The following is a 57,671-nucleotide window of genomic DNA, read 5'->3' as shown; positions in this document are numbered from 1 at the left end:
CGCTCATAGAATCGACGTGTTTTGGGGAACTCTCCAGCTACTGCCCGTCCTAGGCAGGAGCATTCCGATGGCGGTAAATTATCACGATTTGAATTTTAGATCCGCCCCGGAAACGATGACGACCGCGAACTATTGGCAGCATAGAATTTTCTCCCCGTTAACTCTGAAAAGAGCGGGAAAAATCTTTTGCTTATCCAAAAATACGGAGAGAGAGATCCGGGAATTCTCTCCGAACACCGCGGAAAAACTGGAGGTCGTATATCCCGGTGCACAAGGATTCGAATCCGTGACACCTCCTGCAAAAGTCCTTCCCGCAAATTTTCTTTTTTCCGTCGGAACCCTGGAGCCTCGAAAAAACATCGGGACTCTTGTGGAAGCATATCGTACATTAAAAAAAATTGATCCTCAATATCCGTTCGCATTGGTGCTCGCCGGACGTCTAGGATGGAAATCCGCCGGATTGACGGAGATCCTACGAGATGGTAGTACGGAATCCGAAGGGATTTATTTCATCGAAAATCCGAGCGACGGCGAACTAGGATGGCTATATAGAAACTGTTCCTATTTTTTATTCCCTTCCCTGCATGAAGGTTTCGGACTGCCTCTTCTGGAAGCGATTCGAGAAGGCAAACCCTGTATCGCTTCGGATATCCCAGTATTCCATGAGGTCCTAGATTCGGAAACGGACGATTTTGTTCCGCCAAAGGACGTTTCCCTTTGGGTACAAGCTTTACGAAAAGCCGGAAGGCCCGGTACTCGACCGACACGCAAAAAATCCCAAGATTGGTCCTGGGATTCCACTGCAAAACAGGTGGAGGAAGGACTTCTTTCCCTTTGGAAGAATAGAAAGCGTAGGACGGGAATCCGAGTCGAGGAAAGAGTATGAATCCAACGAAAACTCCAGAACAAAAGAACGGATCCTGGAGGGATTGGATGCAATCCTCTTCTTCTCCGCTCGGAAAGAAACGGATTTCCGTTCTGCTTTTGAAAAAGAACGTGATCCCTGCGATTTTAGGAATCTTCGTATATGCGTTTTTCTTGAACTTTCTTCTCGCTTTTCAAAAACCCCTAGCGGATCTACTTTTCAAGTTTGTGGAATTCCTCCAGATTCCGAAAGTACTGAAGCTCCCCCTACTCGTGAACCCGATTCTGTATAAGTATTCCGCCATGATCATCGTAGGATACGTCGCATTCGCTTTCTTTCTGGATCTCTACCGTTTTTTGGATAGGAACTTATTCAACGATCTTCAATGGGAAGGTTCCCGATTGAAACTGACCAGACGAGGATGGTTGGGCGGAGAATCCATCCATTGGGAACCCAATCAATCCGGATTACAGATCCTCCACAAATCCGGAGTATTAAGAAAATTATTGGGCCTGGAAAAGATCGTGTTCTTTCTCCAAGCCAAAGGAGCGGAACTCTCCGTGATCGCCGAGTCCCCGTATTTTTCGTCCCGAAAAAACGGAGAATTCCTAGATCGTCTCTTCCGTTCCTAAAATGGCTTCCTTATCCAAGATCCTGATTTCCCCCGTTCTTGCTTTGAAGAACGGATTCCTGTACAAAATCCCTTGGAAAGGCACTCTATTTCTTGCCCTACTCGCTGCGGCTCTCTTCCTTTTCGATCTCCGGTTTCTTTCCCGCCACTACGATTGGGATTCCATAGTATATACTCATAATATTCGATCGGATAAGGTTGCGAAGATTTTTTTCAATCCGCATCATATCGGCTTCGAAAGTACCGGCTATATTTTCGCGAAATTCTGGAAATGGGCCCACGGTCCCGATTCTTTGATGTTCGGACTCAGGCTCCGAACCTTAGCTGTGGCGATAAGCTTCATTTTCACACTAATGTTCGCTTATTGGCGAATGTATTCCGATATGGTGGGTGCCGTTCTTCTCGGACTCGGCGTACACTTCACGCAAGGATTCTGGTTTTATGCACAACACAACGATACACCACTGATCCATTCCTGTCTTACCGCCTGCCTTTATTTGTACTGCGTTTGGAACGCGAAAAAAGGATGGTCCGCGGGAAAATTATTCTTCGCGTATCTTTTACAGGTTTGGAACGTTTACTTCCACCAATCCGACACCATCTTTCTGACCTTCGTCCCGGCTTCGGTGCTCTTTTCCAAGGAATGGGGAGGCGCAAAATTCGAGCTTTCCTCCAAGATGAAATGGATTCTGATCTATTTGTTCGGTACCGTATTCACTCTGACCGCATCCTATCTATATCTGGGTTTCGTCGTTTTGGGACGGGATCTGGTTTCCCCTACGACGAGCGAAAGGAATTTCGCGAACTGGCTTTTCCTGTACGCGTCCCAGGAAAAATGGGGAGCTTCCGACGGACCGAAAAACTATGTTATGAATTTCTATAGAGGAATCGGAGACGCGTTTTTGAATTTCGAAGGAGTGAGAAACGGTCTTAGGATCCGGGCCGCCGATTTTACCGACCCCAAAGCCTATCCTTATAATTTGAATCTGTATTTTTGGATCGGCATCTTATCCGTAGCTACGATCAATCTGATCCGACTCTGGAAGGAATTCAAGGTCGAACTCGTCCTACTTTTCTTATGGATAGGTCCTTCCCTATTGTTTTACACTTGGTGGGAAGGTTATTTTTTCGAATTCTGGGTTTCGACCGTGATCGGTTTATTGATCTTTGCGACGCTCGTCCTGCGTTCCCTCATCCTAAGCCCGGCCTACTTCGGCACGAGAGCTTTGACCCACCTCCTCCTCCTGGCTTATCTGCTTCTGCTCTTTTGCGTCAACTTCACGTTCTCCACCTATCCTCGTTCGGTAAAACCGACCGTCAGTTTTATCGAGGGAATCGAAGACAAGTACAAAGAGATCACTCCGGAGCCGGTATACGGCAAGGAATGGGAAGGACCCGAAGTTCAAAAATAGGGTTGTGAGTTTCGCTCATCGCAAAAAACTGCTCAGGAGTCGAGGAAAACCGGACTCATGCTGTTCAATTCCGCCCATTTCATGATCTTTTTGCCGATCGTTCTGATCGTAACGAAGATTTTGAAGGGAACCAACCGGAGGGTCTTCCTCCTACTTTCCAGCCTGTATTTTTATAACGCTTGGCACCCGGCGACCATCAAATGCGCGGAACTTCGCACAAACAGCTGGTACGAATTCTGGATCGATAAATCCTTCTGCGACTTCGGAATCAACTTATACATTCTCATTCTGATCGTATCCATGGTGGTGGATTATTTTGCCGGCCTTTTGATGAGCAGGGAAGGAGTCACGGATAAGTTCCGTAAAATCTGTCTTGTGGCTTCCTTGATCACCAATCTCGGAATTTTAGGTTATTTTAAGTACACGAATTTTCTTTTGGAGGTCTTTGCGGACCTCCAACATCTCGGCCCGACGAAAATAGATCCCTTAAAGATCATCCTCCCCGTCGGGATTTCCTTTTATACTTTCCAGTCCATGAGTTACACGATCGACGTGTTTCGCAGACAACTGGAAGCTCGAAAGTCCTTTCTGGATTTCGCGTTGTACGTTTCGTTTTTTCCCCAGTTAGTGGCAGGTCCGATCGTTAGGGCTCATACTTTCTTTCGGGATTTGGACCATCCCCCGACGGTAACCCGTCAGGATGTGGAGATCGCTTTTTGTCAGATCCTAATGGGCTTCACACGAAAGATCGTATTTGCGGATAACCTAGGAAAAGTGACGGACTTCACTTTTAGGAATTATTCCACTCTAAATCCGATCGAGATTTGGACCGGAACGTTGGCATTCGGCTGGCAGATCTATTTCGACTTTGCCGGATACACGGACATCGCTATCGGAGTCGCGAGATTGTTCGGGTACAAATTCGATCCGAACTTCAATTTTCCCATGGTGGCGAGAAACATCGCGGACCACTGGACTCGTTGGCATATCTCTTTCTCCACTTGGATCCGGGATTATATCTACATTCCCCTCGGCGGTTCCAGAGCTGGGAAGTGGGTAACGTATAGAAACCTATTCATCACTTGGCTCTTCGCGGGAGTTTGGCACGGAGCGGCTTACCATTTCGTCGGATGGGGACTCTGGCAAGGGGTGATGCTCGCGGTCCATCGCGAATACGGAGCGACCAGACTGTCCGTATGGTTAAACGAAAAAGGGGGAAGATTGTACGATATATTCGCCAGAATACTTACGATGTTCTTTCTTGCTTTCGGGTTCATCATGTTCCGTGCGGAAACGATGGGCAAAGCTTGGGAAATGATGAAATCCCTTCTCTTCCTAGTACCTGGCGGATTCCGATCGGTGCGATCCTACGTTAATTACGACTACGGACTTTTATTGGCGGTTTGCTATGCCGCCTCGTATTATTTTTCCAAGAATACGATCGAATCCCTGGCGGAGAGCAAACGTAAGTTTGCCTTCTTCTTTTTGGCGAATGCGTTTCTGCTTCTGATCTTCGGAATCACCGAAAGCAAGAACTTCCTTTATTTCGATTTCTGAGGCGACGAAAAAATGAACCCGATGATAAGCCTAGTTCGAGACAGAAAATTCTGGATTCCAGTGCTCGTTCTAATATGTTTCGATCTCTGCCTTCAAGCGGGAGTCTATCGACCTTATCTTAAAAAAGGTTCCTTTGCCGCGAACGTAGTCAGAAATACCGAATACGTTTTGGAAAAAAAGGCGGTATTCGATCCGAGCGTGATCCTTCTCGGAACTTCCGTAGCTCACCAAGGACTATCTCTCAGAATCCTAAACGGCGCTCTTGAACCGTACGGAGAAAGAGTGCAATCCTTTGCGATGGAAGGAACGGAAATCATCGTGCAGGACGCTCTAGTGCAAAAACTATTGCCCCAATTTCCGAACGTACACACGGTGATCCATGTTCTGGAAGTATCCACACCCTGGCTCGACTTGCCGAATCTGGAGCTACATACGCTTTCTATGTTAAGCGAATTGGATAGGCCTCTCGCCCTCCGAAAAATCTACGATTTCGGATACAACGTGCATTATGACGATCTGGCCTTTTTGGCTTTTAAAAGCGTGGCTTACAGGCGGGACATGCGGGATTTCTTTTTGGACCCGTCCAAACGTCTGAAGGATATAGGCAGGAGAAGAAAAGAACAGAAGATCGATCCTTGGCCGTATGAAAACCCGAATCTCGCTCGAATCAGCATGTATCCAGCGGCAAAAGACGTGATCAGTTGTTTGGCTGCCACGAATCCGACGAACGGGGAACCCATTCCGGCAGGTTCGGATCATTTTCATAAAAAGGCGATTTGGGATACCTGCGTTCTAGCGGAGCGGACCCCTACTAGCGTGGGCAAAAACGCCGCCGTGGACAAATTCTTTGGGCGTCTACGGATCCTGTACGACGATATTCGCAGGATCGGAAAGCAGAACGGAAAAGAAATCAGGATCATTCCCGTTTTGGCTCCGTACAGCGATATCGTCAAAGCGTGGAGAACCCCCGAAAGAAATAAGATTTGGCAAGAAGAGCTGGAAAAGATACTCCCCGGAGCCAAGCTCCTGGATTACCAAGCCAGCCTCGACGGAACCGAAAACGGCGACTATTATTACGACCTGATCCATTTGAATCAATTAGGAATGATTCGATTTTCGGAAGCGATTGTCCGGGATCTGCCTGCCGAGTTGGGTCACAAAGAGAAACTAGCGAAATGATTTTTACCTCCACGTTATTCTTCCTGTTTTTTCTAGTCGTTTATTCGATTTATTGGAGCTGGAACGGGAGAAAATTCCGCGAATGGGTCCTCTTAATCGCGTCCTTGGCTTTTTACGCCTCTTGGAATCCTCCGTTCCTGCTCCATTTATTAGGGATCGTTTTTCTAAATTATCTTTTCCTAAAGCCGATCCAGAGGACGAAAAGCAAGAAACTCCTTGCGACAATCATCATTCTGGATCTGTTCAATCTTGCGCTGTTTAAGTATTTCTACTTCGTAACGGATAATCTTTTCTACGTCACAAAATGGTCCGTGTTCGACACTTCTACGATGCCCTTCCGAATCATCCTTCCGCTGGCCATCAGCTTTTATACGTTCCAAATCATGGCCTATGTCATAGATGCATACAAGGGGAAAGTGGAGGAGGATGTATCTTTCTTTCACTTTACGCTTTTTCTACTGTTTTTCCCGCAGTTGATCGCAGGACCGATCATGAGGGCACGGGATTTCTTTCCGCGGTTGGAACACCTTCGCATTCATAAGACGGCGATCTATACGGGATTGTTTCTCGTCGGGTTAGGAGCGAGCAAAAAGCTTCTCATCGCAGATAATCTCGGGGTGCTTATCGATCCCGTATTCGCCAGACCCAAGGACTACGGCGGACTTTCCCTTTTTCTCGCTTTAAACGGATTCGCGTGGCAAGTCTATTCCGACTTTTCCGGTTATACCGACGTGGCTCGCGGTTGCGCGCTTTTGTTCGGGTTCAATATTCCTAGAAATTTCCACTCCCCTTTTTTCAGCAAGAACGTGCACGAGCTTTGGAGGAGATGGCACATCACTCTAGGAACCTGGTTAAAGGATTACATCTACATCCCTCTCGGCGGGAATCGAATGTCTGAACTTCGGACAAATTTCAACCAAACCCTGACTTTCGCATTAGGCGGTTTGTGGCACGGAGCGAATTGGACTTATATCGCTTGGGGAGTTTCCCACGGACTTTTTTTGACCGTGGAAAGATTTTTGGAACGGAACAACATACGGATTCTTCCCGCAGAGGGAAAAATCTTCCAAGGAATCCGTATCTTCTGGACATACATTCTTTTCGTATTCGCGATCGCTTTTTTCCGCGCCTTCACGATCTCCGATTCTTTCTATTTTATAAAAAACGGATTCTTCGGCTTCAAACCGGAGAATAAGGAAACGTTCCTCTCCTTCGATCTTCTCCTACCGTTTCTTTTAGGTGGATTGTTATTCCACGCCTTGGAGGAACCGAAGAGGTACCCGATGTGGTTCCATAGAAATCGCGGCAAACTGCTCCTCGCTTTCCTACTGCTAGGTGCCTTGTTCTTCGGAAACTATGCGGGCAAGGGACAAGAATTCATTTATTTCGCTTTTTAGGATGGAATATGGGAACCGTAGACGCAAAATTTCCGATTCTTAGCCGCAAAATTCTTTGGATTCCGTTAGGAATCGCCGCACTCGCCATTTTCTGGGACCGTTTGCTCTCCTCGGAATGGGTCCGCCCTTACACGGAATCAGGAGCGGAATATTACTTTTATGAAATGAAAGGCCGGATCCTGGACACGATGAAACGGGAAACGGATTCCAAATCTCCGGGAGAAAAGGTACTCACATTTTTCGGGACTTCCCACATGGGCGAAATTTCCCTGACGGAGATCCATCGGGAAAATCCGGATTTGATCGTTTATAATCTTTCCGCTCCGTCCGCGCCCTATTCCTTCCATAACTATACTCTGGAAAGACTCATCGATCGGAAGGTCCCTTTGGACTATGCGATCTTGGAATATTATCCGGATTCCGCGACGGACTTTGCCAATCGATTCGCCCTCCGTTATTCCTATGATTCCCCGTATTTCCTGGAACACTGGAACGTCTTTTCTACGAACGACTGGGATACGTTTTTAAAAAGCAGGGTCTTCCGGACGTCCGTCTTTCCCCCCAGATTTAAGGAGGCCTTGTCTAGGCTCAAACATCCCGAAGAGCTCGCCTATCTCATGGCGATCCGGAGCAAACTAAAGGACGAATCGGATCGCTTCAAGGGAGGAATTCCGAACGCCCTATTGGCCAATACTCCCGAAGACAAACTGGATTCCGAATCCGAGCGGATTTATCGGGATACGTACCGAAATTTCAGACGATCGGATGTACAGGTGGCTTTTCTAAAGGAATTCATAAGAAGAGCTTCCGCAAAAGGAATCAAAGTGGTATTGTGGTCCCCTCTCTTGTATTCCAAATTGACGGAAAAAGTCAGACAAGCATCCTTTTACGCGAACTGGGCGAAACTCCGGGAAGAGCTGGTCGCGGAATTTCCGGAAACGTTGGTTTTGGATCTGGAAGAATTTCGAAATCGGGTCGGATGCCAGAAATTCATCGACCCTCATCATTTGAGCGGAGGATGTTTCGAGGAACCCACCAAAATACTGATTTCGTTTTTGGAAGAAAAGGCGGGCCTGAACAAATCTAGGGGATCTAAAACGCGGTGACTTTTGACGAAGCGCAACAATCGGTCGACGAATGGATCCGTACGATCGGAGTCCGTTATTTTTCCGAACTTACCAACCTAGCATTATTGATGGAAGAAGTCGGAGAATTTTCCCGATTGGTAGCACGGAAGTACGGGGACCAGTCCTTCAAAAAAGGAGAAGACCCGGAAGGAATCCCGAAAGAACTCGGAGACATCCTGTTCGTGTTGATCTGCTTAGCCAATCAAATGGGAATTTCTCTCGAGGACGCGTTCCATAAAACCTTGGAGAAAAACACGAACCGAGATAAGGAAAGACACAAGAAGAATCCCAAGTTGGGCGGTTCCGAATCCTCTACTTAGGTTTCCGGACGGCGAGTTCCAAGGAACCGACTCCGGCCTTTCTCAGCAAATCCAAGCTTCTTACCGCCACTCCGTAACCGGCATTTTCGTCGGCAAAGAAACGGACTTCCTTGCCACGTAATTCTTCGGCAGCCAGCCTACTTTCCAAGGTCGACCGATCCAGTTCCGAACCGTTCCAACGGAAGGAACCATCCGGCAAAAGAACGATTTCGATCCTTTCCCCTTTCGGATCTTCCCCGTTACCTACGGAAGGTAAATTCAGCGGAATGGATCGGATCTCTTTCCGAAAGCTCACCGATAACATTACGAAAATCAAAAGAATGAAAACCACGTCGATGAAGCTGGTGAGGTCGAAAGATTCCTCGTCTTCGCGGAGAACCGATCTTTTCATTCGCTTCCGGTCGGAGGGATTTTGGACCAAGAAAGTGTTTCCCTTTCCAAACCCAGAATCCTATTTTTCAGGAACTGAAATGCCCATAAGGAAGGAATCGCTACCGACAATCCGAAAATCGTAGTTACCAAAGCCAAACGAATCCCGCCGGCAAACGCATCCAAGCTGACGGTTCCGGCTGCTTGCAAGGAAGAAAAGGCCTCCGAAATTCCTAGGACGGTTCCGAGTAGTCCCAGCATGGTAGCGATTCCCGCCAGATGGCGGATCCACACCAATCTCGTTTCCAAGAGAAACAATTTTGCCGAAACCTTCTCTTCCCAAATCTCGGAATCTATGTCGGAGCGGAACTCCTGTAACAGCTCTTTTTTGAATTTAGGCACGCTCGTAATCACGTGAAAAAAAGTGCCTAAATTCCAAACGGAAAGCATCCCGATCAAAGTCGATACCCAATCCCAACCACTTGCGAACATACGATCCGAGGTCCCTCTCCTTTCTCTTTTACAGGATTTGGAAAGTGATGGGACCTGTCGATCGAACAAGCGATCCGAATCCCTCTTGCCAAAGAGACTTTTCAAAAAAAATCTGAAGAAAATGACCGGATTCCGAATGCCTTCGGCGGAGACCAAGGCCGCTTTCGTAAAAAAAAACTTCGATCGAATCGCATCCAAGTACGATCGTTTCAACGACTGGAACAGCTTTTATCTGCATAGACTTTGGAAGAATCGATTGGTCAGAGAAATCGAATCTAAAACGAAGGAGAACATTGCTGTCCTGGACTTATGTTGCGGAACCGGCGATATCTCCGTCAGGCTGGAACAATCCGGAAAAGTCCGAGAATTGCTCTGTATCGATTTTTCCGAAAAAATGCTGGATGTCGCGAGACATAGGTTGGAAGTCCCCGTCCGAAACGGTCGCGTTACGATCCGTGTCGGAGATGCGACAAAATTAACCTCGGTCCCGTCCGAAAGTTTGGACGCGGTGAGCGTAGGATTCGGCCTCCGCAATGTAGACGACCTGGATTCGGCCCTTTCGGAAATCCATCGGGTTCTGAAGCCCGGCGGAGTCTTCGCGAATTTGGATGTGGGCAAAGTCAAAAATCCTTTTGTCCGAAGAGTCGCGGACTTTTACTTCTTTCGCATCGTTCCGGTGTTGGGTTATCTCCTGTGGGGAGGTAAAAACGAAATGTTCGATTATTTGCCCGTCTCTTCCCTCACCTATCCGGATCAGGAATCCCTTAAGGAACAACTCCAAGCCCACGGTTTTACGGAAGTAGAATATACCAATTTTGTATTCGGAAACGCGACCCTACATACCGCCAAAAAAAACTAATCCTTTTGTAGTACCTGGCAGAAACCCTACGTCTTTTAGTTAGAAGCATCAAACATAGGGTTCCTTTTATGAATGTTATAAAAATCGTTTTGCCGGTTTTACTAGTCTTAATCTTCGGAAATTGTTCCGGGGGAAAGAAAAACGGCTTATTATTACCATTCCTAGCTCTTCTCAATAATCCGGGGACTTCCTCCGCCTCGGGATCGACGGGCAGTACTGCAGGAAATACCGGCAGTTCTGGAGTTGTATTTGTTTCCGGGGATGGCTCCGGAAATCCTTCCACTTCTACGAGCGTTTCTACGACTACCGGATCTGGCAGCACTGCGGGAAATTCGAACTCCGCAGGCAGTTCTTCCGGAAACGCAGTCTCGGCTGGAAATTCCGGGAACTCCGGAGATTCTAGCTCTTCAGGGAATTCGAACACCTCTGGAAGTTCCGGTTCCTCCGGGAATTCAAATTCTTCCGGGAATTCAAATTCTGACGGAAATTCAAATGTTTCCGGAAACGTAAACAGCTCCAATCAATCCGGAAATTCGGATCATTCCGGAAACACGGCAGGGGGAGATTCGTCTTCTTCCGGCTCATCCTCTTCAGGGAACTCCAACTCCGGAAGCAACCAAAACGGCAACGGAGGGTCTGGAACTCCTACTTCCGCAGTCGTCGTAGTGGACGACCCGAAGGGAAATCCTTCGTTCAATTTCAATACCACTCAATCGATTCCGATGAACTTAACGATCTTGGATAAGGGATCCAAACCCGTGGCCGGGGCTTCCGTTTTGATCTACGACGAGCAAAACAATCTGTTGTTCCAGGGAGTGGCCGACTCCTCCGGTAAACTAACGGGAACCTTGACTGCGCCCACCTCCGTGGGAAGCATCACGATAGACGTCACGATCGGAGGACAGTCCATCTCCCAATACGTACAATTGGATAAAGTGCTCGCAATCAACAGAACGATCCGTTATCAAATCGATTTACCGGACAAAAAGGTTGCCGACTCGGACGGAGACGGAGTCGCCGACGACACCGACATCTACCCGAACGACAAGGATCGCTGTACCGAATTATCCTATCCCAACGAAGGAGTATATACTCTGGCTTTTGAGGACCTCTATCCTTCCGCAGGAGATGCGGACTTGAACGACTACGTGGTTCAGTTGAAAAACCAGGAAGATCTAAACTCGGCCGGCAAGATCGTGCGTCTTCGGGGAAAATACCAGCACGTAGCCAGAGGAGCAGGATACCGCCACAAATTGATGTTAAAACTTCCGGTTCGGGTAGGCGCAACCGTCACGTATCGTAGGGAAGACGGCAACGGAAAAGAAAAGGTGGCGAAAAATTCCACGAAAGTTACCGCCGACCAGTTGAACGCCGGGATAGAACTTCTTCCCGATTCCAGCTCTACTTTGGACGGACAGAATGCAAACCCCGGAGAAGTATTTAAACCGGGACATGTCGCGACCGTGGAAATCGTATTCGATACGCCTGTGTCCAGAGCTTCCTTAGGATCCTTTCCTTATGATACGTTCGCCCACGTGATCAGCACCAATAAGGATATCCACTTTCCAGGCCTGTACAAAAACGGGGACGGATCCGATTCTTATCTGGATTCCTCCGGTTTCCCCTGGGCCATCCTGGTTCCGGGAAACTGGAAATACCCTTATGAAAAACAGGACATTCGCAATCCGTCCCAAACCGGATATTCGGAATTCTCTCAATGGGTAGCTTCCAAAGGTGGAGATCATAAACTTTGGTACCAGCATGTCAGCAACGAAGCGAAAGTGTTTCCGGTTTCCGATTCTTCCGACTTTCTAGGGTATCTGCTCTTGTCGGTTCGGAAATTCGCGATCTTATACGCGGCCGGACTGTTAGGCATCGGAGGAATCGCTCTGTATTTTCTTAGGAAGAAACAGATAAGAATCGCTTAAGAATTTCCTTCGATTTACGAAACGGGTAGGCATCGTCCGATACTAGTGGGGGCGATGCCTTTTTTTGTACCGATGAACGTTTCGATAGATCTGCTCAAACCTTTAACCGCGGTGGCGGCTGCCTGGTTCTATTGGTACTTCTATAAGCGCACCTATTATTCCGGCCAAGGGAAGCTCGTCTCCACCATCGCTTTTTTTTCCGGAATGGTGGCGACCGGAATCGCCTTGGTTTGGGAAGCGTTCGTATTCGATTTCTTTAAGGACCTAGGTCCCTTTTTACAGGCCTTCCTTCTGGGGGCCCTTCCGGAAGAAAGCGCGAAAGCCCTCTTAGCGATATGGTATCTCCGGAAAACGAAGAACAGCTCCAACCTAGCCGACGGATTGTATTTCGGACTTACCTTAGGCGCGTCTTTCGGCTGTATAGAAAACGTCTTCTATTCCTTTAAGCTGGAATTTTGGCCCGGATTGCTTAGAGCCGGGACCTCCTTGCCTTTGCATGCGTTTACCGGCGGAATCTTGGGGTTTTTTCTTTTACGGAATTTTCAAATCAGAAAAGCTTCATTGTCCGGATTGGAGGCTGTTTCCGCGTTCTTAGGAGCCGTTCTGCTTCACACATTCTACAACAGACTTTTAGCGGGCGGCGAGACCGGAATCTTATGGATCCCCCTCCTTCTCGGCGCAACCCTGCTGGTCCTGGAATTTCTGATCGCGCAGGCCGAAGTCTCCCTACCATTCGAGTTAATGCAGGCGGGGGGGCTGTTCCTAGATGACTACTCCATGATCCAGAAATTTACTCGGTACGATTCCTGGCTGAGAAAAACGCAGAATTTCGAACGGGTGGAAACGGTTCGCTTATTCAGAAGCCTTTTTTCTCCGGGAAGGACTTTGATCGCCATTCTTCTTTTCGGCGTTCCCCTTTTTTGCTTAAACTTCTATCTCTTTGCGCCTCACTTGATTCCTTTCTATCTGGTGAATATAGATTTTCTACAATTCATCGCACTCTTCATGGAATATCCTGCCTGGCTAGGAATTTTATTTCTCTTCCGCGGGTTCATCAATCCGGCGTTCTTTCAGGAAAGAATCCTGAAAGTTCCGCTCTTCCTCTCCGTAACCCTCGGACCTCCCGACAAGGAAGAACCTACCCTGGCCTATTCTCTTTCCAGAAGAGGATTCTATTCTCCTCTCACGCAAGAGCCTATCCTAGAAAAGGATACCGAAGTCTCGTTTTACATTGCGGGAAAAAATTTTCCGGCGATCCGAGCCGTCCCGGTTTGGAAGAACTTCCGCCAGGACGATCCGAACCACGAAGGTGGAGCGCTATTTCGATTTCCGGAAATCCCATGGTCCCTAGTCGCTTGGAGATGGCTGGTTCGAACCCGGCAACAGGTCCGCAATTTGCTCGACGCAATTCTCTCGCTTCGAGTTTCCGTAAAACGGAATTCCTGAAGGAGAGAAAATTCCTTCTCCGGCATCCGAAAGGAATCAGCGAATCCTGTTTAGTCCGTCGAAATCTTCCGTAGAAATCAGGAATTCGGAAGGGCCCGCTTCGAACCAGGACATCCGCAAGATCTTTCCCGTCAAAACCTTGGCTCCGGAAGGAACCGTAAGGGAAATCGCATTGGAAACGTTAGGCAAGGGAGTACTTCTGGATTGTAGCTCGATTCCTTTTTCGTCCGAAAACACCCACTTCAGATAAACCGGTTTCCCCGGCTTAGGATCGATCGGAAGCAGGACTCTTAGATTCACCGCATTCTTATCTCCGATGACCCAAGAAGTTCCGGAGCGGAAAGAATGGACTCGCACTCCGTTCTTAGAAACGTTCTTTTCCTTTGCGGAAAGCTGGAAGGTCTTCCTTTCTTCGTAGCGGAATTCAGGCCCTTGTGCAAGTCCGGAAAGACGAACCAACGTTTTCATCGCGATTCCGATTCCGAAAACGAGACAAACCAAATTGAAGACCGGAATGATCCACCATTTCGGGAACGTTCTTGTGGAAGCGCCGGAAGAACCCAGGATATAAAAGAGAAGAAATGCCAGACTCCCGGCGGCCCCGACCCACGGTAGAAAAAAGAAAACCGGAAAGACGAGAAGAAGCAGAGTCCAATAGGTTCCTCTGGAAAAGGACTCAAAACCGATCCAAACGAAGAACAATAAAAAGAAGGTCACGCCGCCTTCGTTTAACAAAAATACCGGGGAACTAAGGGAAAAATCCTGTTGCCCCAACGCGGGAACGGATCCCTTCGGTCCCAATTCGATCCATCTGAGGGCGAAGCTACCGAAGCCGTGTCCGAAAAAAGGAGCCTCCTTCCACCAATTCCAGGCGGACAAGGTTTGGATCCAGCCGTCCCGCCAGGACAATTCGAGAAATTTAGAGATCCCCTTGCCTTTCCCCCAGGCCTGGGCCCAATGATCGTGAAAGAGATGCCACGCGGTAGGAGACCATTCCTGACCTCCCAGAAAATACATTCCGACAAAGAGTCCGACGGAAACGAGAAGCACAGCAGGTAAAAAAGCGAATTTCCAGATCCGACTTCTGATCCCGCCTTGGTAGGAAAGCCCGGTGCAAACAATCGATTGGAGCATGGTCAGGATCCAAAATCCGGGCCCCTGGAACCTCCCCGCGATCGCCATGGGCAGCAAAATCGCAGAGGTCAAAACGATCCGAGTAATGATCCTCCAGTTTCTGCTGTGGACGAAGTATAGAAAATAGCCGGCTAAAATCGGCATCGCGATCCCGAACGCTGCCGCATCGGAAAAGAATCCGGAAACACCGAATGTAAGCGCGTTCCCCGAACTAAACGGAAAATCCGTTTCAGGAAAAATCGCCTGCAGCATTCCAAGAATCAGACTTCCCGTAAAGCCGGCTAGAATTCCGGTCCTCCATTGTTTTACCGGAGGATCCGTATCGTGAGAACTGGTTTCTTCCGCCAAAAAATAAAGAAGAGCGGAAAGCCATGCACCCAGCCCGTCCAAGGTAAGAGCGAACGCGTATTTAGAGGAGATCCCGGGAGCGAATTCCGTATCCTGCAAAATGCCTTCCGTAAAAGGAGTAATTCCGAAATAAGCAAGCAATCTTTCCAAGACCAGGAATAAGAGAGCGACTAAAAGACCCGCCTTCGGATTCTTAGTGAACTCCAAGGAATTCTTATACGGTCGATTGATATAAAAGTACCTGAGTAACGGATCTTCCTCGTTGGAAGAATGCCCGTAAAAAGTGGAAACGTATTGGCGCAGGAAAACTCCCAGCGTTGCCCCCGCAAACAAGGCGGAAAGAGAAAGGGTTCCGTTTACGGACGCCAAAAGAAGTCCGGGAGAAAGAAGTGCAAATGTGGCCGTAAAAATTCGGCCAGATTTTCTATGATGAAGGTTCGGTAAAAGCCCGGCGATAAATTGGAGCCAGGCTACCCCGAAGCTTGTGTCCGGATTTCGGACCAGAAGAGTCCAGCGAAGCAGGAAATAAGAAAGGAAAACACTTAAGATCAGTGTTAAAAACGTAGGGGTTCGAAGCGGCCTCAAACGGGCGAATATGCTTGGCACAAAATGGAAATGCTCCCGGAAAATCAGGAGATTTCAATCTAAAAATAAGAAAAGGAAATTCTCAGTCGTCCAGAGAATCCAAGTCGGTGGGAATTTTATATGTTCCTGTTAGAGTGGGAGAAAGGGGGCTTTTTTTGCCCGAAGCACGGTGCTTAGAAACCGCTTCGGCGTATTCCACCGTATAGCGCGTCCAGGGGATGGCTTTCAAACGGGCCAAGGGAATCTTTTTGCCAGTACCTTCGCAGATTCCGTACGTGCCGTCTTCGATTTTTTCTAGTGCGGCATCGATTTCCCGGATCGTGTCGATCTCGGACTCCGTGAGAACGGAACTCAGCATTTCCTCGTTGATTTCGGAGGCAATGTCGGCGATGTCCCCCATTTCTTTTAAGCCGGAAGGTTTACTATTGTCTTCCCACTTGGCATACTTTTCCAATAGAGAATTTTTTCTCTCTATCAGTAATTCCTGTAATTCAGCCAGGACCTTCTTATCGTATGCCTGTTTTTTTGCGACCATCGCCTACTCGATTAAACTTTGGATTCCTTATGTTCGACGTGCGCTCTGCAGAATTTACAGAATTTTTTTGTAACCAATTTCTCGGATTTCGCCTTTTTATTCTTGGTCTGGAAATAAGCGTTCTTCTTACATACCTGGCAAGAAAGTTTAATGATCTCTCTCATGGCGGATTTCTCTGTTCAAAAATTAACCTATTTCTCCGGGCGGAACGGTTTTTCTACCCTAAGGGCTAAAAATCCGAGACGTCCGGTAGGTTGCATATGCTATAAAAAAAAAATGAGCCGAAAAATCAAGGAAGATCGCTAGGAAGTTCTGAAATTTCCTTCTCGGAAACCCTAGGAATTTTTCTCCAGATGGCGGCCAAAACGCTTCCGATCACGGAGTGAATCAAACTGGAAAGCGCCGCTGGAATCGCAACCAAAGGATCGGAGAAATTGTTTTTTGCCAAAACCACCCCCAAACCGCTATTTTGCATTCCGACTTCGATAGACACCGTTCGGGAAACGATCTCCGACCCGGTTCCCCATTTTGCCAGCCAGTAGCCGAAAAAATATCCCGACGCATGTAGTAAAAAAACCGCAGACAAAAGGGGAAATCCTGATTGAAGGACCGCGTTCCTTCCCGCGCCCAAGATGGATGCGACGATCAGAGTGATCAGGAGAACCGCGACAAGGGGGGAAATCACTTTGATTTTAGCGGCGAATCTAGGCGTAAACCGGTTCAATAAGATTCCGAGAGTGACCGGGAAAATGACCACCTCGAATGTATTCAAGAAAAGTCCCAAGGAGTTCGCCTCGATTCGGTTTCCTGCTAATAACAAAGTTAAAGTAGGAGTCAAAATCACGGAAAGAAGCGTGGAAAGAGCGGTCATCGAAACCGAAAGTGCCAGGTCTCCTTTAGCCAAAAAGGAGATTACATTGGATGCGACTCCCCCGGGGCAGCAGGAAACCAAGATCAGACCGGTCGCTAAGGGAGACGGAAGATCCAATAGGTTCGCAATCCCCCATCCGGATAAGGGCATGATCGTATATTGGCCAACAACACCTAGGATCACAGGCCGAGGTGTCTCGAACACCCTTTTGAAATCTTCCGGCACCAAAGTGATCCCCATTCCGAGCATGGTGAGCCCGAGACTGTACGTAATCCATGGGCCCGTGAACCAGACAAACCAAGTCGGCCGGATCCAACTCAAAGATACCCCGAGGATGACCCAAAGGGGAAAAAGGTAGGTTGCCCGTTCTAGAAATTTCGTCAAAAGATGCTACCCTTCCAGGAGATCCAACACTCTATCCAATTGCTCTTTGGAAATATAAATATGAGGGGAAAACCGTACTCTTCCCAAACGAAGAGCACACATGATCCCTTTCTTTTTCAGTTCGTTTACCGTATCTTCCGAGGAGACTCCCGGTTTTTCCGCCACGACGATTCCCGTCTTGAAATCCGGAAAATGATCCGAGGCAAGTTTCCAGCCGGCCTCCCGGAGTCCGTCCGACAAATAATCCGCGAGTTCATAAATCCTCTCCATGGAATTGTGGAATCCTATCCCGCTCAACATCTCCAACGTGGACTGAAAATAAACCCAGTCGATAAAATTGGCCGTCGAAATCTCGTATCGGTCGGTTCCTTTTAGTTCTTCGCGGTACGGAAGATACGCTTCGTCATTGATCACAGATCCCGTGCCCTTGAACGGAAAACGGAGAGTATTCAGTTTTTCCTTGGCCACATAAAGCACACCTAAGCCCAAGGGTCCCAACAACCATTTCCATGCGGGAAACGCCATGTAGGAAATCTTCATCTCCTTGGGACGGATCGGCAACAACCCCACTCCCTGAGCTCCGTCCAAAACGAACTCGATTCCTTTGGAATCCAAAAATGCACCGATTTCCTCCAGAGGAAAGGGCATGCCCGTACACCAATGGACTGCGGAAAGGCTCACCAATCTCGTCCTAGCAGTGACGGAATTCTTCAGATTCTCCAGAAATCCCTCGGGAGTTTCCGACATGGGAACGAAAGAAATTTCCACTCCTTTCTCTTTCCAATGTTCCCAAGGATAGATATTGGAAGGATATTCGTTTTCCAAAAGTAGGATCTGGTCCCCCTCCTGCAAAGAGAGACCTAAGGAAAGGAAATTCATCCCTTCGTTGGTATGATGAATCAGGCTCAATTCCTCGGGAGAACATCCCAATAAATCCGCGAGGATGGAACGAATCGCTCGTTTTACCGTCGCGTAACGTCTTACATTCGTCTGACCGCCGTGAGCCGCATATCCCCGGAGATATTCTTCCACCCAATGGATCGTTTCCGTATTGCATGGCGTGGTGCCGCAATTATTCAGCCAGATCATTTCCCGATTTACGGGATAGAGAGCTTGGATTTGGTACCAATCCGGAGAGCCGTTCGTTTTCATCTTGGGTCCAGATTGAGAGAGGTGTGCGGGAGGAAAAACCCTTTTTTAAAACGGAGTCGGGAAAGATTCCCGGCTCCGCTTCCTAGTTCCGTCGTTCTAACGTTTTTTCTTTGCGGCAGCTTTCTTCTTGGGAGAAGCTTTTTTTGCGACCGTCTTTTTCTTTGCCGCCGGAGCGGATTTCTTTTTGGCCGAAGGCTTTTTAGGTGCGGCTTTTTTAGAAGCTTTCTTTGCGGCGCCTTTTTTCTGTCCGACGGATTTAACGGACTTCGTTCCCTTTACCGGCTGGTCCACCGCCTTTGCCACTTCCTCGGCTTGCTCGTCCCAAAAAAAGGCGCCCCGTCCCGAATGAGTCTGATCCAGAGCGTTCAATTCCGCTTCGAGAAGGGATTGGTAGTTCTGGCTATATTCCATCAACTTAGTAAACAAAAGTTTGATATTCGGATCCGAGAATTTGGTGGTCAACTTCTCGTAGAAAGCCACCGAGTTTTCCGCCTCTCGGATAGCCAGTTCCAGCGCCTCGTGAGCGTCTCTGGAACCCGAACCGGTGATGGTGCGCTCCACCTTGTTCATTAATTTCTGAATCGTAGTCTGATGGAATTTATGGATGGCCGTAAGTTGCTTTAGGTTCGGCAATTCGGCTCCTTCCGCATCTTCGTAGATTTCCGTGATGAATTTGATATGATCGTCCACTTCTTCCGCGAGTTTTTCGAACAACTCCCTTGTGCGACCTGGCGGGAGTTTTTCGTACGTATCCATATAAAACTCGAAGTAGTCCTTCTCGTGCTGGATCGCGGCCGCAACGGCTTCGAGGAAAGTAGTTTCTTTAAGGGGTTTGATACTCATCTGTTTACTCCGGTTGCTAATTCTAGAAAAAATTTCGGAAGCATTCAATACTAATTTTTCGATTTCGGATCAGCTTTCTTCTTCCGTGGAAACGTAAATTAAAAACTGGGCGAGATAATAGGTGCTCATGATCCAAGCTCCGTGAGAAGGCAGACGGATTTCCGTAAAACGTCCTAAAGCGATGAGAGAGTCCGAGAGAATGAAAAATATCGCTCCGGCGATCCCCAACCAAAGATCGAACTTTTCGCAGGCTCGGGAGGCGGCCCGCCAACCCATAGCAACGATCGCTATAATATAAATCGCTACGGGAATTCGTAACGCTTCCGGAACGGAGGGAAAAAGCCAGTAGGAAAACCCTCCGCCAAAAACCAGAAAAGGGAGAAGCCGGATCAATTGGACGGGGTTTCCGACGGAAAATCCCCAGGCATAAGAAAGTTGAGCGAGTAAAAAACTTCCCAGACCGAAAACGAAATACTCCGGAGGGAAACCTAAAATCGCATCACCGATCGCGGAAAATACGAGTCCACAACCGATCCACATCCCGCTTCTACCTTGCCAACGAGCGTCGGCACTAAAATCCCAGACCAATACGAGAATCGGAAGAATTTTGGATCCGAGATGCAAAAGGAAAAGATCAGGCCATTGGTTCGCGACGAATAAGTGAAAGAGGCAAAGAATCGGATATACGATATAGATCATTTTACCTCCGTGCGGAAAAAAGAAAGACGGGATTTGGGATTGTCTTCCCAATCTCAGGTTGGAACCTGTCTTTCATCCACACTTTTCAGGTTCGGACTCTGCGATGCTCTCTTTTAGCCCAAAAGATTCTACACTTTTTCTGATTTTCGGCGCGATCGTCGGTCTTTTAATTTATCTGGATTTATTCGTATTCAACAAGCGCGCACACAAACCTTCCCTTCGGGAATCCGCAATCTGGACTCTGTTCTGGGTTTCTCTGGCGCTGACCTTCTCTCTTTTGATTTACGTTTTCCACTTGGACTCCGCAAATCCGGGACTAGCGCAACAAAAGACTTTGGAATTTCTGGCCGGGTATCTTTTGGAATATTCCCTTTCCGTGGACAACCTTTTCGTTTTCATCATGATCTTCGCGAAATTTCGAATCCAACAGCAGTACCAACCGATGATTCTAAAATGGGGAATCATGGGTGCGCTTCTGTTCCGGGGAGCGATGATTTTTTCCGGGGCGGAACTGGTTTCGAGATTCGAATGGATCTTGTATTTCTTCGGGATCCTACTCTTGTACTCCGCCTGGAAAATGTATTCCCATGATGAAGATGAGGATTTCGATCCGGAAGAAATGAAATTGTTGAAAGTCGCCAAAAAATTTCTTCCTATGACTTCTTCCCCTCATCCGGAAAAATTCCTAGTGACCGAGCACGGAAAGAAACTCTTCACTTCCACCTTTTTGGTTCTCTTAGTAGTGGAGTTCAGCGATATATTGTTCGCAGTAGATTCGATTCCCGCGATTTTCTCCATCACCCAGGACAGTTTCGTCATCTATACTTCCAACGTATTTGCGATACTTGGCTTACGATCCTTGTTCTTTCTCTTAGGTGGGGTCATGGAATTATTCGTACATCTCAAAAAAGGGGTCTCGTTACTTCTAGCGTTCGTAGGGATCAAGCTCCTGCTTCCGCTCTTCTCCAAGTGGGCGTTCGGACGGGAAATACACGTTTCGATAGAGGTTTCCCTTTTCGTAATCGTGGGCACCTTAACTCTTGCCGTTTTGCTTTCCCTTCCTCATTATCTATCCACGAAAAAAGGGACCTGAAACGGCTTTTTTAGACTTTACATGAAGGATTTCACTAATTCCCTAGAAGGAGAATCTTTTCTGAAAAAGAAGAGAATATGAAAATGTCCGAAAAACTCTTTAGCGAATTTCCCCCGGTTTCAACGGAAGATTGGAAGAATCAGATTCTAAAGGATCTGAAAGGAGCCGATTTCGAAAAAAAGCTCGTGTGGGAAACGGGAGAGGGCTTCAAAGTCCAACCGTTTTATAGAAAAGAAAATTTGGCGGATCTGGATTGGTCCGTGCAAAACCTTCCCGGAACTTTTCCTTATACTCGTTCCACCCGGAAACTGACCAACGAATGGAACATCCGCCAGGATATAGATTCTCCGGATTTATCTACCGCGAAAAAATTAGCGGCGGAAAGCGTGTCCAACGGAGTCGATTCCATCGGATTCGTCATCGAAAACTCCACTTCCGGTAGAAGAGGAATTCCTCTGAAGAGAAAGGAAGATTTGGAATTCTTATTGGAGGAACTTCCCTTCCAAGACGTTACCTTGCATTTCGTCGCGGAAGAAACTTCTCCCTTGATCCACAAATGGTTGCCGAAAATCAAACCCCTGGTTGGAGGACTCGGTTACGACCCGCTTCGGATCCTATCTCGTCATGGCCATTCGGGTGGACATGGAATCCAAGCGCTCAAACCGATTTTGGAAGAGTATGCCGCGACCTGGCCGAATTTCAGAGGCCTTACGATCCATTCCTCCACGTTCCGGGATAGCGGCTCCGAAATCGTAGAGGAACTCGCATTCACTCTGGCTCTCGGATCCGAATATCTCTTTCTACTCTCGGAAGCGGGGTTAAAACCGGAGACAGTGAATTCCCAGATGATCCTGCAGTTCGTCGTAGGACCGGATTACTTCTTGGAGATCGCCAAGTTCCGAGCAGCGAGAACTCTTTGGTCCCGGATTTTCCAAGCCTATTCTTCCGACTCCGGAGAGACATCGCTTCCTTTTCTCTCTGCGGAAACGGCGAAGTACAATTACGGAGTCTACGACGTTTACAATAACATGCTTCGTGCGACTACAGAAGCCATGGCCGCCGCCATCGGAGGTGCGGAAGTGATCAGTGTTCTTCCCTTCGATCACCTTCTCCAGCCTGCGGATTCCTTTTCTTTACGGATCGCGAGAAACGTACAGCTTTTGATGAGGCACGAATCCCATCTTGGAAAGGTCGTGGATCCTGCCTCGGGTTCCTACTATCTGGAAAAATTGACCGATTCGATCGCGGACGAAGCCTGGAAAATCTTCTGCGAAATCGAAGCGGAGGGCGGATTTCTCGCGTCTTTACAATCCGGGAAAATCCAGGAAAGGATTTCGAATTCCCGGAAAAGAAAGGAAGAAAATTACGCTACTAGAAAAGAAATCTCTCTTGGAACAACCCAATACCCGAACGTTCAGGACAAGATCGCAAGCGGGAAACTGAACAAATCCTTTTTTATGGGTTCCGTGGAACCCAAGCCGGGAGAATGGACCTGCACTGCGATTCCCGAATATTTCGTCGGAGATGCCGTCGAAACCATACGACTTCGCACGGAGGAATGGGAAAAGAAAAACGGAAGAAGTTCCAAAATTCTCCTCCTCCCGGTAGGAGACCTGAAAATGAAAAAGGCTCGTGCCATCTTTGCCCTGAACTTTTTAGGATGCGGGGGATTCAACGTAATCGATCCGGGAAGCTACGAGACTGTGGAAGACGTGAAGGAAGGAATCCGAAAGGAGAAACCGGACGCCCTAGTATTTTGTTCCTCCGACGAAGAAGTTCTGAAATGGGCCCAGGAAATCCTTTCCGGTTCGGACGGAAAAAGCGGGCCGATCCCACTCGTCGCCGGGCTTCCGAAAGATTCCAAATCCGATTTGGAAGCCTTGGGCGTGCAGGGCTTTCTACACATCCTATCCAATCTACTCGACACTTTGACCGATCTCCAAAAAAGGTTAGGAATCCAATGAAGCGACCCGTATTCGATTCTTCTCTCAAGCATTCCTATCGGAAGGAAAATGTAGAGGATTGGTCCAAAGAAGCTCTAGACGAACTGGGTCTTTCCGATCTGAAATCCGCCTTTTGGCAAACTCCGGAAAAAATCCCGGTCAAACCGGTCTATCTGCCGGAAGATGCAAAATCCCTGGATCACCTGGAATATGCCGCAGGAATTCCTCCTTTTTTAAGAGGACCATATTCCACGATGTACACCCAACAGCCTTGGACAATCCGCCAGTATGCTGGCTTTTCCACAGCAGAGGAATCCAACGCATTCTATAGAAGAAACCTCGCAGCAGGACAGAAAGGTCTTTCCGTCGCGTTCGACTTGGCGACGCACAGGGGCTACGATTCGGACCACGAAAGAGTCGTGGGCGATGTGGGGAAAGCCGGAGTGGCGATCGACTCCGTCCTGGACATGAAGGTTCTATTCGACCAAATCCCTTTGGACCAGATGTCCGTTTCCATGACGATGAACGGCGCAGTGATTCCCACTTTGGCCTTTTATATCGTGGCCGCGGAGGAACAAGGAGTCAAACCGGAACTCCTTTCCGGAACGATCCAAAACGACATTCTCAAAGAATTCATGGTGCGGAATACGTACATTTATCCCCCCGCTCCATCGATGAGGATCATCGCGGATATTTTTCAGTACACCACGAAGTACATGCCGAAATTCAATTCCATCTCGATTTCGGGCTACCACATGCAGGAAGCCGGGGCAACAGCCGATTTGGAATTGGCCTACACTCTCGCCGACGGATTGGAATATCTCAGAACCGGCATCAAAGCCGGGATGGACGTGGACAGTTTTGCGCCTCGCCTTTCTTTTTTTTGGGCGATCGGAATGAACCATTTTATGGAGATCGCAAAAATGCGGGCGGGTCGTCTGCTTTGGGCCAAGATCGTAAAAGGGTTCCAGCCCAAAAACAGTAAGTCTTTAGCGCTCCGTACCCATTGTCAGACTTCCGGTTGGAGCCTAACCGAGCAGGATCCGTTCAACAACGTGGCCAGAACCTGTATAGAAGCATTGGCCGCAGCTCTGGGTCACACGCAATCCCTGCACACGAACGCTTTAGACGAAGCCATCGCGTTACCCACGGATTTTTCCGCCAGGATCGCAAGGAACACTCAGATCTATCTCCAGGAAGAGACGAATATCCATAGGGTCGTGGATCCGTGGGGAGGTTCTTTTTATGTCGAGGCTCTCACGAACGATCTGACACACCGCGCATGGGAACTCATTCAAGAAGTGGAAAAGCTAGGCGGAATCGCCAAAGCGATCGAGACGGGAATCCCTAAAATGAGGATAGAGGAAGCCGCGGCGAGAAAACAGGCTCGGATCGATTCCGGGCGGGACGTGATCGTAGGAATCAATCGTTATCGCCCGAACCAGGAAAAGCCTTTAGAAATATTAGATATAGATAATACTGTCGTCCGGGAATCCCAGATCAGGAAACTGAACGAACTCAAGAAAAACAGGGATTCTGCCGCGGTTCAATCCGCCCTAGACGCGATCACGAAATGCGCGGGAGGAGAGCCCGGCAACCTCCTGGAGTTGGCCGTAGACGCCGCGCGCAAAAGAGCCACTCTGGGAGAGATTTCGTTCGCGATGGAAAAAGTCTTCGGCCGCTACAAAGCCGTGACTCATTCCATCACAGGAGTGTATTCGGAGGAGATTATGGACGACCCCGACTTCAAAAAGGCCAAGGAACTCTCCGAACGATTCGCCAAGTTGGAAGGTAGAAGGCCCAGAATCATGGTCGCAAAAATGGGACAAGACGGGCATGATAGAGGGGCAAAAGTCATTTCCACAAGTTTTGCCGACATGGGTTTCGACGTCGATATAGGTCCCCTCTTCCAAACCCCTGCCGAAGCCGCCAAGCAAGCCGTGGAAAACGACGTGCACGTCCTCGGAGTTTCCAGCCTAGCTGCCGGACACAAAACCCTGGTTCCGCAAGTGATCCAGGAATTAAAACGCCTAGGAAGGGAAGATATTCTAGTCATCGCCGGCGGAGTCATCCCGCAACAAGATTACGATTTCCTGTACAAAGCGGGAGTGAACGGGATCTTCGGACCTGGAACGAAAATTTCGAAAGCAGGAGTGGACATCCTGGAACTTCTCATCAAGGCGACCGAGAGCGTCTGAAATCCGTGTCGGAACCGGCCAAAAACGAAGGGCGCTTTCTGAGAGGAAGCGGACCGCGGAAAGTCCTGCCGAGCGCGGAAACCTTCGTTCAAGGAATTCTCAATGGAGACCGGGTTTTACTCAGCCGCGCGATCACTTTGGTGGAAAGTACTTTGCCCGCACACCAGGATCTCGCGGAACAAGTGATCGAACAATGCCTTCCTCATTCCGGCAAAAGTATCCGGATCGGAATCACCGGAATTCCGGGCGTAGGAAAGAGTACGTTCATAGAATCCTTCGGAAACCTACTCATCCAAAACGGAAGGCGATTGGCTGTCTTAACCGTGGACCCGACTTCCCAAATTTCCAAGGGTTCCATTCTAGGTGACAAAACCAGAATGGAGACCCTTTCCCGAAAAGAAGAAGCGTTCATACGTCCTAGTCCGTCGGGAGAATCCCTAGGCGGAGTGGCGCGCAAAACGAGAGAAACCGTTTTTCTCTGCGAAGCCGCCGGCTACGATACGATTTTAATTGAAACCGTAGGAGTGGGCCAATCCGAAACGGCGGTACATTCCATGACGGATCTTTTCCTGCTACTTCTCATCGCCGGAGCGGGAGACGAACTGCAAGGAATCAAACGAGGAATCATGGAAATGGCCGATCTGATCGCCATTACGAAAGCGGACGGGGAAAACGCTTCCCACGCGGAACGAGCCAAGGCGGAAACTCTTTCGGCGATCCATTTTCTCCCTCCGCACGAATCCGGAGTTCCTACGAACGTATTGGCCTGCTCCGCATTAACAGGAAAGGGAATTTCCGAGCTTTGGAAGGAAATTCTGGAATACGTGGAAACCGTTACTTCCAACGGTTATTTCCGGAAGAATAGAAAAGAACAGGCCAAGTATTGGCTGCATGAATCCGTGCAATCCTTGCTCGTGGAGGACTTCCGAGAAAAGACGGGAACGAGATATTCCGAGGCGGAACAAAAGGTGACGGAAGGCGGAATCAGTTCGCTGAAAGCGGCAAGAAATCTGCTCGATCTTTATCGAAAGGGAAAATAAATAAAATTATAATTTTATAATATATCTTCCGTCCCGAGAACCCGGAATTGCGATAGACATCGTTCGTCTGATAGTTTCCGCTCGAAAAATAATTTAATGTTTAACCGTTTTACGCGAATAAAAAGCTTTGTCTCGGACCCTTCCGGGAAATTTTTTCTTGGAAAATATTTCTTCCCGGGCCGTTTAGACGAATGAGAAAAATTGGAACCTAGACGGGTTCCGGCTTTTCATAGACCCGGGTCGGTTGTTTCTAAGGATGCCAAAACGAATGTCTTTTCCGTCTTTCAAGGCGATCATTTTATCACTTTTTCTCGGAATTCTCTACTCCTGCGCGACGGCAAGCGCGGGCCTTTCCACAAGCACAGTGCCTATGGCGGATAAAAAGTATACCGTCCTCGGGCCTGTGGAAGGAAGGAAGTATTGGGTTACGTTCGATATCGCGATCATAGGCATCCCTTTAAAAACCCCTCCCATCGACGCTTTACTAGAGGAGCTCCAAAAAGAAAAAGAAGCGGACGCTCTTATCAATCTACGTTATTGGACGGACAAATTCATAATCGGCTTTTTAACGGTGAATCGGTTGCACATTTCGGCGGAAGCTGTTCGCTTCGATGCGACTCCGATCGCTCCGATTCCGAATACGACGGAACCGAAACGAAGAGGACGTTGATTTCTCTTTTTTATGAATCGATATGCGAACTTCGCGATATTCGGCGCTACCCTTGCTATTTTGGGGGCATGTTCCGGAACATTCTCCCGAACGGAAGTCGGAGGAAGGGTTCGAGAAATCCAACTGATGGACTCCGCCACCATCGTCAGAAGTACGGACTATGACGAGTTAGGCATCTCCACCGGAGAAAGCTCCGCATTCTTTCTGTTCGGACTCATCCCTGTCACGAACCCCATCAATATGGACTACGCGTTAAGCGAAGCCGTTCGGAAAATTCCCGGCGGAAAATCCCTCGTCAAAGTCAGGTACTGGCACGAAACTCATCTTTTCTTTCCGGTCGGAACCGTCAGCATATTGAAAGTAAAAGGCATGGTGGTGGGAGCTCCTCCGAGTGACGAGGAAATAAAATGACGGGATCCTCGCTTCTGGGTCGGATCTTCTGCGCAACATTATTCTTCGTTTGCGGGAATTGCGTTCGCCAAGATCTGGTTTCCCAAGGAGATTCCAATAGCCAAATTTATGCGGCCGCGGAATATCTTTCCCGAAAATGCGGAACTCCGATACCTACACCTTTTCCGATCGCGATCGGGGACATCCAGAAGAGAAACCTAGATCTCTGCACCATAGCCATCACGAAATCGGATTGCCCCTTTGTCAGTTATCCGATCGCATGTCTTCTCATTTATGTCGATCAACCGGCGGGAAATATTCCGTGGTACACGAACTTCAAGGACTTCTACGTCACCCCCAAGGTTCCTTAACCCCATGAAACGGCTCGGTCTCAAAATCCTTCTCTTGCTGGCACTTGCACCGGCGGATATTTTCGCCGAAGTCGCGTTTAAGGGACGTTTGTTTTCCAGACAAAAGGGCCAAGGAGAATCGAAAGCGAACGTTCTTCTGTTCGAAACCAAAAAATTCTACAAAACCGATGCGGAAGGATACTTCGACGCGGTCGTGCCGAAAGCGGGAACTTACACGTTTCGTATCCTTCGCTTGGAGGGAATGCAGGAAATCCGCGGGAATGTGGACGCGTCCGGTCAGTTGGTCACTCTGTTTATCGACGCGGACTCGGCATCCGGAGGGATTGGAATCGGGGGCACGAAAAGCGGAGGCGTCACTTCCAAGGGTTCCATACAGGTGACTGCCGAGCGGGAAAAACCCATTCTTTCCCGTACGACCATCAAGTACGACGAGATCAAGCGGATGCCTGGTACATTCGGAGAACCTCTCCGCTCTCTCGAAACCATCCCGGGCGTGGTTCCAGTAGCTTCTTTCGGCGGAGGTGCGAACAATTACGTGATTCGGGGAGCCGACCCGAATACCAACCTGTACCTTGTGGACGATCTTCCCATCCTCTATCCTTTCCACTTGGACGGATTGAGTGCGGTTGTAAACGCAAACCTGATCAAATCCATAGACGTATATACGGGAGTGTATCCCGCCAATTTTAACAACGCCCTCGGAGGGGTGATCCACATTGACACTGTCGATAAGGTCGATAATTCGCAAAAGAACCTGATCATCTCCGCTTGGGCCACAAGCGCGAATATCATGACCCCCACTTTCGGAGGAAAAGGATACATCGTCGCGGCGGCCCGAGTGGGATATTTGGATAAGACCTTCGGAGATTTAGGGAGTCGTTTAGGTGTGGGATTGCCGGACGGACTGCGTCTTCCTCATTTCGTGGATTCTCAGGTCAAGTTCGTTCATAATTTCAGTAACGAACACCAGATCTCTTTCCACTCTTTCACTTCCAAAGACGATTTCGCGTTGAACGCGCCTCCCAAGGCGAATAACGACCCTACCAAGGATCCCTTTGCCGCGATCGCAGGAGCGAATGTTTCTATCGGACAAGGATTCCGGACCCAAGCCTTGAGATATACTTGGAAACCCGTCCAATCCTTTTCGAATCGAATCACATTGATCAGTTACGATCCCTTCGCGGACAACAATATCTCTCTTGGTACCATTCAAGGAAAGAACCGGGCCAGTGGAGCTTATAACGGAATCCGACAGGACGCGTTCTTCGACCCGAATCGACACCTAAGCATCGAGTTCGGTTCCGAATTTAGAGCTTTGGATTACTCCACCGTAGGTTCGGCAATCGTAGTGACGAACCCGAACAACCAAAGCCCGAATCCTTACGACACGCAAAACCCTGCGTTTAAAACGGTACCGAACAATGTGTACGCGAAAGGGACGTATTATAACTCCTATGTCACCACAAAACTACGCTTCGGAGGATTCCAATTCGAACCAGGCGCTCGTTACGATTACATTCCTTACGTCCATCATAGCGCTCTCGGCCCGAGGGGACAGGCCTCGTACAAATTCGAAGGAATCGGTAAAGGAACGACTCTCTTTGTCGGTGGCGGGGATTTCTATAACTTCCCGTTGGACACCCGATTCAATAAGGATAGCGGAAACCCCAACCTGAATTTCCAAAAAGCGTTTAAATATGGAGGAGGGATAGAACAACTTCTGGAAGGGGATTACCAGATCAAAGGGGAAATCTTCAAGCAGGAGTTCTCCCACCTCATCGTAAGCGATCCCTATGCGACGGAAGCCATAGGGGTCAATCCGGACCCGTACAGCAGGGTTTTCCAACCTTATATCCTAAATAAGAACGTCAATTATTCCAATAACGGTACGGGCTGGTCCCACGGGTTCGAGATGGTACTTCGCAAAAATTCCCGCCCCGGAACTAGAAATTGGTTCGGCTGGATCACCTATACCTGGTCCCAAACCTTCCGGAACAATAATATTTTTACTCCGAATCCCGGAGATCCGACACTTACGGCGACCCAAACGTATTTAGCCCAATTTTACCACAATTCCAAGCAAACCCTTTATGATTACGATCGCACCAACGTAATCAACGTGATTTACGGTTGGCGTTGGAGCCAAGAATGGCAATTCGGAGCTAGATGGTCCTACTTGACGAACACACCCTATACCCCGATTGTAGGTGATGATGGGGGTCGTTTCAGCAATCCTGCGACTGGACAGACCTATTGGAGTCCACAATATGCGAATAACCCTTTTCTAGGAAATTACACAAATTCGCAAAGATTGAAGCCGTACCATCGACTTGACATTCGGATTGACCGATTCTTTAATTATGAATGGGGTTATATGAATACTTTCCTGGAAATCATTAACGTGTATCTCCGGGACAACGTAAACGGAGAAAGTTTCAATACTACCAGGCCTTTTTCCGGTACGAACCCCACTCCTAGTCCGACGTTCGGAACATTGAAATTGCCCGGCGGAGTTATCTTTCCGTTTTTTAACGTGGGCTTGGAGGTGAAGTTTTGAAGAATCCGACGATCTCAATCGTTCACTTCCGTTCTTATCCTCTCGTGATCCTAGCAGGATTCCTGCTCTCTTTCTGTACGAACACAAACGATAAGTCTTCCAAACGAAACGCGGATCCCGGATTGATTCTTCAATCCTTGTTGCAAAATTCACCGGATCCGAGTTCGGAATGCGTCCGTTCCTACCGTGCGGAAGAAGCGTGTCTGAAACAAACGGCGGACCTTCCCCAAATCGACGAACCCGGACTTTCAGAAATCCTGTCAGGGAACAAAACGAGCACATATTCCGGATATTGCTCTTCCTTACTGTCTTCGGAATCTTTCACGAAATTAAACCCGAAAGCTCAGGAATGCGTGTTCTCTTGCAATGAATCGTATTGGTCCGAATTACGTTCCGCGAACAGATGCACGGGACAAAGCTCGGATCTGATCTCCGGTTCTGGATCGGATTCCCTATCCTGTATACGCAATTGTTCCAGTATCTCCTCCGGTCTCTGAAAAACAGGGAACAAAAACGGAATGACGACGATCCTATCCTACGAAAAAACAGAAATTAGGAAGGAAAGGTAGAATGAACTTTGAAATACTCGTAGAAATCGGAGAATCGGCGATATTCATTATTATGATTATTGCAAGCATCGTCGCCGTCGCGGTGACGGTCGAGCGTGCCATTATCTTCTTCAAAAATACGAAGGATTCCAAAGCTCTTTTACCGGAAATCGTTCGTACGGTCCGCAACGGAGACGTATCCCAAACCGCGAAATTTACGGAAAGCCATCCGGAAAACGTATACGCTCGCTTCTCGAATTTCGCCGCAGAACATTCCAAGAACGGAAAAGAAAGCTTGGCGGAACTCATGGAAGGACAAGCCATCGGAGAAAGAGTCTCCTTCGAAACTAGACTTTCCATCCTGAACACCTTAGGGAATAACGCGCCTTTTATCGGTCTCTTGGGAACCGTATTCGGGGTCATCAACGCATTTTATCGCCTCGGCACTTTGGGAAATACCGGCGCGGAAGTGGTGATGAGAAGTATCTCCACGGCATTGCTCGCGACCGCAGCCGGATTGGCGGTCGCCATACCGGTAGTGATGGCCAACAACTATTTCACTCGTAAGTTAAAGATCATTCAGTCCAACTTGGACATCCTAGCGAAGGAATTTTTGGCGAACCTTTCCCGAAAGTAAGGACTCGTAAATAAGGAGGAAAGGATATGGCGGGGCAAACCTCTTCCGGAGATGGGGAAGAAATCGGAAATATCAATATCACTCCCATGGTGGACGTGATTTTGGTATTGCTCGTGATCTTTATGGTCACTGCGAATTTCTTGAAAAAAGAATCCATCAACATTAATCTTCCGAAGGTTCAAGCTGCGGATCCAAACGTAGCTCAATCCGTGCAAGTCGCACTTACCAAAGACGGAAAAATCGTTCTGGAAGGATCGGAGACGACTGCGGAAAAGTTAGGATTCCAATTAGCCAGGGACGTAAAGATCCGTCCGAATATGAGATTAACCCTCTCAGCGGATTCCTCCATTTCCTACGGCAAGATCGCCGAGACAATGGGAGTCATCCGAAAAGCCGGAGTCACCAGGATCGCTCTTTCCGTAAAAAGGTAATTCGGACGCCGATTGATGAACGCAAAATTACTCACTCTCCGAGACTCGTTCCTCGATTGGTACGAAAACACGAACCTTTGGGACCGCTGTTTGTACGGTTCGATTTTAGTGCATTTTCTGTTTTTCGGAACTTACTACGTGGTTACTCATTGGAAACCCGGAGAAATCGATTCGGATCGATTGGAATTTCAGGACGTGGAAGTGGACATCCAGGACATTCCCCCGGAATTGATCGGAGGAGAAAATTCTCCCGCTCCGGTGGAAAAACAGGAATGGGTGGAAGGTTCCGATAAAGACGGGAAGGATCCGGAAGACAGCGAAGTAGATCCGAACAAACTCAACGGAGACGGAACGGACAAAGACGGTTTTTTGTACGCTTACATGGGGGACAAACCTCCTACACCTATCATTGACTTCGACTTACGGGATTATTTTCCCGAAAAAGCGAAATCCCAAGGAATCTCCTACGCGGATACGATTCTGGAAGTCCGAGTGGATGAACAGGGAAATCTGATCGACGCAAAAGTTCTGAAAGCGGGAATCAAAGGATACGGCTTCGAAGAGGCGGCAATCCGGGTCGTAAAAGCCGCGCGCTGGAGTCCCGGTTACGTGAAAGGTAGACCCATCAAAATGAACCACCGTATTCCCGTGAATTTCAAATTGGACGATTGACCTCCGGGATCGGTCGGATTCCTCCCTTTTTACACCCGCGTCGTTTTTGCAAGAAAATTCGTTAATATCTTTTTTCCCGATCGGGGGTTTCCGAAACGATTCCCGTAGGAAAATCGGTTGAAAAGGATCCGTCTTGGGAGGTAAGGTAATAAGCCCCGTCCAAAACATCTTTTGGGAGCGACGAGAATGATCCGTCTGACCGTTTTCCTGGCAACCGCCTTCGTTTTTCTGATAGTCCCCGTATATGCGCTGACCCCTCCGCCCGGCTTGGAGTCCCAGGTCAACCATTCGGATTTTATCATCTTAGCGAGATTGTCCAACGTAAAAGAAAGTAAAATCTCCGCTCAATCGGTCTCGGTGACCGCCAATGTGGAAGTCCTGAAACCGATCAAAGGCGGACCGGAATTGCCTTCCAAATTCGATCTGGCCTTTATGATTTTCCCGGAATATTTCGGAAAATGGCTAAAAGCCTCCCCTCAGGAAGGAGATTATATTCTTTTTTTAATTAAGAAAAAGGTAAAGGATAGCAAGGGAAAAGAGACGGAAGTGGTTGCACTTTACGAGCCTCACCCTTACGCCTTTCGCGAATATTCCAAGGAATTGGAAGAAAAAATACGATCCGAGATCAAAAGCCAACCGTAACAAGGAGTGACGAATGCGAAGATTTAAATACATACCCTATCTAATCTCGATCCTGCTGCTCGCGACGAGCGGTATATCGGGACAACAGACGAGAATTCAGTCCTTAGGAATGAAACAGGAGCCGTTCGAGCTCCTATCTTCTCTAAAGGAAGCGAACCCGAACCGAATCTCGCATAGAGGCTTAGCGTCCAGCGTCGACCTTTCCGATTCGATGCCTCCCGTAGGGGACCAAGGGCAGCAAAGCTCCTGTGTCGCCTGGTCCACCGCTTACGCCACGAAATCCTATTTGGAATACGCGGGAAGAAAGGGGGCGTCCAACTGGACCCTCCGGAACACCGACGGATCCCCCAACTACTCATCTATTTTTTCACCGGCATTCATCTATAACCAGATCAACGGCGGCAGAGACAATGGTTCGTTGATTTCCGACGCGATGAAATTGGTGGTCGAAAACGGTGTCGCGACCTGGGACGCAATGCCGTATAATCCCAACGATTATATGACCAAACCCAACCAGTCGGCTATAGACGTCGCGCTCAAACACAAGGCCAAAGATTTCATGAGAGTGCGGCAGTCGGATCCGAACGAGGTCAAAAACCAATTGAACGAGGGTAGACCCGTAGTAGCTGGAATCATAGTTTACGAAAACTTTATGAATCTCAAAGGCCAAGAGATATACAAGGACGGAGTAGGAAAGACCTATGGAGGCCACGCGATAGCGATCGTAGGATACGACGATTCCAGAAACGCCTTCAAGTTCATCAACTCCTGGAGCACCCAGTGGGGAGACCAAGGATACGGTTATATAGATTACAAATGGTTCTCTAAAGTCTGCCAATCCGCCTTCGTGCTTGTGGACCAAGCGCCTCAAGAGCAGATCACCGAACCTACTCCGACCCATAACGATACCAATCAACCGATAAACCCCGAAAAGACCAAACCGGTTCCGCCCAAAGAGATCGCGGCTTCGCAAGGTTCGTTTGCCGATAAGGTCCAGATCACTTGGGAAAGTGTCGCGAACGCCGTGGGTTACGAGATCTATCGAAAAGGACCGGGAGATTCCTCCTTTGCAAAAATCGGTCTTTCCCAATCCAACGGCTTTACCGACGACGGAATTCAAAAAGACGTGGCTTATTCCTATAAGGTGGTTACGTTAACGGATTCGGATTCCTCCGATCCTTCGGATGGAGAGGCGATCGGTTATGCCAAATCGCAAGAGCAGAAGGCTCCCACGAAAGTCGTAGGACTCAAGGCAAGCCAAGGTCAATATTCCAACAAGATAGACCTGACCTGGGAAGCTATCGATGATGTGACGGAATACAATATCTACAAATGGAACGCAATTCAAAAGAAATACGTGTCCGTCGGAAAAAGTAAGACGAACTCTTATGCCGATCCCGGAGCGGCCAAAAACGGAGTCACGGAATTTTATGTGGTTTCCGGAGTGAGCGGAGGCAAGGTCGGAGATCCGTCGGATGCGGCTGCCGGAACCACTGCAAGGGCGAACTCCAAACCGCCGAAACCTCTGGGTTTGATGGCGACAAAGGGATTGTACAATAGCAAAGTGGAATTGAGATGGCAGAAAGTCGACGGCGCCTCCAGATACCTGATTTACCGCTATAATACCGGCGGGATGTTCGGAGGCGGTTCCTGGGCAAAACTCGCGGAAGAGCCAAAAGAAAGTTTCATCGATGAAAAACTCCCTTCTCAGTATGCGTACTATGCCGTTGCTGCGGTAAATCGAAACGGAGTCGCGGGTCCTTTTTCGGATTACGCTTACGGATACATAGACCCGAACAAACATAGAGGGGAAAGGCTTCCTTCTCCCACGAATCTCAAGGGGAGTCTGGACCAAAAAACCGGCAGAATGTCTCTGAAATGGGAATCGGTGAAAGGCGCTTCCGAATATTACGTTTACCGCAAAAAGCGGGGATCTTCCTCCTGGAACTTCCTGGCTTCCAGCGGCAAAACGCCGACGTTCACTTCCGATCTTCCCGAAAAGGAAACCTTCTATCTCTATTCCGTTACGGCAAAAACGGATTTGGGAGGAGAAAGCGAATACTCGGCTCCGGTATCCGGGGTCCTATCCAGCGCAAAACCTGCTCCGGCGAATAGGGCTTTCGGCGGAGATTCCACATTAGAGAAGTTTAAAGGGCCTTGGACCGCCATGTCTTGGGACGGATCCAAAGGCGTGAATCAGGTGCTTTTGGAGATCGAAAGCCAAGATAACGTGAATTACGTGGTCAAATTCAATAAGCAGAAGATCTTCGAAGGAAAGTACGTGGAGAATAGCCCAATCATCGACAAGGAAGGTAAATTCAGGATCGAGATAGAAAAAACGGGCGACGCTCTTTCCGTAACCCTAAAGGACAACGGAATCCTGAACCAGAAATCCACCTTGAGTTTCCTGAAGGAATAAAGGCGAATTCCGGTAATATTCGAAGCGTGCGCGGATCTCAGTCCGCGGCGCTTTCGGGAGATTTACGGAAACGGTGGAAAAATCTTAAGCGGCCTTATTAGGCCAAAGAAACTTCTTTCGCTAGAGAGAATATATTGCCGGTTTCCTTCAATCTTTGAGTCAGCTCGGAGGAACCTAAAATTTTCGTAACGGCCGCCTCGGGAAGCTTTTGCATTTCCTTAAAACGATCCTTATATTCCTGGATCCGGATCTTTCGGCAGAACAAATTCGCCTGGAAATAATACACTTGGTGCGTAATCAGGAAGTTCAGGGAGTCCAGGTCCTCCAAGGCTTCCGCCGTTATGATTGCCTCCCGGTTGTCAGATAATCGACGGCAATAATCGATGAACGCCAAGTTATCTAGGAACTTCGTAAGATCCTGATCCGCCTTGAATTTGAAACTGATCGGGTCGAGTTTGAATTCCTTGATCATTTCCCCCAAATCCAGCACCACTTGGTGGCTTTGGCTCTTTACTCCGAAATCGTCTGCGGCAAAGCTGATCCCGAAATTCCAAAACCGTCTACACACGGACTTTAGGGTGGCCTCCCCTTCTTCGTACGGTTTTTCGATCAGCTCCATCCGTATATTCTGGGGATTCAGGTTCTGCTTCAAAAGCAATTCATGGAAACGGGTTACTTTCTCGTCCGTATCGAACGTATCGATCAACGTCTGGGGCGAAATATTGAATTTCAGAAGACCGGGGGAACCGTTACAGGACATGATCAGTTTTTCCAGGATGAGCAGTTCGATCCGATTCAGATCCTGATCGTGGGGAATGTCCCGGATCAGATCAGCATAGCCCGCATAAGCGACGCCTCCCACGAACACTTCGCCGCCTTTCATTGAGAAGGTATGGTCTCTGTGGTTATAATGGATAATCGGTTGGATTACGGCATCGGCCCGGTCACTCGCAAAGTAATCGTTGACTCGATTCAAATATGTCCAACTCCAGCGTACCAGATTGTCCTTGAGGTTCTTGAGGGAAGAGGAATCCAATTCCCGGAAGATTTCCTCCACATAGGAAATAAAATTACACTGGGTCCGTCCGATTCCGAAATCGAAATTCAAACTTCCATTCCGGACCGCACCGTCGTGAAATCTACCGATGGCTGCGTCGAAATTGGTTTGATTTTCGAAGTTCGATTGCTCCACGGGAGCGACTCCGATCAATAAATTCTTTTTGTCTCCGTATGTATAATATCTCAGGGAGTCCTGATGGGTGGGATCCGTTTCCGCGATTTTCTGCGGAATCAACTGTATGAATTCCACCAAAGAAATGGTGGAGATATTCTGAAACCGTAACAGGAAAATCGGTTTGCCCCGATTTTCGTTGATGAAAACGGTTTTAAACTGTTCTAAGTCCCCAAAATCGAAAGACCTTAGCCTGAAGTTCTGGGAATTTGTCATTTCGCCTTCGACTTTTATCGCCATAGGAGCGGACGGTTTACCCTATCGCCCGTAGACTGGATTTTAAACGACTGTTGTTTTATGTAAAGCGGAAACGCACTACTTCATTCGAGATTCGATTTTTACCGAATTCCGAAACTCTCCTTTGTCCTTTTCCCGAATTTGAAATAGTTACGTCACCTTCTATCTCTAAAGGAACATCGAAAAGCACATCCCCTTCCACTTTGAGAGAGGTGCAGTGCACCAATGAAGGCAAGCTCAACATCCTCTCGTTGAAGTCGTTTATCCTCTTATAATATATTTCATCCATTTGCACCACAACTTCTCCTAGGCCCGCTTTTTTTCGTTCGGGAGACATGCTAATGGAAAAATCGGAGTTCAAAGAATATGCGTCCGATCTCCGGACCAGATAGTCCTCGCATTTTTTTACGGGGGCAAAGCGATCCCGCGGGACGATGATTCCTCTGGCTTTGGGAAAATTCTGGATCGCGGAACCCATAGCGGTTTCCAACTGCAGCACTTCCTTCCCCTCTACCTTCTTAGGATTCACGATAAGAGACAAACGGAAATCCCCCGAATTCAATCTCTCCTTCAACGCGTCCAAACGAATCCAAAGGTTATTCGTGGAGAAGCTGCGGAATTTACCCAAACCTTCGAACTCCTGCATGTACTCGGATGGAACTTGTGCGGTCTCCAACAATTGGCAGTTCCGTTTTTCTCCCCCGACGATCCGCCTGAAAATAGCTCCTCCCTTTTTATCAGCGAGAGTCTTAGGAGTCATCTCCATACAGAAATCCAGGTTTTCCTGTAACATAAATTGGACGATGCCCGGATGTACCATCGCTCCCAAATTATCCCCGTTCGAAACGAAGGCGATCTTGTACCCCTTCTCTAACAACGAATCCAGGATCCCGGTTTCCTGAAGCGTAAACCAAATATCTCCGTGTCCGGGCGGACACCATTCCTCGTTTTTATCCCCGGTTACGGAAAGCGGTTGTAAGGAATCCTTTAAAAGCCTAGGGACCTTATGTTGCAGGAAAGTGCTGGGAAAAGATTGGGAAAAACCGATGCGTTTCAACTCTTGCTGACTCTGTTCGATTGTGCTGAAACTATCCATAAAGAGAAGAGGCACTTCTATATCGTATTCTTTTCGTATGGTTCCGATTTGTCGCGCGATGATCTCTAGGAAGGACATCCCTTCCTTGATTTCTATCAGAGACTTGGGACCGGACAATCCCATACTCGTTCCTAAACCGCCGTTCAGTTTAATCACCACCAATCGGTTCAGCACCGAGTTGTCGATCCGGACCTGCGATTCGATTTTTTCCAAAGAGATTTCATCCGTCTCCGGATCCAAATCTCCGACTTCCCTCCAGTCGACCATTCCGGTTTCGCCGTTTCGGACCGCGTCCACTTTCGTTAAAAAGTCCGCGATAAATTCGCCCGAAAGCTTCTCACCTCTCATTTTTTCGCGAACCAAGCGTTCCGACTCGGCCTTCATCGAATCCATCGTAATCTCCCTTTCGCATCATACGCTTCGTCGAATTCCCCTAGTACGATCTCGTACTTTTCCTTGGCGGAAGGATCGTAGTAAAGTTTTACCTTCACTTCTCTTCCCGCCTCTCTTCGAACGGGCTTTTCCCCTTCCTCTTCGTACTTGGGAAGAAATACGAGATAGGCATAGATGTATACCGTCTTTTTGGAAGACTTTCTATATTCCAGGATGCCCTTACCGCTCAAATCCCGCTTTACGATTCGGGTAAATGGAACGGGAAAAGTGGAGTTCCACGTCGAAACCAGAATCTTATCCAACTCGGCATATCTAGGGATATTCGAGTAGACAGGTAAGACCACAAAGAGAAAGATTAACAGCGACTTTGTTCGTTTTCCGCGCATCGTAGAGTCTACCGGCATACTGCAACAAACCCCGGATACTTCAAGCCTTTCGTATGAAAAAAACCTTTGCACTTGTGAGTGAATCCTACTACTTCATTGTGGAGATTTGCTCTCTGATCTTTTCGATCGCGACCTGCATGATGTCCGAACAGAAAGCGGAAGAAAACGAAAAAGTCGATATTTTGATCGTTCCGGGATTTCTTTCCGGGCCTATATATTACAAAAAACTTACGAGAGCTTTGAAGGACGCCGGCTACCGTGCGAGAATCCTGAAAATTCCCCCCTTCTTTAGGGATACGAATCGAGTAGTGAATCTTTTAGATTCCCAGTTAAGAAGTTTGCCGGATAAGTACCTTGTGATCGCTCACAATACCGGCGGACTCTTAAGTCTATTATCTCCGGACACTTCTAGAAGGAAAATCGGCACCTTGATCACGTTAGGAACTCCGTTTCAAGGTACGAATCTCTTCCGCTATTTCGGCCCCAAAGATTTGCGTTGGAAGTCCCGTCTTTTGGAAAGTCATTTCAATACTTTTCTATTCATGGATCGATTCCAACCTCTTTCACCTTGGAAGGAAATGTTCTTTCTTCCCAAAGAATCCTCGGAATTCGGACAAGGGAGGGACCTCTGGTTCGATGTGGTCGGTAATTTCAATCTGGTAAGGGTGGGAGAAAATCTACGTACGATCCGGGATTACCTTCTAAAGAATTATCCCCCGGCTTCCGGTTCGATCGAGAACTCGGACCCGAAACCGAAGGATGTTCCGCGATCGAAACCCCGGAAAAAAACTCCCGATAAAAAAGGAAAGAAAAGCCTACCCGCTAAAAAGAAAGCCGTCGAAAAAGGGAAAAAGAAGAACGGAAGAACTTCAAGACGTTAGATCGAAGTCCTGAATTGGGAGTAGGTATCGTCGTCGGAATCGAACCTGATTTCCGCCGCGGCAAATATGACTCCGGACAAGGAAACGATACGCAAACTTAAAAGAAAATCCTGATCCTCGAAAACGATCTGTCCCAAGAGGAGGTATTCCGCTCCCGCCAATCTTCCTATGGAAGCGGTCTGATCGGAGAGCACGAGTCCGCTTTCCTGGAAGGTCTGTTCCCCGATCACTCGATTCAAACGATCCCTTTCCAATAGGAGAAAGATTCCCGGCTCGAACAATTCCTTGGTCAAACGATCAGCCAAAATCGCACCCAATCTGGACTTGGATCCGTCTCCGTTGACTATATTCATCATTCCTAATCTTCCCGGAAGTTTTGCGGATTGCGCAGCTATGGACGCTTTGAATTGGCTCTTGAGATCGGAAGCGACGATTTTGACCGCCGAAGGAGCGTCCGACGCTTTTCCTCTGGTTCCTAGGGAGGCGCAGTCCAAGGCGATCAGTCCGAACGCCATCCATAAGTAAATTCTTCCGAAACGCATTCCGACCCTCCTAGAAATATTTCACCAGAGTCACCTGGTTCCCTTTGCTGTTGAATTTGACCAAGTCGAAAGTGGACAAAGTGAGAACGATTCCCCTGCCGTGCAGCAAACCTTCCGAATTCAACCTTTCCATTCCGGTTTTCATGACCCTGGCATGATTGAAACCCTTCCCCTCGTCCGTAATCCTGACTCCGATCCGCCCGGGAGAAAGAGAATACTCCACTTTGACTTTCTTTCCCTTATAATAGGGATCCTTTTGTCTTTCCTGGACGAAACGGAAATAATTTCCTTCTTCCATCGCCCTGGTCTTTTCGTCGAAACTGATGTTGAGATTTCCGTGCTCGATCGCGTTGATGATCATCTCCCGAAAACAATTCCGCATGGAAATGATCGCATTAGGATCGATGAAACGGAATAGGTTTGCGGTCAGTCTCTGGCTGAGAAGTTCCGCATTTTGCAGGTAATTGTTCGCGACGAAGACCAATTTTTCCTCGTCCACGTATCTAGCCATCAAGTCCTGGTCGGGTTCGTAAGCTCTTCCCAATATTTCCTTTTGCCCTTCGTATTCCAAAACCTGAAACTGGACCTGCAGCTCTTTCGGCTCTCCTAGATACTTTTGAAGGAACTCCGCAAGAAAGCGGACAGGCTTTCCTTCCGAAGACAGCTCCTCCAGTTTTTCCAGAACGAAGAGCTTTTTATAAGCGTCCTGGATTCCGCCGGATTTGTATACTAGCTCCATAAAATTCTTATCGACCACTTCCTGAGGCTTAAAACCCAGATGCTTTGCAACAGATCGATTCGCGGCCAGGATCGTCCAGTTCTGATCTATCGAAAAAAGGAAATCCTCTTCCGCTTCGAAGAGACTCCGATACTTGGCCTCCGAAGCCTCGGCTTCCGTCCTAGTCCTATCCAATTCTTCGACGCGCGTACCTAATTCCTCGGAAAGCCTTTTGATCCGATCCGCCAATCCGAGGGATAAGAGGCTTACCTCCATCACGGAACCGATCTGGATTCCGTACAGAGTGACGAAATTATCCGACAGAAAGCCGAAGGATCTGATTCCGAAAATAAAACTGAAAAAAATCAGCACGGACCAAGCCAATAGAAAAAACCGGGCTTCTCTTCTTCCTGCAAGAATGCATTGCACTCCGTTAAAGATCAGGAATCCCCAGGTCAAGAACATGACCGCCAGACTCGCCATAATGGAAGCGCGGTAATTCAGGAATGCTAAAGAGGAGATCATTCCGAAAATCTGGAGCCCGAAGAGCAGGTAATAAACCTTAGCCGTCTTCGGAGTATGGCGAGCGGCATCCAAAAAGGAACGACCGAAGATGGAAGCGTTTAAGAGACCGAAAAAAATCAACAACGGAAGGCTGAAATTCCCCCAAACGACGGAGTCTCTCCAAAGGTATTGGAAAGAAAGTCCGTTCAAGGTAAACTGGAACAATATATAACTCAAAATGTAGATTACGTAATAGAGATAACTCCTATCCCGAATGGAAACGAACAGGAAGAGGTTGTAGACCACCATGATCAACATGGAACCGTAATACATTCCTAAGGCCAATTGTTCGCCGAACGCGTGTTCCGCGAACTTGTCGGGAGAGAAGGCGAGAAACGGCAATAAAACGGAGCTGTTGGAAGAAATCTTGAAAAAGATTTCGCGGCGGCCCATGGGTGTTTCCGAAAAAGAATACGCGAAATTCCTATGCTCGATTTCCCGGGAATCGAATCTTCGCATATCTCCGGAGGAATTGACCGGCTCGTCCCCCTCTTCTCCGACGTATAGATCCACGTAATCCAGCAAAGGATAATCGATTTCCAAAATCCAATCCCGTGAAACGGATTTGGGATTGGTTACCACCAATCGGACCCAAATCGCATCCGTAGAGTATCCTATACTGTTCCGTTCGATCGGACGAAACGCCCCTTCTTTGGAGGCGGAGCGAACCTCCCGGAAACTCATTTTTGAGGAAGGATCTTTTAGGATGCTTAAGTACGGTAAAAGAGAAATCCTGCCCAGTCCTTTGCTTACGTCAAATTCCTGAACTACCGATTCGGAACCCAATCCCGTACAAAGGAAAAGATAGAATAGAAACGCAGTGAAAGAACCGAAACGATGAAAAATTTTCCGAAGACTTCGCATCGAATTCTCTGCCTATGTTTACCTAACCGCCTAAAATCTGGCCGAAGAACCTGGTAAAAATCTCCGACAGTTTCCGGAACAATTCCGCGGTCACGATGAAAGTTCCGATACTACTCCCGATCTGCGGAAGCATGAAGACAAGAAAGATCCGGATCACGTTGTTTTGCCAATATCCTCCGAACCTTTCGGAATCCTCTCCGATCTTTTCGAAATCTTCCACTAACGGCTTTCTCAACCATGATTCGGATAGGGCCGCAATCCAGCCCGGCTTGATGATCGGATTAAAATTTCCGATTGGTGCGGCGATAAATGCAAGCAATATGGAAATCGGATGGGCTAAAGCGATCAGCGCTCCGATCGCCGCCAAAGTACCTTTTACAAGAACCCATCTTACCAAAAAATCCTGCCCGGCTTGCCTGCCTCCGAAGAGGACCAACGTCGCGACCAGACTCAGAATGATCGCAGGAAACAAAAAGGGACGAATCTTATCCCAAGTACCTTTTTCGGGAAGAACGTCCAGGTGTTCCAAAGAACGGTCCTGTCCGATGTTTTTCATGATCCCTTCCAAATGCCCCGCGCCTACCACCGCAAAGATCCGTCTGCCGTGTTTCGAAGCGTCGCGAATCTTTTGCGCGAGATACGCGTCCCTTTCGTCAATGATCACATTCTTTACGGATTCGTAATGCGAAGGTAGTTGGGAAAAAAGGTCCTTCAACACGTCGTCCGATTTCATTTCCTCGATTTTTTCCGGAGAAATCTCTTCCTTTACGAATAAGGAGGTCACTAGGGCGGAGAAGAGAAGCATCCGATTCCAGAAGCCGACCTTCCACCAAGCCCTTTTTAAGGTCGTGGAAATCTCCCGATCGACGGGAAAAATCTTAGCCCCCGTTCGCTCCCCTTCCTCGATCGCTTTTCTCATTTCGTCGCCGGGGCGGATGCTTCCATTCCCCATTTTTTTCTGGAAGGAGGATAGGATCAGACTCGAAAGAAGAAGCCACATCTTTCTTTCTCGAAATACCTTGAATATATCCAGCTTCTTCCAATGGTCCGGATCCTTTACCGACCGCATCCTGGAGGAACAGAGTTCCACGCAGACCACATCCGGTTTCTTTTCGGCGATGATACGCGAAACTTCCTCTATGCTCTTCTGGCTAATATGGGCCGTACCGAGGATCGTGATCGACGATCCGTTCAGTTCCAGAGTTCGTATGGGTTCGGGGGAGGAGGCGTTTTGCACGGTGACTATGGATTCCATTTCTATTTCCGGATAGTTTCATCGGATCGCAAAGAGATGAAACTCTATTTTTATCCTGAATCGCAGATTTCGGGCGGGTTTTTTCGTCTTTTCTACGTCTCTTGAAACGATGAGAAGAATCAGGATTCTTTTCGAAAAAAATGATTTGAAAGGAATCCTCCCGGGAGCAAGACTAACCGCCGTTTTCACAAGCTCTCGATTTAAGAAATAAAACCTTCAACCTATGCTCAATAAGGACATAAAAATCATCAACGTAGGAATCGCCGATCTCCAGGGGGGGCAATCCCCGTCCGTAATCCGGACTACTCTCGGTTCCTGCATCGGGGTCGTACTCTATGCTCCGGACAAGAAAGTCGGTGCCATGGCCCATATCATGTTATCCAAGGATCCGACGGGAAAAGACGCGGTTAAGAACCCTCTGAAATATGCAAACACCGCCCTTCCCGAACTGATCAAAAAGATGGAGGAACTGGGGTGCTCCAAGGGAGAATACCACGCGCGCCTTTTCGGAGGAGCCTCCATGTTCAAAGGAATGAGTTCGAGCTTTCTCCAAAACATAGGGGAACTGAACGTATCCGTGGCAAAGGAATTCTTAGCGAAGGAAAACATCAATCTGTTGGTGGAGGACGTGGCGGGACACGAGGGAAGGACCATCAGTTTGTATTTGGAAGACGGAAGAATCCTGCTGAAAAAAGGCGGATTCGAAAAGTACCTCTACAAGGTCAGGTAGGCGGAAATGAAGGAAAAGATAGACCAACTCTTCGAAAACGAGGCCCAGCTCCCCAAAATCTCCTCCGTAGTGAGTAGAGTCATGGAGATGGTAAGCAAACCGGATGTGATCATCGCCGATCTTGCCAAGGAAATCTCCAAAGATCCGGGTTTAACGGCGGCAGTGATCAAGCTCTCCAACTCCGCCTATTACAGACCGACGAAACCGGTGAAGACGGTACAGGAATCTTTGATGACCCTCGGGATCAAAACGGTAAGGGAAATCATTCTTTTGACGGAAGCCAAAGGACTCTTAAAAAAAGACCTGAAAGGCTACCAAGTGGACGGAGAATCCAATTGGATGCATTCTTTGACGGTAGCGGAATTAGCGATGCGGATCACCGTCCAAAAGAAACTGAAGTTCGACAAGGACATCGCATTTACCGCCGGACTCCTGCACAATATCGGGAAGGTCGTGTTAGCGGAGTTTTTTCCGAATGTGTTGATACAATTCAGAACGGAATTACAGAACTACCAAGGATCCTATAAGGATCTGGAAACAAAGTATTTCGGATACACTCACGAAGAAGCCGGAGCTCGGCTTTTAGCGAAATGGAATTTTCCGGAAGAATTCGTGGAAGCGGCCCATTTCTATACCGATCCCGAAAAGGCTTCGAATTTTCCGGAGCTCGTCTCCGTAATTCACATCGCCCATTGCATTGTTATTTTGAGTGGAATGGGAATTGACATCGGAGGCTTACGCACGCCACTCTCCCCCCAAGCACTCAAAATCGTGGGAGTGACGGATAGCGACCTGCAGATGTACTATACGCTTCTTCCCGAGATTGCGAAGCATCTTGCGGAGCTAATCGCTGTTTGAAAAATATCGCGTTGATCGGCCCTAGAGGGGTCGGCAAATCCAAAATTTCCCGGAAGCTAGCCAAGATTACGGGAAGACCCATGGTCTCCACAGACATGATTGCCGTTTACGAAACGGGTGGAATCTCTATTCCGGACTTTATCCGGAACCACGGGGGCAATTGGGAACCCTTTCGGAATTTAGAATATGCTATATTAACTAGATTGTCCGGTTCTAAAGGATTGATTCTAGATTGTGGTGGAGGGATTCTTTTCGACCTGGATCCCTCCGGAAAGGAAATCCTAAGCGATCGCAAAGTCCAAGTTTTGCGAGAAAATTATACCGTGGTATCCCTATCCCGCCCTACATCGGTGTTAGTGGAAAAAATCCAGAACGACCCCACTAGACCTCCTCTTAGTTCAATTCTTTCTTATAAAACAGTCTTGGAATCGCGATTACCCCATTACAGAGCACATTCTGATTTTCAAATTGCCTTAGAGGAACGCAAAATAGAAGAGGTCTGCGAAGAAATATTACGCAGAGCCGGCTGGCTTTGATTCAACTAAAGCGATTTGCCTTAACTTTAATCTTTGCTTACGTACCGAAGTTTCGGAAATAAGAAATCACTTTACGGGATTTTGAATTTCTCGAAATCTTCGTTAAACGACCTTGTCTAAGTTCCCTTTTTTCGAACTTGGAACGGGGTCTTTTTTTAATACAAACACAAATGCGATGATAAAGAAACAGCTAGAGGTTGCATATGTTAGATACGGAAATCCCGAAGAAGAACAGAGCTTCATTCGAGAAACTGATCAAAGTGATAAGGCAGAGAAACTATAAGAAAGCGACGGAATACACTTACTTAAGATACAATCTGGACTTCCTGCTCTTTGCGGACAAACCCGCGGAAAAAGTGGTTACGAAAGATATCGAAAAATACATAGAACATTTAAAAAAGAGGAAAGTATCCTCCTCTACGATCCAAATCAATATCAGTTCCCTGAAAATGTTCTTCGAAGAAGTCCTGAATATGGACGTTTTCAACGACTTCGAAAGACCCGCTAGAGAATACAAGGCCCCGAAAGTCCTTACGATACGCGAAATCACGGCCCTATTGGAGATTTCCGCCGACTCTCCCAGATCCAATCTACTCGTAGGTTTGGCTTATTACGCCGGTTTGCGGGTGGGAGAAATCGTGCGTCTCAAATGGGGGCAATTCGATTTGTCCAAGAAAACCTTATTCGTGGATTCTCCGGTTCCGACACAGAAGAGAACGGTACTTTTAGACGCCGATCTTCTCAAAATTCTAAAGCGTTTCGAAAAGGAAGCGGGAGCGGAAAAAGGAGCGCATCTCTTTCCGGGAAAATTCCAGGGGAAACCGCTGACTTCCCGGAATGTAGAACGTTTGATCGGAGATCTTGCAAAGGAAGCCGGAATCAAAGCGGTAGTCACGCTTTTTACCCTCAGGCATAGTCGTGCCGTCCACCTTTTGGCGGAAGGGGAAACTTTAGAGGATATCCGGGATTTCCTGGGTCACAAAAGTCTCGCCACGACCGAGAGTTACTTGCCTATCCGTAAGAACTTACGCCCCCAGGTCCGCCAAAAACATATCCAAGACGCTTTAAAGGAAATCCGTAAGAAATATAGAAAATGAAATTCCAGCTCGAGCGGAGCGACTTGTCCGATCGGACGTTTTTGCCCACTTCGCTCTCTCGACTTAATTTCTGAGTAATATCTTAACGATTTAGAATCTTCGAATGTAACGTATTTTTTTCATATATATCGTTCCGCAATCTTCTCCTACGGATCAGCAGCGATTGGATACGCTTATGAGCCGAGTCCGTTAAGGGCATTTTAGAGAAAATCAAAGCCCCCGCGATAAAAAGCGCTCCGACAAAAGGACCGAACAGAAGAGCTAAATTCCAACCGAGACCGGGAGCCTGAATGGAGGAACCTTCCCGGTATCCGATCGATTGTAATAAGAAACCGAGAGCAGCCAATCCGAAGGCTCGTACCAATTTCGTCGCCATTTTCCAAAAACCGAAATAGGCCCCTTCTTCCTTGCGCCCGGTCACCAACTCGTCATAGTCCACCACATCGGCGACCAACGAATCGAATAGCAAAACGGAACCTGCACAAATTCCTCCGATAAAGGCGGCAAGCAAAGGCGCTTCGTAGGACCCGGCGGGGAAAATAGGATAGACGATTACCGTCATGATCCCTAAAAGTAAGCTTCCCCAAAAGGCGGGGAGCTTTTTTCCGTACTTGCCCGCCAGAAAAAGCCAAAGAGGAATGGAAAGAACCAGAAAAAAAACGAAAGGGAGAAGGATACGGACGACCACCTGAGATCCCTCCAACAACAATCGTTGTTTATAATATAATAAACCGATGGAGGAATTCACGGTTCTCGCCAGGGACGCGATCAAGAAGGCGGCCAATAGCGGGCGAAAATACCGATTTTTAAGAACGGAGGCCAGAGATCGGAGAATTTCCCGCCGGCCTAGTCTTCCTGCCGACCCTCTTTTTTCTTCGGTTAGGTCCCTGCCCTGAGTCACCAGGTAAGACAATAAGGAAGTGATCAAAAGGAGGCCGCCTATCGATTGAGCGGCGAGGCCTCGGGAACGAAACAAGTCCCCTCCGTGAGCAAAGAAGGCCGGCAACAATAGCCCCGACAAAAGTCCTAGATTGGCAAAGAACAACCTCCATCCGAAAATTCGATTCCTGGATTCCGGATCGAAGGACAATTCTCCGCCGAGAGCGATATGTGGAACGGCGAGTACGGTCATGAAGGTATTCACTAGGGAATAAGTCGCCAAAAGATATAAAAACTTAGAAACTTGCGTCTCCAGATTCGGAGGAGAAAAGAGAAAATACAGGGAAAGACCGAGCAGAAATCCCCCCGCAAGAATGTAGGGTCTTCTCTTCCCCCATCTCGATACCGTGCGATCGGAAAGAATCCCCATCAACGGGTCGCTGATCGCATCCCAAAGAATCGCGAACATCATGGCGAGGCCGAACAAGGCGGGTTTTAACCCGACCGCGACCACGTAAAATTCCAAAAGATAAATCTGGGCCAGCGTTTCTACGGCCGAAAGTCCGATCTCCGCGGAGGCATAACCCGCCTTGGTTCCTTCGGAGACCGGCTGCTGGTCGGAATCAAGTTTAGAGAGCATCGCCGGATTCCGAATCCAAAAGCGCCTTCTCTTTTAGAAGGGCTTGTAAACCGCGATCGTAGCCGCCAAAACGCCTAAAATCGGAAGTAGGAACCACAGACTTTTGGCGGCGGCGGGCTTTTTATAAAACACGGTAAGTAAGGCTCCGAACAAGAGCCAAAAACCGAACTTAGCCGCGACCCAACCCGGCCAGGGCCATATGATCCCCAATCGAGCCAACATTCCGAATCCTCCTAAAAGAATCAGGAAGAGGCCGATTCCGTGAGTCATGGCGATCAACTTCCGAGGCGCACTTTCCTTCGTGCCTCCGTTGATCGCGTGCAAAGCGATTCCTCCGAAGGCCAGAAACAAAAATAGGATTCCTAGAATATGTACGAGTTTATAGACGCTGTAAGAAATCATCCGGGATAGATTCGTTGATCGCCTTTCCTCCGGAAAGTCAAAAAACGTCTATTTTTCCAATAGATGCTGTACTCCCACCCAATTTCCTAAAGGAGGAGTTTCGATATATTCTTGGCATCGTTTTCTATACAGAATCGCGACGATGTCTTCCGGGAACACTTTCAACGCTTGTTCGAAATTCAGCAGAGCTTCTTTGAAATTTCCGACCTTATACAATATGATCCCGAGGGATACCATAGGTAAGGTAGCCTCTTTCAGCTTGCGGATATGCGGGTCGTCCGCTTCGAACACTTCGTAGATGATGATCGGTTGGCTCTTTCCTTTTACCACGACCGAATCCACTTCTCGGATGGAGATGTCGTCGGCGATCGTCAGACTGGAGAGAGTTTGCTGTGTGATCAGAATGTCGGACTTGTAGAGACTAGTAAGACTTTCCAAACGGGAAGCCACGTTTACCGTATCGCCGATCACGGTGGTATCCAGACGATCGGAAGAACCCACCGTGCCTAACATCAGGTTTCCAGTATTGATTCCGATTCCGATCCGGACTCCCCTGAGATGTCCTTCCTTAACTTCTTCCTCCAAATCCCGAACTCTTCTTCGCATCGCGATGGCAGCATACACTGCGCGGTCCGCTGCGGATTTTCCCACCCAACGGTCCGGAGTTTGCGTCTGCTGTTCCGCCGAAAAAAGAGCGAGAATCGCGTCTCCCATGAATTTGTCCACGAATCCGTCGTATTTCTGAACGAGAGGTTCCATCCGAGCCAGGTAACCGTTGATGAAACGGAAATTCTCCTCGGGAGTCATCTTTTCGGAGATGGTCGTAAAGGATCGGATGTCCGTGAATAAAACGCTCATTTCCCGGAGGACCGAATCCCCGAGGTTGACGTCCACGGCCGAATCCTTTCCTAGCACGCTCAGGAATTGCATGGGTACGAAACGGAAAAAGGCGTTCTTTTGTCTCGCCAGCTCCAATTTCTGGTGACTCAATTCTATATTCAAATCCTCCGATTGTTTGTACAGCTCTATGAAACGGTTCGCTAGGATCGCAGTAAGAGATATTACGAAAAGCAGATATGCAAATTGGGTGAATCGGATACCCAACCGGAAAAACACGGAGTCCAAAACGTCGTACACCGCGATGAATACGATGACGAAGAGACTGATCGCCATCAAGGAAGCGTCTTTCTTTCTCAGATAGACGGCTTTGCCGATGAAATAGAGCAGATAGCCCAAGGAAGGAATGATCGATAATTGCCAAAGTCTGAGGCTGGTCATCAGATACGAAAAAGGCGCAAACAAGGAAAATAAGAATATCGCAAAGCCCCAAACGCTCATGACTAGAATCCAGGGATTGGGAAAAGCCCTGCCGTAAAAATAATCGTGCAGAAAAAGTAGAAACAAGGGAGCCAATAACGCAACCGAGCCGTACTCGATCCGTGTAATGATCGCGGTATCTGAAATCACCTCGAAGCTAAGGGAAGAACGGCTCAAAGAATAGAGAGCCATAAAGATCGAGAAAATTCCGAAATAGAGGTTGTACTTGTCCGAGGATCGTTTCGAAAAAATCAAAAGATGATACAGTCCGAAGAAAACGTAGATCGTATTTAAGCTCAGGTTGAGAAGGATTCCCGCTTCTCTTGCGAAATCGAATCCTGTGGAAATAGAATATTCTCCATCCACGTAAAAACCCAAATCCGGATTTTTAGGTGCGAGAAGTTCCGGCAAAGGAACGGTCGGAGCGTCGCCGAGCAGCCGGAAAACGAGAGTGTTCGAACCCTGCTTCAACAAGCTGGAATCCACGGAAAGTCGCAACTCTCGGACCGTTCTCCGTTGGGTGATCCTTCCTTCCGAAGAAACGTGGACTTCGCTTTTTAACGAGTGGCCGTTCAAAAAGATTTCCCAATTTTCTCCGATCGAATTCAAAAACAAGGAAATCGGTTCGGTAAAGGTGGATTGTTTCGGATCCTCTTCCAATTGGAATCGGGTTTCGAGCGTGAATTCCTTGAGACCGTCGGATACTTTAGATTCGTATAAAGAATTCAGAACGATCGGAAAAGATCCGATTTTCTTCACCCCTGCTTCGTGCTCGTCGAATCCGTTCCTGAATTCCGGTGCGAAACCTTCCCGAACGTACCAATCCAACCTTTTTAAATCCAGGTTTTTCCACGAGCCGCTACCTTCGGCGGTTACCGAAAGAGTCAGGAAGAAATATAAGAGAAAAAGCGAATGAAGGAAAGCGGGACGAATTTTCGGTTTCTGATGAAGCGACATGCGTTGTATATATGTTCCTTTTTCCGGAAAATCCGTCCGGATCAGCTTCGAAAAAACGGAAAATAAAGAGATCCGGCCTTTCCTGATTTTCGAAATAGGGGTATTCTATTGGATGAGCAAAAGCTCGATATTTCAAGTTTTTTACCGTAATTTTTTCCTTTTCCCAAATCGGAAATTCCGTACAACTATCCTGAAAAGAGGAGGAAGAAGGCAATGGTGGACAAATGGGAAGGCAAGAAACTGCCCGACGTGACTTTGGAAAGCAGCGACGGGATGAGAGTACATTTACCTAACGACGCCTCCGGATCCTGGACTCTCCTATATTTCTATCCCAAGGACGATACGCCAGGCTGCACGAAGCAGGCTTGTTCTTACAGGGACAATCTAGAGGATTTCGGAAAGGCGGGGGCGAAAGTATACGGAATCAGCTCCGACTCTTTGGAGAGTCATAAGAATTTCATCGGAAAGTTCGGCCTTACTTTTCCTTTGCTCTCGGATCCTCGGCACGATCTTAGCGGCCCTCTCGGGGTGTACGGAGATCAGGAATGGCAAGGCCGGGTATTTAAAGGTTTGTCCCGCGATACCTTCCTCTTAGGTCCGGACGGAATGATACGAAAAGTCTGGAGAAAGGTGGATCCTACGAAAACGGTAGCCGAAACCTTGGACGAAATATTGAAGGCGGCGCGGACTTAAAGAGTGGGAGTAAGATTTAACCTACACACATACCTGCCGCACCAACATTACCTACAGGTGGAAATGGAAGTCCACCCCAAAAAAAAAGAAACACTCCTTTCCATACCGACCTGGTCTCCTGGTTCGTATAAAATAAGAGATTATGCGAAGTCCATTCACAAAATACGCTTAGAAGATCCGAAAGCGGACTGGACCCTGGAACAGATCGATCTGGATACTTGGAAAGTCAATTCCAAGGGACAACCTTTTAAGGTTTCGTATTTGGTCTACGGCTACGAACACACCGTTCGAACGAATTATTTTACCGACGAATTTCTTTTGCTTCATCCACCGGGGACCTTTCTCTATCCCCGAGACGGATTGGATTCGGAAGTCGAGGTTTCTTGGAAATCCCTCTCTCCTTTTCACCATTGCTACACCGGATTACGGAAAAAGGAGAACGCCAAACACACTTGGAAGGCGAAAAATTTCGACGAACTTTTCGACACCCCCATTCTGCTTACGAACGAGAAAAGTTTGGATTTCGAATCCGGCTCCTGCAAATTCGAATTAGTCGTTTTAGGAAACGTTTCCGTTTCCGATAAAAAAAGACTCTTGGCGGATCTTTCCAGGGTTGTCGATACCCAGATCCGACTCATGGGCGGAACGGAAAACCGGTATTATCTGTTCGTACTCGATATGACCGAGAGCACTTACGGGGGGCTGGAACACATGAATTCCAGCATCAACCAATTCGACCCGATAGGTGCGTTTAACGGAGAGAATTATCGGACTCTATTGGAACTTTTGTCCCACGAGTACTTTCACCATTGGAACGTAAAAAGGATCCGTCCGATCGCATTAGGCCCCTTCGACTATCAGAAACCGAACCTGACCAAAGAACTTTGGATCGCCGAAGGAATTACGAGCTTTTTCGACGCGTATTTTCTACTTCTTTGCGGAATTTATAATCCTCAACAATATCTGAACAAGATTTGGAAGGATGTACGGGAACTCGAGGATTCCGAAGGGGAATCCTGGATGAGCCTGGAGGAATCCAGTTTTACCGCATGGACCAAATACTATAACAGGCCGAGCGATCCCAATTTCGCCAATACCGGCGTCTCCTACTATACGAAAGGCGCGATTCTGGCCTTAAGTCTTCAGTTAAGAATTTTCTCGGACACCGGAGGAGACAAATCCCTGTTAAACGTAATGCGGGAACTTTACGAAGGATATTATTTGGGAAAAGGAAGAGGCTTCACGAAGGCCGAATTTTTCCAGTCCGTTAAAAAAGCCTCCGGTTTGGATCTAAAATTGGAATTCGATCCATTTATCTCTCAACCTACGCGGATTCCCGTGGAAAAATACCTGAGCATGATCGGCATCGAAAGAAGTCCGTCCAAGCAGAAATTGGAGACAGGCTTCCGAGTTAAAGAGGAGAAAGGAAGGTTGGTCTTCAATAAGATCAACCTTTCGAAGTCGATCCGGGAAACCGATCTAAACGTAGGCGACGAGTGGATCGCCGTCGACGGGGTGAGAGTTCTTCCGGGGAACTTTAAAGATATTCTGAAAAAGTATAGGCCGGGCCAGAAGGCAGAATTTCTCGTCGCAAGAAGGGGCAGCATATCCAAACGAAAGGTCAAATTCGATCAAAAACCTTCCGCCTGCGAATTCTGGATAGACGAAAAAGCGGAACGGAGAGTCCTCGATTTGCGTAAGAAATTCCTAACCATGGACTTGCCTTCGGAAGCGGAAGCGAAGAAATCACCCAAGTCCAATTCCTCAAAAAGAGTTAAATCGCGGTGATTCCTCCGTCGACAGTCCAGTCCGCTCCGTTGATATAACCGGACTCCGATTGGAGTAAAAAAGAAATCACTCTTGAGATCTCCTCCGGTTCCGCGACGATGCCGGAAGGAGTCATGGAAACGATTTTTTTCCTATGATCGTCCACCTGATCTTCCCGCACTCCCATACTGGTATTCATGTATCCTGGGCTGACGGAATTCGCAGTGATCCCGAACCGTCCCCATTCCGCAGCGATCGATTTTACGAATCCGATTAGGGCGTGTTTAGAGGAACTATAGGCAACCGACAAAGAACCGCCTTTTCTGGAAAGCGTCGAACCCACATATACTAAACGGCCGTATTTTTGTTCAGCAAGTACCGGAAGAATCTCCCTTGTGATCAGGAATGCCGAGCGGACATTGACGGAAAAAACAATATCCCATTCTTCTAATGAAACCTTTGTGATCTCCTGATAAGGTCCTCCGTAACCGGCACAATGCACCAAGCCGCAAAAACGACGCCCCGAAACGATTTCTTTTCCGACGGTACCTAGAAATTCTTTGCAAGCTTCTCCGATCCGATCCGAGGAGGTCAAGTCCGTAGGGAGGAAGACCTCTCCCGGTTCCTTACTCGTTGGCGGATTCCGATCCAAATTCCAAACCCGATATCCTTGCTCGGAGAGATTGCGCACCAGCGTTCTTCCCAAGCCTCCGCTCCCTCCGGTAATCAAAATGGAATCGAATTCTAAAGATTTTTTCATCTACGATTTGGGACGGACGAAGTTGAAACTCCGGAGAAAATCGGTTTTCGCATTTCCGAATCGACAAGGAAAGCCGGAGCCGTTTCCCTGTTTGGTATGGAACAGTCTTTGGAACGGGTCAACCATATTCTGGAAGCCCTTCCCTACATCACGAAATACTCGGGCAAGACGGTCGTAATCAAGTACGGCGGAGCCGCGATGGCGAAAGCGGATCTGAAAGAATCGTTCGCAAAGGACGTGGTTTTACTGAAGTATGTGGGGATCCATCCGGTGATCGTGCACGGAGGCGGTCCTGAAATCAATCGCCTGTTAGACACCTTGCATATTCCGACGGAATTCGTACACGGGCATCGAGTGACTGATTCGGCGACGATGGACGTCGTAGAAATGGTACTGACAGGAAAGGTGAATAAACAGATCGTTTCCATGATTCATGCGGCGGGCGGCAATGCCGTAGGATTCTCCGGAAAGGACGGAAACCTTTCGCAAGCATCCAAAACGAAAATCGAAGTGGAAATCGAAGGAAAACCTCCCGAGTTCGTGGACGTGGGCCTCGTCGGGAAGATCGACAAGATCGATCCCACCGTGATTCTCTCCTTATTGGAGAAAGGATTTATTCCTGTGATTTCTCCTGTGGCCGAATCCGCAAACGGAGAGTCTTTGAACATCAATGCGGACACTTTCGCGGGGGAATTGGCAGGAGCCTTAAAAGCGGAAAAACTCATCCTTTTGACGGACACGAGCGGAATTCTCATCGACGGAAAGCTGGTGACTGGACTAAACCGTGCTCTCGTAAAAGACTATATCAAAAAAGGTGATATTACCGGAGGAATGATTCCGAAAGTGGATTGCTGTCTTTCCGCGATAGACCAAGGGGTGAAGAGAACTCACATCATCGACGGAAGGGTTCCCCATTCCATTTTGATCGAAATTTTCACCGATCGAGGCATCGGCTCTCTCATCGAATGACCGGGAGATAATCTGGAAGAACGTCCGAATGTCCTTGACAAGAGCGAGGATTCGGTTGGAATACAGTTTCTCCCGAATAGAAAATCGTTTATTTCGAGAAACCACTAAAACCGATCGCATGAGTTTTAAGCAGCTCTCTCTTTCTTTAATTTCGGATATCACCGCACGCATCAACTCCACGGACGATCTGGAGGAACTGCTGGGGATCATCATAGAAACCACTAAAGACGTCCTGAATACGGAAGGATGTTCCCTGCTATTGTACGACAAAGAGGAAGACTGTCTAGTATTTCAAGTGGCCAAGGGAGACAAAGGAGAATCCCTAACGGAACTGAAGGTCCCGCGCGGAAAAGGGATCGCAGGAATCGTTCTGAGTAACCTGGAACCGGTGATCAGCAACGATGCCGCAAACGACCCTCGTATTTACAGAAACATAGACCAAGCCGTGGGCTTCACTACCAGGAATCTGATCTGCGTTCCGATGAAGGCGCAGGGAGAGATCCAAGGGGTACTAGAGGCGGTGAATTCCAACGAACGCACCGATTTTACCTCCAAAGATATTAAAATTCTGGAATACCTTTCGGATCTTGCCGCGATCGCGATCAGAAATCGTCGTTTGATCAAAGATCTGCAGGACAGGGCGAGGGAATTGGACTGCCTGTTCCAGATTTCCCAAGCGATTTCGAATATCTCCGAAATGGATCAATTCCTGAACTTGACGGTCCATTCGATTTCCGACGTCCTCGGTGCGGAACGGGTTTCGTTGATCTTCCGAAATCCTCGATCGGGTACTTTCGAGCTTTCCAAATCGGTCGGTTTCGGAATCGAAGAGGAATCCCAATTGGTGGACGAATCCCAAGGGATCCTGAACAAAATCCTTTCGGAAGGCCTTCCTCTCTTGGTCCGCGGACAGCAGGATATCGATCAGAGTCTGTTAAATCCGGAAAGGTACAAGACAAGATCTTTCGTATCCGTCCCCATCCGTCAGGACGGTAAAATCATCGGAGTCCTGAACGCGGCCGACAAAAAAGGAGGAGATAGCTTTTCCCAGCAAGACCTCTCCATTCTCAGTACGATATCCAACCAGGTCGCGGAAGCCTACAATAGCCTATTAGTAAAGAACCAAAAAGAGAAACTGACTTCCATCAAGCGGGACATGCAAATCGCTTCCCAAATCCAATTGAATTCCCTGCCTAGCATTCCTAAAAAAATGCATCTCTTGGAGATCGAAACGGCTTACACTGCTTCGAAGGAGATCGGCGGAGATTTTTACGATCTGGTCTACCACAACCCCGACGAAATCAGTCTATTGATCGCGGACGTATCGGGAAAGGGAATCGCCGCGGCCCTTTTCATGGAATTTTCCAAAACCATCATAGCCGGGGAAGTCGCGAGAAATTCCTCAACGAGCATCAGTCTCATGGGAGCGAATCGGATTATCCAGGAAAAATCCGGATATTTTATGTTCGTAACCGTCATGTTGATCCGTATCAACATGCTGAAAAAACGCATCCGTTATTCCAGCGCGGGCCATAACGAGCAACTTCTGTACAAGGCCAAGGAAAAGCAAGTGGTCCTACTTTCCGGAAAAGGAATGCCTCTAGGCATCAAAGAGTCCGAGATCGAAGAACACGAAGTGGAATACCAACCGGGAGATCTGCTCGTGCTGTACACCGACGGAGTCAGCGAGACTACGAACGAGGCGAGGGAAATGTACGGATTGGAAAATCTCGCCAAATTGATCGAACGAAACGGAGAACTTCCCGTGGAAAATCTGAAGGATTTGATCCTGGATACGACGGACTCGTTCCGCGGGGAAGCGGACCCGCACGACGATTACACTCTGGTTCTAGTCAGACTCAATTAAGATTCCCAATTATCCCAAATAGGAATAGGGGAATATGGTCCAAAACTAAAAAGTAAAATCTTTTTTAAAGAATAATCTATACATGGCAAAAAATAAAAACAATACTAGTATCTCGTTCGTACCCGCCGGTAAAATTAAGTGTTTTATAACTGGTAAGTTACGTCCGGATACTCCCGAAGAACATATTCGCCAACGTATGGCTCGAAGTTTGGTTGAGGAGTATGGTTACCAAAAAGACGATATTGAAATTGAATGGACTATAGTAATCGGGAAGGCTAAAAAAAGAGC

At 48.0% G+C, this 57,671-nt stretch carries 55 protein-coding genes (2 of these 55 running past the window's edge); 35 read left to right on the top strand and 20 right to left on the bottom strand.

Going from position 1 to position 57,671, the window contains the following annotated elements; translation table 11 throughout:
- The 8 genes in view from EHO60_RS12880 to EHO60_RS12845 are tightly spaced (at most 57 nt apart) and all read left to right on the top strand, a layout consistent with a single transcriptional unit that may run on beyond the window.
- A protein-coding gene (locus EHO60_RS12880; RefSeq protein WP_135768610.1) for a glycosyltransferase family 4 protein crosses the window boundary here: on the top strand, window positions 1-886 show its 3' portion. Its footprint begins 266 nt before the window's first position; the window shows 886 of its 1,152 coding nt (coding positions 267-1,152); its start codon lies beyond the left edge, outside the window; the stop codon is at window positions 884-886.
- Window positions 883-1,497, top strand: coding sequence for an LIC20162 family protein (locus EHO60_RS12875; RefSeq protein WP_135768609.1), 615 nt, complete (start codon window positions 883-885; stop codon window positions 1,495-1,497). The genes EHO60_RS12880 and EHO60_RS12875 overlap by 4 nt, the downstream gene beginning before the upstream one ends.
- A gap of 1 nt (window position 1,498) precedes the next feature.
- On the top strand, window positions 1,499-2,908 hold the full coding sequence (locus EHO60_RS12870; protein ID WP_135768608.1) for a hypothetical protein: 1,410 nt from the start codon (window positions 1,499-1,501) through the stop codon (window positions 2,906-2,908).
- A 57-nt stretch (window positions 2,909-2,965) separates the two neighbouring features.
- The gene (locus EHO60_RS12865) at window positions 2,966-4,465 is read left to right on the top strand and encodes an MBOAT family O-acyltransferase (RefSeq protein WP_135768607.1); all 1,500 of its coding nucleotides are present in this window, start codon (window positions 2,966-2,968) and stop codon (window positions 4,463-4,465) included.
- A gap of 12 nt (window positions 4,466-4,477) precedes the next feature.
- Complete coding sequence (locus EHO60_RS12860) at window positions 4,478-5,644, top strand: SGNH/GDSL hydrolase family protein (RefSeq protein ID WP_135768606.1); 1,167 nt, start codon at window positions 4,478-4,480, stop codon at window positions 5,642-5,644.
- Window positions 5,641-7,041, top strand: coding sequence for an MBOAT family O-acyltransferase (locus EHO60_RS12855; protein WP_135768605.1), 1,401 nt, complete (start codon window positions 5,641-5,643; stop codon window positions 7,039-7,041). The genes EHO60_RS12860 and EHO60_RS12855 overlap by 4 nt, the downstream gene beginning before the upstream one ends.
- 8 nt (window positions 7,042-7,049) lie before the next feature.
- Complete coding sequence (locus EHO60_RS12850; RefSeq protein WP_135768604.1) at window positions 7,050-8,147, top strand: DUF1574 family protein; 1,098 nt, start codon at window positions 7,050-7,052, stop codon at window positions 8,145-8,147.
- Complete coding sequence (locus EHO60_RS12845; protein ID WP_135768603.1) at window positions 8,144-8,488, top strand: nucleotide pyrophosphohydrolase; 345 nt, start codon at window positions 8,144-8,146, stop codon at window positions 8,486-8,488. Before EHO60_RS12850 ends, EHO60_RS12845 begins: the two co-directional genes overlap by 4 nt.
- Here EHO60_RS12845 and EHO60_RS12840 read toward each other — a convergent pair.
- Together EHO60_RS12840 and EHO60_RS12835 are read right to left on the bottom strand one after the other, a co-directional pair.
- Entirely contained in the window at window positions 8,481-8,879 is a 399-nt protein-coding gene (locus EHO60_RS12840; protein WP_135768602.1) for an ExbD/TolR family protein, read from the bottom strand. The genes EHO60_RS12845 and EHO60_RS12840 overlap by 8 nt on opposite strands.
- Window positions 8,876-9,349: a MotA/TolQ/ExbB proton channel family protein gene (locus EHO60_RS12835; protein WP_135768601.1), complete on the bottom strand. Its 474-nt coding sequence runs from the start codon at window positions 9,347-9,349 to the stop codon at window positions 8,876-8,878. Before EHO60_RS12835 ends, EHO60_RS12840 begins: the two co-directional genes overlap by 4 nt.
- 121 nt (window positions 9,350-9,470) lie before the next feature.
- On the opposite strand from EHO60_RS12835, the gene EHO60_RS12830 reads away from it, so the two are divergent.
- Window positions 9,471-10,208, top strand: a complete 738-nt coding sequence (locus EHO60_RS12830; protein ID WP_135768600.1) for a ubiquinone/menaquinone biosynthesis methyltransferase — start codon at window positions 9,471-9,473, stop codon at window positions 10,206-10,208.
- A gap of 538 nt (window positions 10,209-10,746) precedes the next feature.
- Here EHO60_RS12830 and EHO60_RS17350 read toward each other — a convergent pair.
- Complete coding sequence (locus tag EHO60_RS17350; protein WP_342775997.1) at window positions 10,747-10,917, bottom strand: hypothetical protein; 171 nt, start codon at window positions 10,915-10,917, stop codon at window positions 10,747-10,749.
- Window positions 10,918-10,930: 13 nt separating this feature from the next.
- Here EHO60_RS17350 and EHO60_RS17345 point away from each other — a divergent pair, with 13 nt between their 5' ends.
- Window positions 10,931-12,136, top strand: coding sequence for an LruC domain-containing protein (locus EHO60_RS17345; RefSeq protein ID WP_342775996.1), 1,206 nt, complete (start codon window positions 10,931-10,933; stop codon window positions 12,134-12,136).
- 54 nt (window positions 12,137-12,190) lie between these two features.
- A complete protein-coding gene (locus EHO60_RS12820) occupies window positions 12,191-13,582 on the top strand; it encodes a PrsW family glutamic-type intramembrane protease (protein ID WP_246028305.1) in 1,392 nt (463 codons plus the stop codon).
- A 36-nt stretch (window positions 13,583-13,618) separates the two neighbouring features.
- On the opposite strand, the gene EHO60_RS12815 is transcribed toward EHO60_RS12820, so the two are convergent.
- The 7 genes from EHO60_RS12815 to EHO60_RS12785 all read right to left on the bottom strand — a co-directional run bounded on the left by EHO60_RS12815 (window position 13,619) and on the right by EHO60_RS12785 (window position 20,133).
- On the bottom strand, window positions 13,619-15,586 hold the full coding sequence (locus EHO60_RS12815) for a hypothetical protein (RefSeq protein WP_135768776.1): 1,968 nt from the start codon (window positions 15,584-15,586) through the stop codon (window positions 13,619-13,621).
- A 145-nt stretch (window positions 15,587-15,731) separates the two neighbouring features.
- Window positions 15,732-16,184: a TraR/DksA family transcriptional regulator gene (locus EHO60_RS12810; protein WP_135768597.1), complete on the bottom strand. Its 453-nt coding sequence runs from the start codon at window positions 16,182-16,184 to the stop codon at window positions 15,732-15,734.
- Between the two features lie 11 nt (window positions 16,185-16,195).
- On the bottom strand, window positions 16,196-16,348 hold the full coding sequence (gene rpmG, locus EHO60_RS12805) for a 50S ribosomal protein L33 (protein ID WP_135768596.1): 153 nt from the start codon (window positions 16,346-16,348) through the stop codon (window positions 16,196-16,198).
- A gap of 125 nt (window positions 16,349-16,473) precedes the next feature.
- Window positions 16,474-17,439, bottom strand: a complete 966-nt coding sequence (locus EHO60_RS12800; RefSeq protein ID WP_135768595.1) for a bile acid:sodium symporter family protein — start codon at window positions 17,437-17,439, stop codon at window positions 16,474-16,476.
- 6 nt (window positions 17,440-17,445) lie between these two features.
- The gene (locus EHO60_RS12795) at window positions 17,446-18,591 is read right to left on the bottom strand and encodes an aminotransferase class V-fold PLP-dependent enzyme (RefSeq protein WP_135768594.1); all 1,146 of its coding nucleotides are present in this window, start codon (window positions 18,589-18,591) and stop codon (window positions 17,446-17,448) included.
- Window positions 18,592-18,687: 96 nt separating this feature from the next.
- On the bottom strand, window positions 18,688-19,434 hold the full coding sequence (locus tag EHO60_RS12790) for a ferritin-like domain-containing protein (RefSeq protein WP_135768593.1): 747 nt from the start codon (window positions 19,432-19,434) through the stop codon (window positions 18,688-18,690).
- 69 nt (window positions 19,435-19,503) lie between these two features.
- Window positions 19,504-20,133 (bottom strand): lysoplasmalogenase, encoded by a 630-nt coding sequence (locus EHO60_RS12785; protein ID WP_135768592.1) that lies wholly within the window; start codon window positions 20,131-20,133, stop codon window positions 19,504-19,506.
- 103 nt (window positions 20,134-20,236) lie between these two features.
- On the opposite strand from EHO60_RS12785, the gene EHO60_RS12780 reads away from it, so the two are divergent.
- The 14 genes from EHO60_RS12780 (at window position 20,237) to EHO60_RS12715 (ending at window position 35,744) form a co-directional block, all read left to right on the top strand.
- Complete coding sequence (locus EHO60_RS12780; protein ID WP_135768591.1) at window positions 20,237-21,226, top strand: TerC/Alx family metal homeostasis membrane protein; 990 nt, start codon at window positions 20,237-20,239, stop codon at window positions 21,224-21,226.
- Window positions 21,227-21,303: 77 nt separating this feature from the next.
- A complete protein-coding gene (locus EHO60_RS12775; RefSeq protein ID WP_425460298.1) occupies window positions 21,304-23,190 on the top strand; it encodes a methylmalonyl-CoA mutase family protein in 1,887 nt (628 codons plus the stop codon).
- The gene (scpA, locus tag EHO60_RS12770) at window positions 23,187-25,367 is read left to right on the top strand and encodes a methylmalonyl-CoA mutase (protein WP_135768589.1); all 2,181 of its coding nucleotides are present in this window, start codon (window positions 23,187-23,189) and stop codon (window positions 25,365-25,367) included. Before EHO60_RS12775 ends, scpA begins: the two co-directional genes overlap by 4 nt.
- Complete coding sequence (gene meaB, locus EHO60_RS12765) at window positions 25,364-26,407, top strand: methylmalonyl Co-A mutase-associated GTPase MeaB (RefSeq protein WP_425460302.1); 1,044 nt, start codon at window positions 25,364-25,366, stop codon at window positions 26,405-26,407. The genes scpA and meaB overlap by 4 nt, the downstream gene beginning before the upstream one ends.
- Window positions 26,408-26,675: 268 nt before the next feature.
- Complete coding sequence (locus EHO60_RS12760; RefSeq protein ID WP_135768587.1) at window positions 26,676-27,077, top strand: LIC20211 family lipoprotein; 402 nt, start codon at window positions 26,676-26,678, stop codon at window positions 27,075-27,077.
- Window positions 27,078-27,089: 12 nt separating this feature from the next.
- Window positions 27,090-27,488 (top strand): hypothetical protein, encoded by a 399-nt coding sequence (locus tag EHO60_RS12755; protein WP_135768586.1) that lies wholly within the window; start codon window positions 27,090-27,092, stop codon window positions 27,486-27,488.
- Window positions 27,485-27,838, top strand: a complete 354-nt coding sequence (locus tag EHO60_RS12750) for a hypothetical protein (RefSeq protein WP_246028304.1) — start codon at window positions 27,485-27,487, stop codon at window positions 27,836-27,838. Before EHO60_RS12755 ends, EHO60_RS12750 begins: the two co-directional genes overlap by 4 nt.
- 4 nt (window positions 27,839-27,842) lie before the next feature.
- Window positions 27,843-30,395 carry a TonB-dependent receptor plug domain-containing protein gene (locus EHO60_RS12745; RefSeq protein ID WP_135768585.1) on the top strand — a complete coding sequence of 851 codons (2,553 nt, stop codon included), beginning with the start codon at window positions 27,843-27,845 and terminating at the stop codon, window positions 30,393-30,395.
- A complete protein-coding gene (locus tag EHO60_RS12740; RefSeq protein WP_135768584.1) occupies window positions 30,392-30,892 on the top strand; it encodes a hypothetical protein in 501 nt (166 codons plus the stop codon). The genes EHO60_RS12745 and EHO60_RS12740 overlap by 4 nt, the downstream gene beginning before the upstream one ends.
- 73 nt (window positions 30,893-30,965) lie before the next feature.
- Window positions 30,966-31,580 carry a MotA/TolQ/ExbB proton channel family protein gene (locus EHO60_RS12735; RefSeq protein WP_135768583.1) on the top strand — a complete coding sequence of 205 codons (615 nt, stop codon included), beginning with the start codon at window positions 30,966-30,968 and terminating at the stop codon, window positions 31,578-31,580.
- Window positions 31,581-31,606: 26 nt separating this feature from the next.
- Window positions 31,607-32,011: an ExbD/TolR family protein gene (locus tag EHO60_RS12730; protein ID WP_135768582.1), complete on the top strand. Its 405-nt coding sequence runs from the start codon at window positions 31,607-31,609 to the stop codon at window positions 32,009-32,011.
- 15 nt (window positions 32,012-32,026) lie between these two features.
- A complete protein-coding gene (locus EHO60_RS12725; RefSeq protein ID WP_135768581.1) occupies window positions 32,027-32,683 on the top strand; it encodes an energy transducer TonB in 657 nt (218 codons plus the stop codon).
- Between the two features lie 189 nt (window positions 32,684-32,872).
- Window positions 32,873-33,325: an LIC_20196 family exoprotein gene (locus EHO60_RS12720; RefSeq protein ID WP_425460301.1), complete on the top strand. Its 453-nt coding sequence runs from the start codon at window positions 32,873-32,875 to the stop codon at window positions 33,323-33,325.
- Window positions 33,326-33,338: 13 nt separating this feature from the next.
- Window positions 33,339-35,744: a C1 family peptidase gene (locus EHO60_RS12715; protein ID WP_135768579.1), complete on the top strand. Its 2,406-nt coding sequence runs from the start codon at window positions 33,339-33,341 to the stop codon at window positions 35,742-35,744.
- Between the two features lie 97 nt (window positions 35,745-35,841).
- On the opposite strand, the gene EHO60_RS12710 is transcribed toward EHO60_RS12715, so the two are convergent.
- From EHO60_RS12710 to EHO60_RS12700, 3 genes are read right to left on the bottom strand one after another with little or no spacing between them, the layout of a single operon-like run.
- Window positions 35,842-37,215, bottom strand: a complete 1,374-nt coding sequence (locus EHO60_RS12710; RefSeq protein ID WP_425460297.1) for an EAL domain-containing protein — start codon at window positions 37,213-37,215, stop codon at window positions 35,842-35,844.
- 55 nt (window positions 37,216-37,270) lie between these two features.
- A complete protein-coding gene (locus EHO60_RS12705) occupies window positions 37,271-38,701 on the bottom strand; it encodes a UTP--glucose-1-phosphate uridylyltransferase (RefSeq protein ID WP_135768577.1) in 1,431 nt (476 codons plus the stop codon).
- Window positions 38,689-39,087 carry a hypothetical protein gene (locus tag EHO60_RS12700; protein ID WP_135768576.1) on the bottom strand — a complete coding sequence of 133 codons (399 nt, stop codon included), beginning with the start codon at window positions 39,085-39,087 and terminating at the stop codon, window positions 38,689-38,691. Before EHO60_RS12700 ends, EHO60_RS12705 begins: the two co-directional genes overlap by 13 nt.
- A gap of 53 nt (window positions 39,088-39,140) precedes the next feature.
- On the opposite strand from EHO60_RS12700, the gene EHO60_RS12695 reads away from it, so the two are divergent.
- Window positions 39,141-39,968 (top strand): esterase/lipase family protein, encoded by an 828-nt coding sequence (locus EHO60_RS12695; protein WP_135768575.1) that lies wholly within the window; start codon window positions 39,141-39,143, stop codon window positions 39,966-39,968.
- Here EHO60_RS12695 and EHO60_RS12690 read toward each other — a convergent pair.
- The 3 genes from EHO60_RS12690 to EHO60_RS12680 are packed head-to-tail and all read right to left on the bottom strand — an operon-like array spanning window position 39,965 to window position 43,911.
- On the bottom strand, window positions 39,965-40,510 hold the full coding sequence (locus EHO60_RS12690) for a CsgG/HfaB family protein (protein ID WP_135768574.1): 546 nt from the start codon (window positions 40,508-40,510) through the stop codon (window positions 39,965-39,967). The genes EHO60_RS12695 and EHO60_RS12690 overlap by 4 nt on opposite strands.
- Window positions 40,511-40,520: 10 nt before the next feature.
- Window positions 40,521-42,656, bottom strand: coding sequence for a 7TM diverse intracellular signaling domain-containing protein (locus EHO60_RS12685; protein ID WP_135768573.1), 2,136 nt, complete (start codon window positions 42,654-42,656; stop codon window positions 40,521-40,523).
- Between the two features lie 22 nt (window positions 42,657-42,678).
- On the bottom strand, window positions 42,679-43,911 hold the full coding sequence (locus EHO60_RS12680) for a TraB/GumN family protein (protein ID WP_135768572.1): 1,233 nt from the start codon (window positions 43,909-43,911) through the stop codon (window positions 42,679-42,681).
- A 223-nt stretch (window positions 43,912-44,134) separates the two neighbouring features.
- On the opposite strand from EHO60_RS12680, the gene EHO60_RS12675 reads away from it, so the two are divergent.
- The 4 genes from EHO60_RS12675 (at window position 44,135) to EHO60_RS12660 (ending at window position 47,132) form a co-directional block, all read left to right on the top strand.
- Entirely contained in the window at window positions 44,135-44,641 is a 507-nt protein-coding gene (locus tag EHO60_RS12675) for a chemotaxis protein CheD (RefSeq protein WP_135768571.1), read from the top strand.
- A 6-nt stretch (window positions 44,642-44,647) separates the two neighbouring features.
- Window positions 44,648-45,499: an HDOD domain-containing protein gene (locus EHO60_RS12670; protein ID WP_135768570.1), complete on the top strand. Its 852-nt coding sequence runs from the start codon at window positions 44,648-44,650 to the stop codon at window positions 45,497-45,499.
- Window positions 45,496-46,035 carry a shikimate kinase gene (locus EHO60_RS12665; protein WP_135768569.1) on the top strand — a complete coding sequence of 180 codons (540 nt, stop codon included), beginning with the start codon at window positions 45,496-45,498 and terminating at the stop codon, window positions 46,033-46,035. Before EHO60_RS12670 ends, EHO60_RS12665 begins: the two co-directional genes overlap by 4 nt.
- A gap of 203 nt (window positions 46,036-46,238) precedes the next feature.
- Entirely contained in the window at window positions 46,239-47,132 is an 894-nt protein-coding gene (locus EHO60_RS12660) for a tyrosine-type recombinase/integrase (protein WP_135768568.1), read from the top strand.
- An 82-nt stretch (window positions 47,133-47,214) separates the two neighbouring features.
- Here the strand turns inward: EHO60_RS12660 and EHO60_RS12655 are convergent, their stop codons facing one another.
- The 3 genes from EHO60_RS12655 to EHO60_RS12645 are packed head-to-tail and all read right to left on the bottom strand — an operon-like array spanning window position 47,215 to window position 51,327.
- Window positions 47,215-48,651: an MFS transporter gene (locus EHO60_RS12655; protein ID WP_135768567.1), complete on the bottom strand. Its 1,437-nt coding sequence runs from the start codon at window positions 48,649-48,651 to the stop codon at window positions 47,215-47,217.
- A gap of 33 nt (window positions 48,652-48,684) precedes the next feature.
- Window positions 48,685-49,053 carry a hypothetical protein gene (locus tag EHO60_RS12650; RefSeq protein WP_135768566.1) on the bottom strand — a complete coding sequence of 123 codons (369 nt, stop codon included), beginning with the start codon at window positions 49,051-49,053 and terminating at the stop codon, window positions 48,685-48,687.
- A gap of 48 nt (window positions 49,054-49,101) precedes the next feature.
- On the bottom strand, window positions 49,102-51,327 hold the full coding sequence (locus EHO60_RS12645) for an adenylate/guanylate cyclase domain-containing protein (protein WP_135768565.1): 2,226 nt from the start codon (window positions 51,325-51,327) through the stop codon (window positions 49,102-49,104).
- A gap of 213 nt (window positions 51,328-51,540) precedes the next feature.
- Here EHO60_RS12645 and EHO60_RS12640 point away from each other — a divergent pair, with 213 nt between their 5' ends.
- A complete protein-coding gene (locus tag EHO60_RS12640) occupies window positions 51,541-52,020 on the top strand; it encodes a peroxiredoxin (RefSeq protein WP_135768564.1) in 480 nt (159 codons plus the stop codon).
- A 3-nt stretch (window positions 52,021-52,023) separates the two neighbouring features.
- The gene (locus EHO60_RS12635; RefSeq protein ID WP_167880218.1) at window positions 52,024-53,808 is read left to right on the top strand and encodes a M61 family metallopeptidase; all 1,785 of its coding nucleotides are present in this window, start codon (window positions 52,024-52,026) and stop codon (window positions 53,806-53,808) included.
- Here EHO60_RS12635 and EHO60_RS12630 read toward each other — a convergent pair.
- Window positions 53,795-54,547 carry an SDR family NAD(P)-dependent oxidoreductase gene (locus tag EHO60_RS12630; protein WP_135768563.1) on the bottom strand — a complete coding sequence of 251 codons (753 nt, stop codon included), beginning with the start codon at window positions 54,545-54,547 and terminating at the stop codon, window positions 53,795-53,797. The genes EHO60_RS12635 and EHO60_RS12630 overlap by 14 nt on opposite strands.
- Window positions 54,548-54,643: 96 nt before the next feature.
- Here EHO60_RS12630 and argB point away from each other — a divergent pair, with 96 nt between their 5' ends.
- The 3 genes from argB to EHO60_RS12615 all read left to right on the top strand — a co-directional run.
- A complete protein-coding gene (gene argB / locus EHO60_RS12625) occupies window positions 54,644-55,516 on the top strand; it encodes an acetylglutamate kinase (protein WP_135768562.1) in 873 nt (290 codons plus the stop codon).
- Window positions 55,517-55,634: 118 nt separating this feature from the next.
- Entirely contained in the window at window positions 55,635-57,383 is a 1,749-nt protein-coding gene (locus EHO60_RS12620) for a SpoIIE family protein phosphatase (RefSeq protein WP_135768561.1), read from the top strand.
- 82 nt (window positions 57,384-57,465) lie between these two features.
- Window positions 57,466-57,671: the 5' portion of a type I restriction-modification system subunit M gene (locus EHO60_RS12615; RefSeq protein WP_135768560.1), read on the top strand. 1,735 nt of this gene lie beyond the right edge of the window; the window shows 206 of its 1,941 coding nt (coding positions 1-206); its start codon is at window positions 57,466-57,468; the stop codon falls past the right edge of the window.

This window comes from Leptospira fletcheri (assembly GCF_004769195.1).
Lineage (GTDB): Bacteria > Spirochaetota > Leptospiria > Leptospirales > Leptospiraceae > Leptospira_B > Leptospira_B fletcheri.
The sequence above is the reverse complement of the archived record's forward strand: the minus strand, read 5'-3'. Positions and strand labels throughout refer to the sequence as shown.

Excerpts from the sequence above, each read along its gene's own strand:
- EHO60_RS17345 (WP_342775996.1), top strand. The coding sequence starts at position 10,931 with ATGAACTTAACGATCTTGGATAAGGGATCCAAACCCGTGGCCGGGGCT.
- EHO60_RS12675 (WP_135768571.1), top strand. The coding sequence starts at position 44,135 with ATGCTCAATAAGGACATAAAAATCATCAACGTAGGAATCGCCGATCTC.
- EHO60_RS12820 (WP_246028305.1), top strand. The coding sequence starts at position 12,191 with ATGCCTTTTTTTGTACCGATGAACGTTTCGATAGATCTGCTCAAACCT.
- EHO60_RS12835 (WP_135768601.1), bottom strand. The coding sequence starts at position 9,349 with ATGTTCGCAAGTGGTTGGGATTGGGTATCGACTTTGATCGGGATGCTT.
- EHO60_RS12695 (WP_135768575.1), top strand. The coding sequence starts at position 39,141 with ATGAAAAAAACCTTTGCACTTGTGAGTGAATCCTACTACTTCATTGTG.
- EHO60_RS12650 (WP_135768566.1), bottom strand. The coding sequence starts at position 49,053 with ATGATTTCTTACAGCGTCTATAAACTCGTACATATTCTAGGAATCCTA.
- EHO60_RS12810 (WP_135768597.1), bottom strand. The coding sequence starts at position 16,184 with ATGGTCGCAAAAAAACAGGCATACGATAAGAAGGTCCTGGCTGAATTA.
- EHO60_RS12780 (WP_135768591.1), top strand. The coding sequence starts at position 20,237 with ATGCTCTCTTTTAGCCCAAAAGATTCTACACTTTTTCTGATTTTCGGC.
- EHO60_RS12875 (WP_135768609.1), top strand. The coding sequence starts at position 883 with ATGAATCCAACGAAAACTCCAGAACAAAAGAACGGATCCTGGAGGGAT.
- EHO60_RS12645 (WP_135768565.1), bottom strand. The coding sequence starts at position 51,327 with ATGTCGCTTCATCAGAAACCGAAAATTCGTCCCGCTTTCCTTCATTCG.
- EHO60_RS12760 (WP_135768587.1), top strand. The coding sequence starts at position 26,676 with ATGTCTTTTCCGTCTTTCAAGGCGATCATTTTATCACTTTTTCTCGGA.
- EHO60_RS12850 (WP_135768604.1), top strand. The coding sequence starts at position 7,050 with ATGGGAACCGTAGACGCAAAATTTCCGATTCTTAGCCGCAAAATTCTT.
- argB (WP_135768562.1), top strand. The coding sequence starts at position 54,644 with ATGGAACAGTCTTTGGAACGGGTCAACCATATTCTGGAAGCCCTTCCC.
- EHO60_RS12750 (WP_246028304.1), top strand. The coding sequence starts at position 27,485 with ATGACGGGATCCTCGCTTCTGGGTCGGATCTTCTGCGCAACATTATTC.
- EHO60_RS12710 (WP_425460297.1), bottom strand. The coding sequence starts at position 37,215 with ATGGCGATAAAAGTCGAAGGCGAAATGACAAATTCCCAGAACTTCAGG.
- EHO60_RS12660 (WP_135768568.1), top strand. The coding sequence starts at position 46,239 with ATGTTAGATACGGAAATCCCGAAGAAGAACAGAGCTTCATTCGAGAAA.
- EHO60_RS12640 (WP_135768564.1), top strand. The coding sequence starts at position 51,541 with ATGGTGGACAAATGGGAAGGCAAGAAACTGCCCGACGTGACTTTGGAA.
- EHO60_RS12705 (WP_135768577.1), bottom strand. The coding sequence starts at position 38,701 with ATGGATTCGATGAAGGCCGAGTCGGAACGCTTGGTTCGCGAAAAAATG.
- EHO60_RS12785 (WP_135768592.1), bottom strand. The coding sequence starts at position 20,133 with ATGATCTATATCGTATATCCGATTCTTTGCCTCTTTCACTTATTCGTC.
- EHO60_RS12685 (WP_135768573.1), bottom strand. The coding sequence starts at position 42,656 with ATGCGAAGTCTTCGGAAAATTTTTCATCGTTTCGGTTCTTTCACTGCG.
- EHO60_RS12755 (WP_135768586.1), top strand. The coding sequence starts at position 27,090 with ATGAATCGATATGCGAACTTCGCGATATTCGGCGCTACCCTTGCTATT.
- EHO60_RS12730 (WP_135768582.1), top strand. The coding sequence starts at position 31,607 with ATGGCGGGGCAAACCTCTTCCGGAGATGGGGAAGAAATCGGAAATATC.
- EHO60_RS12630 (WP_135768563.1), bottom strand. The coding sequence starts at position 54,547 with ATGAAAAAATCTTTAGAATTCGATTCCATTTTGATTACCGGAGGGAGC.
- EHO60_RS12870 (WP_135768608.1), top strand. The coding sequence starts at position 1,499 with ATGGCTTCCTTATCCAAGATCCTGATTTCCCCCGTTCTTGCTTTGAAG.
- EHO60_RS12735 (WP_135768583.1), top strand. The coding sequence starts at position 30,966 with ATGAACTTTGAAATACTCGTAGAAATCGGAGAATCGGCGATATTCATT.
- EHO60_RS12830 (WP_135768600.1), top strand. The coding sequence starts at position 9,471 with ATGACCGGATTCCGAATGCCTTCGGCGGAGACCAAGGCCGCTTTCGTA.
- EHO60_RS12715 (WP_135768579.1), top strand. The coding sequence starts at position 33,339 with ATGCGAAGATTTAAATACATACCCTATCTAATCTCGATCCTGCTGCTC.
- EHO60_RS12690 (WP_135768574.1), bottom strand. The coding sequence starts at position 40,510 with ATGCGTTTCGGAAGAATTTACTTATGGATGGCGTTCGGACTGATCGCC.
- EHO60_RS12860 (WP_135768606.1), top strand. The coding sequence starts at position 4,478 with ATGAACCCGATGATAAGCCTAGTTCGAGACAGAAAATTCTGGATTCCA.
- EHO60_RS12670 (WP_135768570.1), top strand. The coding sequence starts at position 44,648 with ATGAAGGAAAAGATAGACCAACTCTTCGAAAACGAGGCCCAGCTCCCC.
- EHO60_RS12775 (WP_425460298.1), top strand. The coding sequence starts at position 21,304 with ATGAAAATGTCCGAAAAACTCTTTAGCGAATTTCCCCCGGTTTCAACG.
- EHO60_RS12865 (WP_135768607.1), top strand. The coding sequence starts at position 2,966 with ATGCTGTTCAATTCCGCCCATTTCATGATCTTTTTGCCGATCGTTCTG.
- scpA (WP_135768589.1), top strand. The coding sequence starts at position 23,187 with ATGAAGCGACCCGTATTCGATTCTTCTCTCAAGCATTCCTATCGGAAG.
- EHO60_RS12680 (WP_135768572.1), bottom strand. The coding sequence starts at position 43,911 with ATGGAATCCATAGTCACCGTGCAAAACGCCTCCTCCCCCGAACCCATA.
- EHO60_RS12745 (WP_135768585.1), top strand. The coding sequence starts at position 27,843 with ATGAAACGGCTCGGTCTCAAAATCCTTCTCTTGCTGGCACTTGCACCG.
- EHO60_RS12840 (WP_135768602.1), bottom strand. The coding sequence starts at position 8,879 with ATGAAAAGATCGGTTCTCCGCGAAGACGAGGAATCTTTCGACCTCACC.
- EHO60_RS12795 (WP_135768594.1), bottom strand. The coding sequence starts at position 18,591 with ATGAAAACGAACGGCTCTCCGGATTGGTACCAAATCCAAGCTCTCTAT.
- EHO60_RS12620 (WP_135768561.1), top strand. The coding sequence starts at position 55,635 with ATGAGTTTTAAGCAGCTCTCTCTTTCTTTAATTTCGGATATCACCGCA.
- EHO60_RS12725 (WP_135768581.1), top strand. The coding sequence starts at position 32,027 with ATGAACGCAAAATTACTCACTCTCCGAGACTCGTTCCTCGATTGGTAC.
- EHO60_RS12855 (WP_135768605.1), top strand. The coding sequence starts at position 5,641 with ATGATTTTTACCTCCACGTTATTCTTCCTGTTTTTTCTAGTCGTTTAT.
- EHO60_RS12790 (WP_135768593.1), bottom strand. The coding sequence starts at position 19,434 with ATGAGTATCAAACCCCTTAAAGAAACTACTTTCCTCGAAGCCGTTGCG.
- EHO60_RS12655 (WP_135768567.1), bottom strand. The coding sequence starts at position 48,651 with ATGCTCTCTAAACTTGATTCCGACCAGCAGCCGGTCTCCGAAGGAACC.
- EHO60_RS12700 (WP_135768576.1), bottom strand. The coding sequence starts at position 39,087 with ATGCGCGGAAAACGAACAAAGTCGCTGTTAATCTTTCTCTTTGTGGTC.
- rpmG (WP_135768596.1), bottom strand. The coding sequence starts at position 16,348 with ATGAGAGAGATCATTAAACTTTCTTGCCAGGTATGTAAGAAGAACGCT.